The organism is uncultured Flavonifractor sp. (assembly GCF_944383115.1).
In the GTDB taxonomy this organism is placed as follows: Bacteria; Bacillota; Clostridia; order Oscillospirales; family Oscillospiraceae; genus Flavonifractor.
The window spans coordinates 1-55,914 of the sequence record NZ_CALWOJ010000004.1 but is presented as its reverse complement, the minus strand read 5'-3'; the positions used below and the strand labels follow the sequence as shown (position 1 = coordinate 55,914).

Below are 55,914 nucleotides of genomic sequence, written 5' to 3'. Positions count from 1 at the left end.
CGCCACCATCCGCCTCACCTACCAGGACACAAAGGCGGAATTTTCCCCCTTTATTTCGCTGAGGGACGGCTCAGTGGACATCGGCACTCAGGGTCTGGATCTCACCCGAGCTGCCGACAACTGACCCTTCAGCAAGCTGCATGGGAGGACCCGGTATGAACATTCTTGTATTAAACGCCAGCCCCAAGGGGAAAAACTCCACCACCGTCCACACGGCTCTCTATCTGCAGGCGCTCCATCCGGAGCATACCTTTACCTTTCTCCCGGTGGGTCAGCGGATCAAAAGCTATGAAACCGACTTCGGCCCGGTGCGCACCGCGCTGGCCGGGGCTGATCTGATTCTGTTCTGCTATCCAGTTTATACGTTTATCGCCCCTTACCAGCTTCACCGGCTGATCGAGCTGATCAAAGCCGACGGGGTGGATCTCTCCAGCAAATTCGCCTCCCAGATCACCACTTCCAAGCACTTTTATGACGTAACGGCCCACCGGTATGTGGAAGAAAACTGCTTCGATCTGGGCATGAAGGTGGTGCGGGGTCTGTCTGCGGATATGGAGGATCTGCTGTGCCCCCAGGGCCGGAAGGAGGCCCGCATGTTCTTTGACGCTCTGCTCTTTGCCTGTGAACATGACCTGTTCGTTACGCCGCCCGCCAAGGCGCCGGCCCGGGACAGATCCGTATATCAGCCCTCCCTGCCCGATGTGCCAAAGAGCAGCGAGAAAGATGTGGTCATCGTCACCAACTGCGCCTCCGACGACACAAACCTCCAGCATATGATCGACGATTTCCGCGCCGCCCTGCCCTACGAAAGCCGGGTGGTCAACCTGCGCCAATTCCCCTTCGGCGGCGGATGTCTGGGCTGCTTTGGATGCGCCGTCACCGGCAAATGCGTCTACAAGGACGGGTTCGACACATTTTTGCGGGAGACCATTCAAACCGCCCACGGCTTTGTGTACGCCTTCACCGTTTCAGACCACTACACCCACTCCAGCTTCAAATGCTTTGACGACCGGCAATTCTGTAACGGTCATCGTACCGTCACCCACGGTACCCCTATCGCTTACCTCATCAGCGGGGACTACCAATACGAGTCCAACCTGCGTATGATCGTGGAGGGCCGGGCGGAGGTAGGGGGCAATTATCTGTGCGGCGTGGCTACCGACGAGGCCGACACGGCGGCCTCCATCCGCGCTGTGGCGGAACATTTGGCATATGCGATGGAGAAAGGCCTTGTCCGCCCAGCCAACTTCTACGGCGTGGGCGGAATGAAGATCTTCCGGGACCTCATCTATGTGATGCAGGGCCTGATGAAGGCCGACCACAAGTTTTACAAGCAGCACGGCATCTACGATTTTCCCCAAAAGCAGAAAAAGCGGATTTGGCAGATGCGTCTGGTGGGCGCCTTAATGGCCGTCCCGTCGATCCAGAAAAAGGCCAAAGGCAAAATGACCGAGGCTATCATCGGCCCCTATCAGAAAGTGGTGGCCCAGGCGAAGGAAGGCGCTGTACAATGACCTTTACCAAAGTAGACCAGGAGACCTGGCCCAGAAAAGAATGCTTCAACCACTATTTCACCCAGGTGCCCTGCACCTATAGCGCCGTATTCAACCTGGATATCACCGTCCTCCGACAGCGGGGGGCAAAGCTGTATCCCACCATGCTGTACCTCCTCTCCACAGTGGTCAACCGCCACCAGGAGTTCCGCATGGCCTGTAACCAGGCCGGCGAAGTGGGCATTTATGATGTGGTACATCCCTGTTACACCATCTTCCACAGGGACACCGAAACCTTTTCCAACTTATGGACCGCATATACGCCCGATTATAAGGCCTTTTGCGCGGCATACGAGCAGGACGCCGCCCTCTATGGAAACTGCCACGGCCTGCTGGCCCGGCCTGATACCCCCGAAAACACCTTCCCTGTCTCCATGCTCCCGTGGGCAAGCTTTCAGTCCTTCAACCTGAATTTGCAAAAGGGATATGATTACCTGCCCCCTATCTTTACGATGGGCAAATTCTACCGGGAGGGCGACAACATTCTGCTGCCCCTGGCAGTACAGGTCCACCATGCCGTATGCGACGGGTTTCATCTCTGCCGGCTGGTCAACGAATTGCAGGAACTGCTTGACAAACCCTTTGAAAGCCTATAATATTTAGGTAGGGTATTGTATCTTTCTGGCCAGGTCTGCTGTGATTCCTGTTGCTGGAATTTTTTATAAGCCGCTTTGAAAACGTTTTCATAGCACTCGGCATTTTGAAATTTACTGGAGGGTGGGAGATCTTATGACAAATATCAAAGATGTTGCCAAGCAGGCAGGGGTCTCTGCCAGCACGGTGTCCCGCGTCCTCTCCGGCAAAAACTGCGTTAACCGGGAGACCCGCCGCAAGGTCCTGGAGGCCGCCCGCGCCCTGGACTACAGCCCCAATGTACTGGCCAAGGGTTTAAAAATGGGACGCAGCAATACCATTGCCCTGATGGTACCCAGCATTGAAAACGAGATCTTCCCCACCATCGCCCGCGGTGTGGAGGATACAGCCCGGAAAAGCGGATATACCGTGATCCTCTGCAATACTTACGAAGATGTGGCCGTTGAACAGGCCTATATCAATAAGCTGCGCACCCGCTGGATCGACGGGTTCATCGTGGCTTCCATGCTGCCCAATTCCGACCACATCCGCTCCCTCTGGGAGGACGGCTTTCCCGTGGTGCTGCTCTCCCGCTATTACGGCGACCCGGTGGACGCCGTCATTGTGGACAACGTTCAGGCGGCCTACGATGCGGTGAACTATTTGATCCGGGGCGGCCATAAGCGGATCGCGCTGGCGCTGGGCCGCAAGGAATTGCCCTTCTATGCCGACCGCTGGGCAGGATACCGGGCCGCGCTGGCCGACAACGGCCTGCCCTACGATGAGCGGCTGGTACTCCACGAGACCAACGGCACCAACAGCTTTTATCACCTCACCAAAGAGCTGGTGAAGAGTGACCTCAGGCCCGACGCCATCTTCGCCACCAGCGATCCCAAGGCCGTCGTGGTCATGCGCGCCCTGCACGACTGCGGCCTGCGCATCCCGGGCGACATATCGGTCATCGGCTTTGATAATGCCTACATCAGCTCCATGATCGAGCCTCCCCTGTCCACCGTCTCCCAGCCCCTGTACGAGATGGGAGTGGCCGCGGCCAAACGCCTGATCCGCCGCATCCGCTCCAGAGAGGACAAAACTCCGGCTGAGCCCCCTTCCGTCGAGGTCATGCCCACCGACCTGATCATCCGCAGATCCACCCGATAGGGCCGGTGGGCCGTAAAGCGGTCTTTTGTACCCAATTTATTTTTTGCTTGTTTTTGCAAACGTTTTCATATCTCCAAATCGGAAAAGAAAGGTGATTTTATGGCCGCCCATGAGAGATTTCACTACCAATCGCTGGAGGAGATCCAGGCCCAGGCCCGGGCCCTCCACACAGATCTGAACTTTGCCTCCGACCTCTCCCCCCTGGCCAGGCCCGTCAAAGTCGGGAGCAAGACCGCACCCAATTCCTTTGCCGTGCTGCCGATGGAGGGCTGTGACTCCAACCCCGACGGCTCCCCGTCGGAACTGGTGACCCGCCGGTATACCCGCTTTGCCGCCGGCGGTTCCGGCCTGCTCTGGTGGGAGGCCTGCGCCGTAACCGACGAGGGTCGTGCCAACGAGCTGTCCATGATGCTCACCAAAGATAACGTGGGTGCCTTTGCCCGGCTGGTGGATACCGCCCGCAAAGCGGCCAGCGATGCAAACGGCGCCGACCACAAGCCGCTGCACATCCTCCAGCTCACCCATTCGGGCCGCTATTCCCGCCCGGTGGGCCACAGCCCCGCCCCCATCGTCCCCCAGCATGACCCCATCCTGGATCCCCGGGTGGGGCTGTCCCCCGACGCGCCGGTGATCACCGACGGCTATCTGGACGACCTGATCGGCAAGTACGTCCAGTCCGCTCTGCTGGCCAGGGAGGCGGGGTTTGACGGCGTGGATCTGAAAGCCTGCCACCGCTATCTGGTCAGCGAGCTGCTTGCCAGCCACACCCGGCCGGGCAGGTACGGCGGCAGCTTTGAAAACCGCACCCGTTTCTTGCGGGAAACTTTGAAAGCGGTGCGCTCCGCGGTAGGCCCGGACTTTATCATCGCCTGCCGCTTCAACGTGTTTGACGCCCATCCCTATCCCTATGGGTTTGGCTGTGACCACCAGGACATGTGGAAGTTCGATCCTGCCGAGCCTATGGCTCTGGTGAAGATGCTGTGTGAAAACGGGATCGACCTACTCAGCAATTCCGCGGGCAACCCCTACTACATCTATCCCCAGGTCACCCGGCCTTTTGACCTGTCCAGCATGGGCATCCCCACCCCGGAGGAACATCCGCTGGAGAGCTGCGCCCGGCTGTTTGACTTTACCCGCCAGATCCAGGCTGCCGCCGGCAGCGTCCCCGTGGTGGGCAACGGCTACTCCTGGCTGCGGCAGTTCGCTCCCCACGCGGGAGCCGCCAATCTGGCCGACGGCAGCTGCGCCTTTATGGGGCTGGGCCGCTCCAGCTTCGCCTATCCCGACGCCCCCCGGGATGTCCTTACCAGAGGTTTTATGGACCCGGGCAAGTGCTGCATTACCTGTTCCAAGTGTACGCAGATCATGCGGGATCACGGCCGCACCGGCTGCGTGGTGCGGGACGCAGACCTATATGCGCCCCTGTACCGCCAGGCCCGGGCCGACGCCCAGCGCCGGGAAACACACGGCTAACGCTCCCTGAAGGGAGATCAAATACCATCGTAGGAGGAATGTACCATGAAACAGACAGCCATCGTCACCGGAGGCAGCCGCGGCATCGGCTTTGCCATTGCCCGGCAGCTGGGCCAGGATGGGTTCAACATCGCCATTCTGGATATGAACGACCAGGCGGCCTATCAGGAGAATCTGGATCTGCTGGCCGCTCAGGGTACCGAATATCTCTACGTCAAAGGCAACATCTGCAATGCCGACGACCGCCGGCGGCTCGTTCAGGAGACCGTAGCCAAATTTGGGGGCATCCATGTGCTGGTCAACAACGCCGGCGTGGCCCCCAAGGTCCGGGCGGATCTGCTGGAGATGACCGAGGAGAGTTTTGACCGGGTAATCGGAGTCAACACCAAGGGCAACATGTTTCTTACCCAGGCCGTTGCCAAGCAGATGCTCCAGCAGGACTTTGTGGGTAAAAAGCGGGGCACCATCGTCAATATCTCCTCCTGCTCCGCCGTGGTCTCCTCCACCAGCCGGGGGGAATACTGCGTATCCAAGGCTGGGGTATCCATGCTGACCACCCTGTACGCCGACCGGCTGGCCCCCGATGGTATCCTGGTCCATGAGGTGCGGCCCGGCGTCATTGCCACCGACATGACCGCCGGCGTCCAGGAAAAATACGACAAGCTCTTTGCTTCCGGCGCCTTCCCCATTGCCCGCTGGGGTACCCCCGAGGACATTGCAGGGGTGGTCTCCGCATTTTGCAGCGACAAGTTTGCCTACACCACCGGCAACTATGTGGATGTGGACGGCGGCTTCCACATCCAGCGGCTGTAAGGCGGGAAAGGAGCGCGGCTTATGATCCGATCCACCCTCACCCCAGCCGGACGCCGGATGGCGGTCTATTCGCTGAACACCGTGGTGGTGGGAACCGGCGCGGCGGGCTACAATGCAGCGGACCGGCTGTGGAGCTTCGGCCAGCGGGACATCGCCATTGTCACGGAACACATCAACGCCGGCACTTCCCGCAATACCGGCTCGGACAAGCAGACCTATTATAAGCTCACCCTCTCCGGCGGCGATCCGGACAGCGTCCGGGACATGGCCCAGACCCTCTTCGACGGCCAGTGTATGGACGGGGACAACGCCCTGTGCGAGGCCGCCCTCTCGGCCCAGAGCTTTCTGCGGCTGGTGGAGCTGGGCGTACCCTTCCCCCGCAACGCTTACGGCGAGTATGTGGGCTATAAGACCGATCACGACCCCCGCCGCCGTGCCACCTCCGTGGGGCCTTACACCTCCAAGCGGATGACCGAGTGTCTCCAGCAGGCGGTGGAAGCCAAAGGCATCCCGGTGCTGGAAAACCTCCAGGTGATCTCCATCCTCTCCGACGGCCAGCAGGCCTGGGGCCTGCTCTGCCTGGATCTGAAGGCTGCCGACGACCCGGAGCGGCGGTTTGTGGCCTTCAACTGCAAGAACATCATCTATGCCACCGGCGGCCCCGCCGGCATGTATGCCGACAGCGTATTCCCCAGAGGCCACTACGGCGCCTCCGGCGCCGCCTTTGAGGCGGGCGCAAAAGGGCAGAACCTGACCGAGTGGCAGTACGGCCTGGCCTCGGTCAACCCTCGCTGGAACGTATCCGGCACCTATATGCAGGTGCTGCCCTGCTTCTTCTCCACCGACCAGAACGGCGGCGATCCACGGGAATTTCTGATGGACTTCTTCTCCAACCGGGGGGAGATGCTCACTCAGGTCTTTTTAAAAGGCTATCAGTGGCCCTTTGACGTGCGGAAGGTGGCCGGCGGGTCCTCCATTGTGGATATTCTGGTGTACCTGGAGAGCTGCAAGGGCCGGAAAGTCTATCTGGATTTCCGCAGGAACCCCTGCGGCGGGGCGGAGATCGACTATGCCGCCCTGTCCCCTGAGGCCAGGACCTACCTGGAGCAGGCCGGCGCCTGCTTCGGTACCCCTCTGGAGCGCCTGCTCCACATGAACAAGCCCGCCGTGGACTTTTATCTGGACAGAGGGGTGGATCTGGCCAAGCAGCCTCTGGAGATCGCCCTGTGCGCCCAGCACAACAACGGCGGCCTGGCTGTCAACAAGTGGTGGCAGACCAATGTGGAGGGGCTTTTTGCCTGCGGCGAGGTCTCGGGCAGTCATGGCGTCTACCGGCCCGGAGGCAGCGCCCTCAACGAGACCCAGGTGGGTTCCACCCGGGCCGCGCAGTACATTGCCGCCCGCCGGAGCGGCCAGTCCCCCGATGAGTCCGTGTTTGTCCAGCGATCCCAGGCCCTGATTGAGCGGCATACCGCCGTGGCGGACGCCGCCCTCCAGGGGGATGTTGGAAACGTCCAGGCCATCTGGGACGAGGCGGCCGCCCGTATGAGCCGCTTCGGCGCCTGCATCCGCAGCAAGGCCGACCTGGAAATGCTGCGGGCTGAGGTGGCACAGCGCCTGTCCGCCTTCCCCGACACTGTCCGGGCCGGTTCCCACAGGGACCTCTGGAAGGTCTATCGTCTGCGGGACACCCTGATCGCCCAGCAGGTCTATCTCTCCGCCATGCTGGACTATATCGCCAGGGACGGAAAAAGCCGGGGCAGCGCCCTGTATACCGATCCCGGCGGAGTGAAGCCCTATGAAAGCCTGCCCGACGTCTTCACCTTCACGGTGGACGACGGGCATCGGGCCGGCCTGGTACAGGAAGTGGAGTGGCAGCAGGGCAAATGCCTCTGCCGTTGGCGGAAGGTGCGTCCCATCCCCGAGGACGACGACTTCTTTGAAAACGTCTGGCGCTCCTACCGGGAGAGCGGCAATATCGACCCCTGAAGCACAGCAAGAGGAGCGCGCCATATGGTGCGCTCCTCTTTTGTTTCATACTCTCTCTACCTCTGGATGCGGCCGGAACCGTCCCCGCCGGCCAGCTTCTCCACTTCCGCCACGGAGACCATGTTGTAGTCTCCCGGAACCGAGTGCTTGAGGGCTGAGGCGGCCGCCGCGAATTCCACGGCCTGCCGGTCCGTCTTGCCAGTCACCAGGGCATAGATCAGGCCCCCGGCGAAGCTGTCCCCGCCGCCCACCCGATCCACGATGTGGAGCTGATACTGTTTGGAAAAACTGCACTGGCCGGACGCCCCATCGTACAGCATGGCGCTCCAGCCGTTGTCGGAGGCGGACCGGGACTCCCGCAGGGTAATGGCCACCTTTTCAAAGCCGAACCGCTGGGCCAGCTGCCTGGCCACCGACTGGTAGCCCTCCCTGCTGATCTCGCCGGCGCAGATGTCGGTGGCCTCCGCTTCGATGCCGAACACGTCCTTGGCATCCTCCTCGTTGGCGATGCACACGTCCACATACCGGCACAGGTCGGCCATCACCGCTCCGGCCTGCTCCCGGCTCCACAGCTTGCCCCGGTAGTTCAGGTCACAGGAGATCTTTGCTCCCCGGGCCTTGGCGGCCTGGCAAGCCGCCCGGCAGAGGTCGGCCACATTGGGACCCAGGGCGGGGGTAATGCCGGTAAAATGGAACCAGTCAGCCCCCTCAAAGATTGCGTCCCAGTCAAAGTCGCCGCTCCCGGCCTCGGCAATGGCGGAATGGGCCCGGTCATAGATACACACGGAACTTCTCTGGGAGGCCCCTTTCTCATTAAAGTAGATCCCTACCCGGCTGCCGCCCCGGACGATCCCGCTCGTATCCACGCCATAGCGGCGCAGGGAATTGACGGCGCACTGGCCGATGGCGTGGGCGGGCAATTTGGTTACAAAGGCGGCATCCAGGCCGTAGTTGGCCAGGGAAACAGCCACGTTGGCCTCGCCCCCGCCAAAGGAGAATTCCAGGCAGCTTGCCTGTACAAATCGCTCATAATCATAGGGCTGAAGGCGGATCATCAGTTCGCCGAAGGTTACGATTCTGGCCATTGGCCTCTGCTCCTTTCTCACGTTTGAACCAGGTGGATGGCAAAGCCGCCGAAGTCGCCCTGGAGATAGATGGACACGGTGCGGCCGCTGCCGTCCCTTCTGGGGGTGGCCTCCTCAAAGGTCACACCCCGGCGGCTCAAGTGATAGATGGCCCGCTCCACGCTGTTTGTGCCGATAGCGATATGCCCCCGCCTGCCCGGCGCGGTCCCCTTGCAGCACTCCACAGGCCCGGCAAAGTGGGAGGAACGCCCGGCCTTGCCCGCAAAGCCGAACATGCCGCACAGGGCGTTGGCGATCCGGTCCGCCTCATCGGCGTCACCACAGGGAACGCCCACATGATGGAGGGAAAAGCCCAACATGGTCTGGACCGCCTGCCTGCTGAGGGCGGTGATCTCCTCCCAGCGACCCTCGGCGATGAGCTGCTTCTTCACCATCCAGGTGCCGCCGCAGGCCACCACCCGGTCAAAGTTCAGATAGTCCATCATATTTTCCGTATTTACCCCGCCGGTGGGCATCCAGCGCAGATTGGCGTAGGGGCCGGCCAGGGCCTTCAGCTTGGCAACGCCGCCGTTCTGCTCGGCGGGAAAGAATTTCACCACGTCCAGGCCCATGCTCATTGCCTGCTCCATCTCGCCGGGGCTGGCGGTGCCCGGCATCATGGGCACCCCCATGCGGATCACATGGCGGGTAACGTCAGGGTTAAACCCGGGGCTGACAATAAACCGGGCTCCCGCTTCCACCGCCCGGTCGGCCTGGTCGGTGGTCAGCACCGTACCGGCTCCCACCAGCATTTCAGGCACCTGGTCGGCAATGCGGCGGATGGCCTCCTCACCGGCGGCGGTACGGAAGGTAACTTCGGCGGCAGGCAGCCCACCCGCCGCCAGGGCGCGGGCCAGAGGCACCGCTTGATCTGCGTCGTCAATGGCAATGACAGGCACAATGCCAATGAGAGACAGTTCTTTGATGACCGAATCCACAGCTCTCATCCCCTTTTTTCTCAACCTTTGTCACGGCAACGTTCCCGTTGCCTGCGCCGCGCCTGCCAGGAACCGCGCCCCGCAGCCTGCCAGCACGGCGGCACCCATGGGCAGCACGGACTCGTCATAAAGCACCTTGGGGTGGTGATTGCCATAGCGGTAGCCGTCCTCCGCCATGCCGGTGCCGATGGTCAGATAGGCGGAAGGCACCTTTTGGGCCACCAGCGCAAAGTCCTCCGACGCGGTCAGCCGCTCCGGGGTCTCGCTGACCAACTCCTGGCCCAGGACTGACCGGGCATAGGCCGCCATCTGCGCGGTGAGGGCCGGATCGTTCCAGAGAGCCGGCACGCCCCCCAGCCCTTCCACCTGCCCCTCCGCGCCAAAGGCGGCGCAGATTCCGCCGGTCAGTTCCTCCAGGCGCCGCATCAGCAAGGCCCGCACCGCCTTGCTGTGGGCCCGGGCGGTCCCCTCCAGCCGTGCCTGGGACGGGATCACATTCCCCGCCACTCCCGCCTGGAAGGCCCCGATGGTGAGTACCGCCGTCTCATCCGGCGGACACTCGTGGCTGATCAGCTCCTGGAGGGCCAGATAGAGATGGACCCCCGCGTTGATGGGGTCGATGTTGTTCTGGGGCGCGGCCCCATGACCACCCTTTCCCCGGATGTGGATGGCAAAGCGGTCAAAGGAGGCGGTCTTTGCACCGCCGGTGCAGTTGAGCCACCCCACCGGGCGCTGGGTGGCCACATGGAGGGCCAGGGCGGCGTCCACACCGTCCAGCACGCCCTCCTTCACCATAGCCTCCGCGCCCGAGGCAGTCTCCTCGGCAGCCTGGAACATCAGCACCACCTGACCTTCCAGCTGTCCCTCTCTCTCTTTCAGCAGTCGGGCAGCCCCCAGCAGCATGGCGGTATGCAGGTCGTGGCCGCAGGTGTGGGCCGCGCCGCCGGAGGCGGCAAAAGGAAGGCCGCTCTCCTCCGTCATGGGCAGGGCGTCCATATCCGCCCGCAGCAGAATGGTTTTCCCTCCGGCCCGGCCCAGCCTGGCCGTAAGTCCGCCGCCGCAGGGCCGGATCTCCCGGCAGCCTATGTCCGCCAGTTCCGCCGCCACCACCCGCCGGGTCTCGTCCAGGTCAAAGCCCAGTTCCGGGCAGCGGTGGAGGGTGCGGCGCAGCCGGACCAGCTGATCGGTCAACGCCTGCGCGGATGCAAGATAACCGTCCATTCCGTCACTCCCCCACCATGATACTTAAAATCTCCCGGTCGGTACTCCGCATTCCCTCCCGGCCCATGCGGCCGAAGGCGGCAATGGTGGAGTCCACATCCCGCTTGACCAGTCCCTCTCCGTCGTGGAATACATGTCCCCGGCGGGCCATGTCCAGGCCCAGAAAACCGGCCTCCACGGCGGTGGCGATCTTGGCGGCGCAGGAGGGCTTGGCCCCGTCGCATACCATACCGGAGACATTGGCGATGGTATTGATAATAGTGTCCGAGATGACCTCCAGACACTCCCCGCAGAGGTAGGCCAAACCCGCGGCGCTGCCGCAGGCGGCGCTGACCGCTCCGCAATAGGCGGACAGTTCCCCCAGGAACGATTTCTGATAGATGGCCACCAGGTTGGACAGGGCCAGGGCGCGGTAGAGGGGTTCCTCTCCCATGCCCATCTCCCGGGCATAGACGATGACGGGCAGAGAGACCGTCATGCCCTGGTTCCCGCTGCCTGAGTTGACCACCACAGGCAGCACGCAGCCGCTCATCCTGGCGTCGCTGCCGGCGGCGGCATAGGCCACCGCCTTGCGGCGGGCACTCTGCTCCCCGCCGTCCATCAGGGTGCGGCCCACGCCCACGCCGTAGTCGTGCCGCAGCCCCTCCTCGGCAATGGTCAGATTGCAGGCCACCTGCTCTTTCAGGACGGACTTCAGCTCCTCCAGGGGCGCGGTCCGGGCAAATTCATAGATTTGTGCCACCGTCATCTGCTGCCGCCGCCGCTGGGCTCTCTGCACGGAGGAACCCTCGCTGCAAAACAGGATCTGGCCGTCCCGCTCCTCCCGGATAATGTTGGTATGGGCGTCCACGATCTCCACCAGGGCGGTGTGGCCCTCCCCCTCCATCTCCACAATGATATGGAGGTTGGCGCTGCCCAGCAGGGGTTTTACCTGGCACAGGCCGGTTCCCCGCAGGGCCCGAACCCGCTCCACATCCGATGGCTGCACCGTACTGAGTACCTCCATCTTCCGCTCCGGGTCTCCCGCCAGGGCGCCCAGCAGGGCGCTGACGTCAATCCCCCGCAAGTCGCCGGTGGTGGGGACAATGACCCCCTTCACATTTTTGATGATATTGCCACTGCATGAGACCGTCATATGCTCCGGAAAACAGCCCAGCAAAGCCCTGGCTCTGGCCGCCCCATAGGCGATGGCGATGGGCTCGGTACAGCCCAGGGCCGGCACCAGTTCCTTGCGCAGGGCCTCCAGATACTCCTGATCCCGCTGTGTCATGACCCGGCCTCCTTATGCTTTGGTAAAGTCGTCCTCTGTGTGGGCCAGGATGCGCAGCAGCTCCTGATGGCTGCACAGCCCGGCAAAGTCCCGGCAGGCCCGGGCCTCCACAGCCCTGCCCTTCCCGGCGTCCCGTGTCCGGGCCACCCGGGTCATAGTCTGGTAGAGGTGGGCGGTGTGGTAGAGGAAGTCCTTGACGCAGCCCTCGCTTCTCTTGGCGGCCAGGGCGGCAACGCGCTGGTCAAACGCCTCGGTATGAGGCGCGTCCTTCCAGTGGAAGTCGCAGCACTCCCCGCCGGGCATGCTGTGCCAAGCCGGCAGATCCAGCTCCAGAGCAGGGTTGAATCCCCGCAGGATGGAGCGATCCACAGTCCGGCAGTAATACTGTCCATACTCCGCCAGCCCCGCTTCCGCCCAGGCGGTACACCAGGGGCACTGAAGCACATGGTAGTGCCGATAGGTCTCTTCCATCAGCGGGGTCTTTTCAAATCCTTCGGTTGCCGCCCACTCGCCGTACGCGAAGTAGGCCGCCATGTCCGTCTCCGCTCCGTCGGCCTGGCAGCGCAAAGCCATCCGCCGGCCACGCTCCTGGCCGTATTGGGATACAGCCTCCCACAGCAGGTCGTCACCCGCCTGTCCGCCGAAGACGTCCAGGACGGCCCGGGCCAGTACGCCGAACATCACCGCGTGCTGCCGGGGCCCGAAGGCGGGCGCCTTCACCGCAGTGAGGCCCCTGCCCCGCTCCACCACCGCGCCGGTGACAATGGCCATCAGGGCTCCGATCTCATCCACCTCCTCCTGGGCCGGTTCCCCGGTCTGGGAGAAGAGGGCGGTCAGCCGGGGCTCCACCACATCCCGGTAGCGTTCCAGACACAGCTCCAGCATACCGCCGGGGGTGGCGTCCTTCCGGGCCTTGGCCAAAATGGTGTCCCGGTCCTCCAGCTGCGCCTCGTGATAGTAGAGGTCAAACAGCGGGTCCAGCAGACGGGCCGCCCGCTCCGGGGCAAAGCCCTGGGCGGTCAGGTAGCCGTGCAGTCCGTCGTACCAGGCGCAGGTCACCCGCTCCAGCAACCTGCGGGCCTCCGGGTCGCTGATGGCTTCCAGCGCGCAGTGGTTGGTACCGGGGGCGGTGTATCCTCTGGCCCGCTGGTGGCAGGCACGCAGGCAGGAGGCGGCCTCGCGGTAAGTGCAGGCAATCCCACGCTTAGTCAGGCAGCAGGCCGCCACATCGGCCAGTTCCGTCAGCGGATGGGTGGCGATCTCGGCAGAGAGAACATGGAGGGTCAGCTCCGGCGTCAATTCCAGCCGTCGGCCCATAGGCGCCAGGAACCGTCCCAGATCCTCCTTCTCCTCCGCCGTCCAGTTGTCTCTGGCCGGGTAGGTAATGAGGTGGCAGGCCTCGCTGGACACGTCCTCCTCCCCCACCCGCGAGATCATGTTGGGGATAATATTGACCACCTTCAGATCCAGACCCAGCTTCTCCTGATAATAGGCCCCCGCCGGGCTGGGCGGGAAGGCCACCAGGGCGGGAATGGGTTTCCCGGCGGCGCGCAGTTCGGCAAAGTAAGGTACCAGGCAGTCCTCTACCAGGCCGGGCGCTACCGAGGGGGGCGGCGCGAAGAAGATGCAGTCCGGTTCCAGCGTCCGAAGGGCCCCGGCGTTGTCGTCCAGCACCACAGGAATGCCCAGCCGCTGCCGCTTGCCGTTTAGATCGCCGGCGTCAGCGGTCACCGCGTTGAGTTCCGCCGCCGTCCGCTCTCCTTTGGCCTGGCGGAAGCAGGGGAAAATGTACTCCATCAGAAATCCTAACCCGATGATGGTCACCTTTGCCTGAGACAGCGGTTTCATTTCGATTCCTCCTCTTGTTTGCACAGCTCCACCAAAAACTCGCACTGGTCGTCCCCTTCCGCCAGAGACTTGCGCAGGGAGAAGGACAGGGCGGGGATGGAGTTGACCTGGGCCCGATCCGCGTCCATCGCGATGTCGCAGAGCTTGGCCACCTGGGCCTCGTCTCCGCCGCACTCCACCCAGGCGTGCATCAGCGGGCAGTATCCGGCCCGGATGACGGCGTGGTTTTCGTCCCGCTCGATGAGGTAGCTGTCAAAAATCTGTTTGGTCTCCTCGGAGAGATAGGTCTCCAGGAAATCGTCCAGGCCCTGGATCTGGCTGAATCTGGCCCGGAATTTCATGCATCCGAAGGCGGCCATGCCGCAGCGCGCAATGTCCTCCCAGGCCACGCCCCGCTCTCGGGCGGCCTGGACCAGATAATACAGATAGCTGCCCCGGTCTTTGATCAGGCCCCGCATGACTTCAATCTCCCGACTGCGGGGCTGCTTTTTGATCTCCAGCATCGTGTTCCCTCCTAAATGCCCAAATAGGCTTTGATGACCTGATCGTTGTGGAGCAGATTCTCTCCGGTGTCGGTCAGGGTGATGTTTCCGTTCTCCAGCACATAGCCCCGGTCGGCGATCTGGAGCGCCAGGCCGGCGTTCTGCTCGATGAGCAGCACCGTGGTGCCCCGGTCCCGGATATCCAGGATCAGCTCAAAGATCTCCTTGACCACCAGGGGCGCCAGGCCCAGGCTGGGCTCGTCCAGCATCAGTACCTTGGGGGAGAACATCAGGCCCCGGCCAATGGCCAGCATCTGCTGCTCACCGCCGGAGAGGGTGCCGCCCAGCTGGTTGCGGCGCTCCCGCAGCCGCGGGAACATACCGTAGATCTCCTCCAGCAGTCCGGCGGTTTTGGCCTTGTCGTATTTCACCGCGCCAAAGGTACCCATCAGCAGGTTCTCCTCCACCGTCAGCTTGGGGAAAATATGCCGTCCTTCGGGTACGTGGGAGATGCCCCGCTTTACGATCTTGCTGGGCGAGAAATGGGTATTGTCCTCCTCCTCAAACATCACGCGGCCGGTGCGGGTCCCCTGGATCAGGTTGCTGATGGCCATCAGGCTGGAGGTCTTGCCCGCGCCGTTGGACCCGATGAGGGTGACGATCTCCCCCCGCTCCACATGAAAGCTGATGCCACGCAGCGCGTTGACGCTGCCGTAGCGCACCGCCATATCTTGTACGTCCAGGAAATGACTCATGCGGGCTCCCCTCCTTTTCTCCGGTCAATGGTAAGCCCTGCGCCCAGATAGGCCTCGATCACCTGGGGATTGGAGGTGACCTCCTCAGGCGTACCCTCGGCCAGCTTCTGGCCGTAATTGATGACCACAATACGGTGGCAGAGGTTCATGACAAATTTCATGTCGTGTTCAATGACCACGATGGTGATACCGTCCTGATTGAGCTGCCGGATGAACTCCATCAGGTCGGCGGTCTCGCTGGGATTCATGCCCGCCGCCGGCTCGTCCAGCAGCAGCACTTTGGGCGAGAGGGCAAGGGCCCGGGCGATCTCCAGCCGACGCTGGAGGCCGTAGGGCAGGTTGCCCGCCATCAGACCCGCCCGGTCTCCCAACCCCACCCGTTCCAGGATGGCCATGCCCTCCTGGTTGGCCAGGGCCTCGTCCCGCTTGTAGCGCCCTGTGTGCAGAATGCTGTCAAACAGGCTGGTCTGGGTCCGGGTATGAAAGCCCACCTTCACATTCTCCAGCACGGAGAGGAATTTGAAGAGCTTGATGTTCTGGAAGGTGCGGGCGATCCCCAGCCGGGCCACCTTCTCGGCGGAGAGATGGCTGATGTCCTTCCCTTCAAAAAGGACCTGTCCGGAAGTCAGCCGGTAGGTGGCGGTAATGAGATTGAAAAAGGTGGTCTTGCCCGCTCCGTTGGGGCCGATGATCCCCAGGATCTCCCCCGGACGGACCTGCATGGTCACTTCATTTACGGCCTTGAGGCCGCCGAAATGCTTGGAGGCCTTTTTGGTCTCCAGAATCACATCCCCACTCATGCCTGCTGTCCTCCCTTCCCGGCGTCAGACGCCTTTTTCGATTCCCGGCGGGCAGTTCTTCCGCCGCCGCCCCGGTTGATGGCGCCCACCAGGCCCTGGGGACGCAGCCACATCATGACAATGATGAGGGCGGAATAGATGAGCATACGGTACTGAAGGGCCGAGCGGAAGATCTCGGTAATGATATTAGCCGCCAGCGCACCCACAATGGGCCCCAGCAAGGTTCCCTGGCCGCCGATGATGTTCATGGCCAGGATATTGAAGCTCTCGTCCAGTGTAAAGGTATCGGGGCTGACAAACCGCTGGAAGAATACGTACACGCAGCCGGCCACACCGGCCCAGAAGGCGCTGTAGGCCAGGTTGAGCATCTTATACCGGGCCGTCTCCACACCCAGGGAGGCCGCCGCCGCGTCATCCTCCCGGATGGAGCGCCAGGCCCGGCCCACCCGGGATGCCAGCACCCGGTTGGTGCAGAAGATCATGATGGCAGCCAGGGCAAAGACCACATAGTAGAAAAAGGTGCTGCGGGGGTAGTCGATTCCAAAGAACTCCGGGGACGGAATGCCGGAAATGCCCCGGGGGCCCTGGGTCAGGTCGGTCCAGTTGAGGCAGAGCTGCCGGACGATCTCGGAAAAGCCCAGGGTGACGATGGTAAAATACATTCCCTTGAGCTTGGCGGTGGGCGCCGAGAGCAGCAGGCTCACCAGGGCGGCCATCAGGCCGCTGATGGGCAGCAGCAGCCAGAAGCTGATGCCGAACCGGGTGGACAATATGGCGGCGGTATAGGCGCCCACGCAGTAGAACCCGGCCTGGCCCACGTTGAACTGGCTGGAATAGCCGTTGACCACGTTGAGGGAACTGACCAGAAGGATGTACAAAAGGATCAGCGTCAGGGTGTTGATAGTCACCTTGCTGCTGATGACGAGCGGCAGCAGAAACAGCACCGCCATAATGGCTACGATGACTTTGTTCTCATGGCGCAGAAGATCGAAGCGGACCCCGCGGAGATCTTTTATCTTCTCTTTCATATCAACGGCTCCTCCTTGTAAACAGGCCCTCCGGCTTCACCAGGAGGATAAGGATAAGCAGCAGGAAAGATACGGTGTCCCGCATGCCGGCGGAGAAAACCATGATGCCCAGATTTTCACACACGCCGATGAGCAGTCCGCCTACCGCCGCGCCGCCCACGCTGGACGCACCGCCCAGCACGGCGCAGCAGAAGGCCTTCATGCCGATATTCCCGCCCATCATGGGGGTGATGGTGCCGTAATACATGGCCAGCAGCACGCCCGCCACACCGGCCAGGCCGCAGCCGATCATATTGCCCACGGTAGTGGTCCGCTTGGTGTCGATCCCCACCAGGGCGGAGGCCGTCTTGTCCATTGACACCGACTTAAGGGACATGCCCACCCTGGTCTTGTTGAGGAAGATGGTCAGCACCAGCACCAGGGCCATCACCACAGCAAAAATGAAGAGCTGCATATAGGTGATCCGCAGCCCGGCCAGGGTAACGGAACCGGAGCCGAACAGATTGGGAATGGGTTTGGACTCGGTACCTGCCACCACCTGAACCAGATTGCGCAGGAACATACCCATACCAATGGTACAGATCAGGGAGATCTGACGGGGGGAGTTGAAAAAGCGGTTATAGCAGATACGGTGGATGAAAAAGCCCATCGCTCCGCTCACCGCAAAGCCCAACAGGATGGCCAGCAGCAGGTTCCCGCCTAGAAGCACAAAGCTGTAGTAAGCGGTAAAGGCACCCAGCATGATGACGTCGCCGTGTACGAAGGTGACCAGGCCCACCACACCGAAGATCAGGGCGTAACCAATGGACATCAGGGCATAGATGGCGCCCTGGCCCAGGCCGTTCATAAGCTGCTCCAGGATCAATTTCGTCACTCCTTTGCGTAAAGTAGGCTGAAAAAGGGTCAAAAAGGGCAAGGCAGTGCGGTCACCGCCTTGCCCCTTCGAGCCTTATGAAAATCAGTCGATATAATCGGAATCGGTAAGCGTCTTCCAGGCGCCGTTCTCAATGGTGACGATCTTGAAGTTACGCTGCGTGATGGTGCGATCCTCGTTGAAGACCTTGGGACCGGTCAGCCCCTCGAACCCTTCCAGCTCGAACAGCTGGTCCCGGATGGCGGCGCGGGTCACATTGTCGCCGCAGTTCTCAATGGCCTTGGCCAGCATATTCATAGCGTCATAGGCACAGGTCATCATCATATTGGGGGCAAAGCCGGTGCGGCTTTCAAACTCGGTGGCAAATTCCATGATCTCAGGATTGCTGTCGTCGATCACAAAGCCAATCTCGCTGTATACGCCTTCGCAGTCCTCGCCGGCCAGGGTAATGAGCTGCTCGGAGTAGGCCAGGCCGGAAATGGCTACCTGCACGTCCCAGTCCATCTGACGGATCTGCTTGATGGCCACGGCGCCGCTGTCATAGCTCATCATGAGCATCACGGTGTCGGGATTGGTCTGGCGGACCTTGGTGAGGATGGCGTTGAAGTCCTTCTCCCCTTCAAAGAAGGTCTCGCTGGCCACGATGTTCACGCCGTTCTCCTCGCAGTAGCCGGAGAGGATGTCGTAAGCCTCTACGCCCCAGTCGCTGTTGACATAGATCACAGCCACATTTTCAGCTTTCAGATACTTTTTGAGCAGATAGTCGGCAATGAACTTGCCCTCGTCGGTGGTCTTGCCGAAGATGGAGAACATATACTCGCCCAGCAGGGTGTAGTCGGGGTTGGACGCGGTGGGCGAAAGCTGGACCATACCGGCCTCCTCGTAGATGGGGGCAGCCGCCATGCAGGCGCCGCTGGCGAAGTCGCCGATCTCGGCCAGAATGGTCTCATCCTCGGTGAACATGGTGGCGATCTGGGCGGCCTGGGTGGGGTCGCTCTTGCTGTCCTGGATCACCAGCTCCACCGGACGGCCGTTGATACCGCCGGCGGCGTTGATCTCTTCCACTGCGATCTCAACAGCGGCCTGGGTACCCACGCCGTTCTCCGCCTGGCTGCCGGTGATGGGGGTGGACAGTCCGATGCGGATGGGATCCTTGTTTTCCGTCACGGGAGTTTCGCTGCCCTGGCTCCCGGCAGGATCGTCGTTCCCGCCGGACTGATTGGAGCAACCGGCAACACAGAGAAGTACCATGCTAAGGGTCAGGATAAGCGCAAGAAACCGTTTCATTTTACCGCCTCCTTCACGTTTGTTGGCTTTTGTGTTTCGCTGCACTCAGTATAGGGCAAAAATCGACAAGATAAAACGTGTCGGCCCTACGATTTATGGTCAAAAACTACACTCTTGCGTTCTCAAACAAACAGAGGCCCGGCTTTACACGCTGTGCAAAGCCGGGCCTCCGCGCTCACCCCTCATGCTCCGGCACCATGTTCCGGAACTCCAGCGGCGTCCGGCCCGTATGGGCCTTAAACACCTTGCCAAAGTGCCTGGCGTCTCCATAGCCCACCGCCGAGGCCACCTCATAGACCTTATGGCGCACGTCCCGCAGCAGTTCCTTGGCCCGCTCGATCCGGAAGTTTTCCAGGTAGGTGGAAAAGGTCTGTCCCATCTCCCGGCGGAAGAGGGCGCTGAGGTAGTTGGGGGTCACGCCCAACTGATCGGCCAGCGTGTTCAGGCTGAGATTTTCATCGGCATAGCGGTGCTGCAGGATGGTCAGTACATCCCCAATGATACGGCGTTTCCCTGATCGGCGCAGCTCATAGACATAGGCGCACAGATCATCGGCGCAGGCGGTGAGCAGGGCCGACGCGTCCTGGATGGTCCTGGCCACCGACAGCAGCGCCAGCCGGTCCGTATCCTCCAGCAGAGCGGTCTCCGCCCCGGTAAACTGGTTGACCTCTCCCACAAGGGTATAGACGCACTGGAAGGCAAACTTCCGGAATACCGCCGCGCTGTATCCCCGCTGCTGGAAAAACGCCTGGATTTCCCCGCACAGTTTTTGTACCGCGCCGCTGTCCCCCCGACAGATCTGCCGGGCCAGTTCCCGGGTCAGCTCCTCCGCCTCGGCGCTGCACTCCGTCCGGAACCGGGCGTATTCCTCGGCGTCCAGAGGTTCCGGCCCCCGCTCCTGGCGCAGGCTGTCCGCCGCCCGGCGCAGGGTCTCGGTCAGTTCCCCCATACGGATGGGCTTGAGCAGATAGTTCAGCACCCCGTAGCGGATCGCCCGCTGGGCATAGTGGAAATCGGAAAAGCCGCTGAAAATAATGGTGGTGGGTGACACGCCCCGCTCTGAAAGTTCCTGAAGCAGCTCCAGACCGTCGATCCGGGGCATCTTAATGTCGGTAAGCAGGATAGAAAGCCCCCCTGATGAATCCATCAGGGGGGCTTTGCCTCTTACAGGTTCCGTTCTCGGCGATCAATACACGCCGTACTTGTAGACGCGGTCGGGCACGTCCTTGTTGATCTTGTCCTCGTCGATCATGGCCACGGCCCGGACGATGGTGCCGTCGCCCATGTACCAGCGCAGCGGGAAGGCGCAGAACGTGAACCGCTGGCCCTTCACCTTCTCAATGTCGCCGCCCAGGTTCTCAATGCCCATCACGTTGTTGCTCAGCAGGATGGTGTGGACGGGCTCCCACTCCGGGAAGTCCTCCAGAGGCTCGTGGCCGAACTCCTTCTTGTACTCGTCCACGATCCGGGGTACATAGGGCCCGGGGCCGTGCTGGGCCGCGTAGGTGTACAGAATGTGGTCCAGGGCCTGCAGGTCGAAACCAACGCCCTTCACCTTGTGATCCACCAGCCAGTGGGCGCCCTCAATGGACATGCCGGGAGAGTACATGAAGTAGTCGTCGTTCTCGCCCCAGCGCTTGTTCATGCCGGTGCAGATCAGGACCCAGTCCCCTTCCTGGATGCCGCCTTCCACCTTGGCGGCCGCCTTCTCAATGTCCTCCACCGTAATCAGTTCCCAGTGCTTCTTGGGGATGTCCAGACACACGGCGGGGCCGTAGTAGTTCTCCAGGGGCAGCTCATGGGTGAAGGCCCCTTCGGGAATCACATGGGACGGGGAGTCGGCGTGGGTGGAGTTGTGCATATGGAAGTCGTTAAAGGTCTGCAGCAGGCGGTAGTGCATGGGCATGTGCTGCACGCGGTCGATATGGAAGTCTCCGTTGGAGGGCCACAGGGGATTGCCGCGGCCAAAGGGATGGGACAGGTCTACCAGTACGGTCTTGCTCATGGAAAAAGGCTCCTTTCTGATTGGGTCATACCGGCTGTCTTACGAGAACATGGCGTTGGGGATAAAGGTAGACAGGCCGGGAATAAAGATGAAGAGCAATGTGATCAGGATCATAACTGCCAGATATGGCATGGAACCCTTGAAGATACCCATGACATCCACATTTTTGGGCGCCACCGCCTTGACGGAGTAGACGCACAGGCCCACGGGAGGAGTCAGGCCGCCCATGTGGAGGGCAAGGATGGCCACCAGGTCGAACTGCATGGGGTCAATGCCCAGAGCAACAGCGGCGGGATAGAACACGGGGATGGTAAGGGCGATGCTGGAGTAGGCGTCCAGGAAGCAGCCCAGGATCAGGAACACCACCACAGCGGCGATCATGAATACCACGGGGCTGAGCTGAGCCTCGGTTACCATATTGGTCAGCGCCTGGGCCAGGCCGGACACCGTCATGAACTTGGCAAACATACCGGAGCAGGCCAGGATCAGGAACAGCATGGTCATGTTCTCCACCGTCTCCATGATGGCGCCCCAGATCTTCTTGAAGGGGGTGCGCTTGATGAAGCCCATGATGAAGAACACCAGGCAGCCGATGGCGCCGGCCTCGGCAGAGCTGCAGATACCGAAGAAGATGCCGCCGATGATGACTACGGCCACAATGGCGATGGGAATCAGGTTCTTCAGGGAGACCAGTTTCTCATGCCAGGTAAAGTGCTGCTCTACACGGGGGAAGAGATTGGGTTTTACAATGGCGGTAATTACGGTAAACAGGGAGAAACCGATGGCCAGAGCCAGGCCGGGGGCAATAGCCGCCATCAGCAGGCGGCCGATGGAGTCGCCGGACAGCGCGCCGAAGATAACAATGAGGATGCTGGGGGGAATGAACTGTCCGATGTTGCCCGACGCGGCGATCATGCCGTAAGTCAGGTTGGTGTCATAACCGTACCGGCGCATTTCCGGGGCAGCGATCTTGGCAAACACGGAGCCGGTCACCAGCGCGGAGCCGTTCAGGGTACCGAATGCGGTACAGCCCAGCGTGGTCGCCACGCCCAGGCCACCGGGGATACGGCCCAGCCACTTGGCCAGCGTATCATAGCATTCCGTACTGATTCCGATTCCCGTGGCCAACATTCCCATCAGGATAAACAGCGGGATGACCGCGTAATCGAAGGTGGCGATGTTGCTGTACGCCTGGATGCCTACCATTGCCACCGCCTTGGGGAAATTCAGGCAGGCTACCAGGCCGAAGAATCCGACGGTACCCAGGGCAACTGCAATATGTACGCCCATCAGCACCAGAATAATCAAGGCAACGATACCGACCAGTGCTAAAATGATTCCGCCTTCCATCAGTTGCCACCCTCCTTTTTCTTCTTCTCATCTTCCCCGCTGAAGGCGCTCAGTTCCGCCTCGGTGGGAAGCTCGGAGTTGATCAGGATATGGTCCACACGGTTGGGCATGGCGATGCCGACTGCGCAGTACACCGTCATAAAGGCACCCTGGATGGCGAGAAGCAGCCAGCCCAGGAAAGCGCCAAACTTTCCGATAAATACATACACCGTAACGGCAGCCACAGATTTTTCCTTGATCAGCCAGGACGCCCAGAACTGATCCCAGGAGGCCTTGATCATCACAACAAACAGGATGGTGGCCAGCAGATAGATCACAAAGCTGATCACATGCTTGGTGCGGCCTTGCAGCTTGTCATAGATAGCGCCCAGCTGCATGTGCTGGCCCTTCAGCAGGGTATACGCCATGCCGGCGTAAGCCACCCACGCCATCAGCATGGTCACGATCTCCGTGGCGCCCTGAATGGGGGAGTTGAACACATAGCGCATAAATACGTCGCAGCAGATCAGCACCATGTTAAAGAGCATCACGCCGGCGGAGACCCAGCCAAAAAATTTCATTAAAAGTTCCGGCTTCTCATAAAAAGCCGCTATCTTTGTAGATTTTGACATACTGTTCCTCCTCAATTCAGCTTCTTTCCGCAGCCGCATTTCAAGCGGTCAGATGGGAAGCGTATTATTGAATATAGGGAGTCGTATCAAAGTGCCATTCGTACCCCAGTTCCTCACCGGCTTTCAGATAGGCAGACATGATACCCGCGCCGTCATACCCCAGTGCGGTAACATCGTCGATCCACATCTGAAGGGTATCCTGGTAAGCCAGGGCCGTTGCAGCCCACTCCTCCTTGGCTTCATCCGAGAGCGTATTGAAGGTGACGCCGTTGTCCAGCATCTCCTGCTCCCAGCCGTCCATCTCGCTCTGCTGCCACTCCTGGAACTGGGCCATAGCTTCGTCGGCGCACTCCTGGAACAGCTGCTGGGTCTTCTCGTCAAAGGAATCCCACATATTCTTGTTGAAGCAGAGGACGTTGTTGTTGCGGGCGCCCAGGCCCACCTCCAGGCAGTAGTCCTCCACTTCGTAGAGCTTGTAGTTACAGTAGATACTGTCGTACACGAAGGAGCCGGAGGCTACGCCGGTCTTGATGGTCTGATACAGGTCGGCGGCAGGCGCATTCACCGGCACGGCATTGATGGACTGGAACCAGGGGATATAATACACGCCGCCCAGAGTCAGCTTCATTCCGGACATCTGAGACAGTTCCGTAATGGGCGCCTTGGAGTACAGCTTATAGGGCTCGTTGCCCTTCCAGCCCAGGCAGACCACGTTGTTTTTCTCATATTCCTCATAAAACTCCGGGTACTCCTCCGACACCTTGTACATCAGCTCGGCGGCCAGGGTAGGATCACTGGGCGCAAAGGGGATGCAGTAGGTGATCTGGGACAGAGGCAGGTTACTGGGCGTATACAGCGTACAGACGGTGCCCAGGTCGGCAATGCCGGAACTCAGGGTGTTCAGATTGTCGGTAGCCTTTCCCAGCAGGTTGTCGTAAAACACCTTGAAGGTAATGGCGCCTCCAGAACGCTCTGTGACCAATTCGGTAAAGATCTCAATCTCATGAGCGGAGGTCTTGTCATGGGAGTCAATGGCGGAAACGATCAGTTCCATCTTCGGATAGCCGGATTCATGGATCTCGCCGGTCACTCCGCCGGTCTCCCCGCACGCGCTCAGCGTCAGGCCCAAAAGCAGCGCGCTCAACACAGAACAGGCAATTCTTTTCTTCATGGTACAGGTATCCCTCCCAATTTATTTTGGGTTTACACCGGAACGGGTGGATCAATACACGCCGTACTTGTAGACGCGGTCGGGCACGTCCTTGTTGATCTTGTCCTCGTCGATCATGGCCACGGCCCGGACGATGGTGCCGTCGCCCATGTACCAGCGCAGCGGGAAGGCGCAGAACGTGAACCGCTGGCCCTTCACCTTCTCAATGTCGCCGCCCAGGTTCTCAATGCCCATCACGTTGTTGCTCAGCAGGATGGTGTGGACGGGCTCCCACTCCGGGAAGTCCTCCAGAGGCTCGTGGCCGAACTCCTTCTTGTACTCGTCCACGATCCGGGGTACATAGGGCCCGGGGCCGTGCTGGGCCGCGTAGGTGTACAGAATGTGGTCCAGGGCCTGCAGGTCGAAACCAACGCCCTTCACCTTGTGATCCACCAGCCAGTGGGCGCCCTCAATGGACATGCCGGGAGAGTACATGAAGTAGTCGTCGTTCTCGCCCCAGCGCTTGTTCATGCCGGTGCAGATCAGGACCCAGTCCCCTTCCTGGATGCCGCCTTCCACCTTGGCGGCCGCCTTCTCAATGTCCTCCACCGTAATCAGTTCCCAGTGCTTCTTGGGGATGTCCAGACACACGGCGGGGCCGTAGTAGTTCTCCAGGGGCAGCTCATGGGTGAAGGCCCCTTCGGGAATCACATGGGACGGGGAGTCGGCGTGGGTGGAGTTGTGCATATGGAAGTCGTTAAAGGTCTGCAGCAGGCGGTAGTGCATGGGCATGTGCTGCACGCGGTCGATATGGAAGTCTCCGTTGGAGGGCCACAGGGGATTGCCGCGGCCAAAGGGATGAGACAGGTCTACCAGTACGGTCTTGCTCATAAATGATCTCTCCTTTTTCTCTGATTTGAAATCCCTCTGCAGAAGAATTCTCTTGCCCTGTAAAAAGAGCAAGTATCGTGCCAAATTTGGATATTGCCTTTCTATTCTTTCTTTTTCAAGGCCACAGGCCCGTTTGTTGCTTTGTCGCAGGCCAGGTCCCAGTGATTTCTGTTGCAGGATGGAAATAATCCTTCCTAATTTTCGCAACATTTTGCAGAATCGCAACACAGCTCCCACAGGCGCAGCACGGTGCGCCCTTCCAGTCCTTCCAGATCGGCGCATTGTACCGGGCAGCCGCATGCCACCCAGAGTTCATCATAGCAAACGCCGGGGCTTGCCGGTTCCACCCAGTCGTCCGGCCGTTTCTGTTTCAGCCGGGCCACCAGAGCAGTCCGATCATAGCGCGGGTTGCAGCCTCCGCAATACTTGACGCCTATCCGCATGGGCGCTCACCCCGCAGGATGGCTTTTGCCTGATCCAGCAGTTCCTGATTCACGCCGCGCACCAGCACCACATTTTTCAGCTGGGGCAATGCTTCTAACAGGGTGGTGCGGATCAAACTCTCCGTGGTCAACATAGCGGAGGGGCAGCCGGCGCATTGACCGGTCAGCTGGAAGCGGTACAGGCCGTCCCGGCAGTCCAGGCTGCGGATGTTCCCGCCGTGAAGGGCCAACTTGGGACGCACCTCCCGGTCAAGCACCTCTTCAATCTGTTCCAGCGGTACGCTGCTGCACTGGGTCATATTGGTCACTCCTTCACATGGGCGATCTTCTTGGCCAATTCTTTCTTCATGGGCAGATTGCCCTGGCGGGCGATCATGATGCGCTGGGCCTGGGGAGAACCGGCGCCGTGGAGGGACTCGGTGCGGTAGCCCACCGCAGCAGTGCCCAGGGTCAGGTTCTCAATGAGGCGCAGGATGCGGAAGCGGTTCTCCACCGACACCCCGGGGGCCGCCTTGAAGTATTTCTCCACATAGGGCCCCAGCTTGGGATCCCGCAGATCCGCCTCAGCGGGGGCGGTGACCACCACGCCGCCGGCAATATCCTCGGCCAGCCGGGCAATCTCATAGGGGAACCGGGTCACGTTCTGCTTGCACACGTTGGCCAGCAGCAGATCGATGATATAGTTGCCGCTGGCGGTGGCATGGCCCTCGGCGGAGCAGGCGATGCCGCAGCAATACAGCGTCTCGTTCAGGTGGGTCATCTCAATGAGCTTGTCCTTGATGTGGGAGGCCTTGGCGCAGCCGTTGTAGTCGGCGGCTACCGCCGCCGCGCCGATCAGCACATCGCCCACGCCTACCTTGCACCCGCCGTAGCTCTGGCGGTGATAGCCGGCAAACCGCTCCACCAGCATACCGGCGAACTCGGTCTCACCGCACATGAAGATACGGTCGTTGGGCACAAACACGTCGTCGAACACCACCAGGGCCTCCACGCCGCCAAACTCGGCGTTGCCCACGTCCAGCTCGCTGCCCTCCAGCTTCCGGGTATCGCAGCTCTGCCGGCCGATGATCATGAAGATACCCTCGGCGTCCATGGGCACGGCGAAAGACACGGCGTAGTCCTTGTCCTCCGGTCCCATGGAGATGGTGGGCATGATGATGATCTCATGGCTGTTCAGCGCGCCGGTCTGGTGAGCCTTGGCGCCACGCACCACAATGCCGTCGGAGCGGCGCTCCACCACCCGCAGGAACAGATCGGGATCCTCCTGTTCATGGGGCGCCTTGGACCGGTCCCCCTTGGGGTCGGTCATGGCCCCGTCCACCGTCAGGTCATTCTCCTGGACGTAGGCGGCAAACTTCTTAAAGTTCTCGTGGTAGCTTGTGCCATACTTCTGGTCGATCTCATAGGTGGTGGAGTACACCGCGTTGAAGGCGTCCATGCCCACGCACCGCTGGAAGCAGGCGGCGGTCTGCTGGCCCAGCAGCCGCTGCATCTTCACCTTCTTCACCAGGTCCTGAGCGGACTGGTGGATGTGGGTGAAGCGGTTGACCCGCTGGCCGGTCAGGTTGGAGGTGGCGGTCATCAGATCCTGGTACTCCGGCTTCTGGGCCAGGTCGTAGGTCATGCGCACGCTGTTCAGCGAGGGGCGGAGGATGGGATCGTCCACAGGGCTTTCCACCTTCTTGCCGAACATATAGACCTGCATCTTCATCTTCCGTATGCTCTCAATGTACTGTTCCCCTGTCATCAGTGCCATGTTGTTCCCTTCCTTTCTCTTACTTCAGGCCCAGGATCTCACGGGCCTCGTCGGGGATGGCCGCCTTCTTGCCGAACTCCTCAATGACCCGGCGGGCCCGTTCCACGAACTGCACATTGCTCTCTGCCAGCACGCCCTTGGCGTACATCACATTGTCCTCCATACCCACCCGGATATGTCCGCCCAGAGCCACCGCGCCGTACAGCATAGTCATGGCGGAGTGGCCCACGCCGAAACAGCTCCAGGTGGAGCCGGGGCACAGAGACTCCATCGTTTCCTTCATAAAGATCAGGTTTTTCATGGTACCCGGAATGCCGTTGGCGCAGCCCATGCAGAACTGGAAATGCAGGGGCGCTTTCAGCACGCCTTTTTTTAAGTAGTATTGGGCGTTGGCGATCATGCCGGGATCAAAGGCCTCGATCTCCGGCTTGATGTGGTTGTCCTGCATGATCTTGCCCAGCTTCTCCAAAAAGGCCGGTGGATTGAGAAAGAGGCCGGAGTGCATCCAGTTCATGGAGCCGCAGTCGTAGGACGCCATTTCCGGATGCAACTCCACGATATGCTCGTAGCGGCATTCCTCATTGGGGAAAAAGGCGGCGCCCGAAGTGGTCATATTTAAAATAATGTCGCAGTCAGGGTGGTTACCCCGCAGCAGTTCCACCGTCTGGCGGAATTTATCCTTATCCATTGTGCCGTTGCCCTCATCGTCCCGCATGTGCATATGGGCAATGGCCGCGCCCGCCTTCCAACAGGCGTAGATATCCTCGGCGATCTCGGCGGGGGTCATGGGGACGTTGGGGTTATTTTCTTTCTTGGGCCACGCGCCGGTGGTGGCTACCGTAATAATGGTCTTTTCCTGACTCATGTTCCGTTCCTCCTTCAAAGCTGAGGCCCGTTTGCAAAATCGGGGGCCTTGTACCACAGAATTTAACTTGCAAATTCCATGCCAAATCTGTCTCCCGATTTTGCGGTGGTTTTCTCCCCTTTCGAAGCTTGCGTTGCAATCCGGAAACAGAGCCTGCCCATTTCCCCCTTCCATCTGTTGCAAAATTGCAGCTTCCGGCATCCCAGCCCGGCATTCCATGGCATATTTTTTGGCACACCGATTGCATATGTGTCTTTCAGAACCAATTTCACCACTCAGAGAGGAGTCTCATTATGAAACATGTTGCAATCATTGCCGCCTGCCGCACCCCCATCGGCACCATCGGCGGCCAGTTCAAAACCCTTACGGCCCTGGACCTGTCCATTCCGGTGATGCAGGCTCTGGTCCAGCGTTCCGGCGCAGATCCCGCGCAGATTGACGACGTGATCTGGGGCTGCAACTACCAGCGCACCTATCTGGAGAACAATCTGGCCCGGGTAGCCGCCGTCAAGGCCGGTCTGCCCGACACGGTACCCGGCATTACCATTCACCGCAACTGCACCTCCTCCATGTCCTCCATCCAGCTGGGCTTTTATCAGATCATGGCCGGGGAGGCCAAGTGCATCATGGCCGGCGGGGCCGACTGTATGAGCGCCGCCCCCTTCATGGTCTTTGACGCCCGCTACGGCAAGAAATACGGCCATATGGAACTGCGGGACTCCATGTGGGACTCCCTCACCAACCTGGGCGTGGGGCCCGCCATGGGCATTACCGCCGAGAATGTGGCCGACGCCTACGGCGTTACCCGGGAGGACATGGACAACTACGCCCTCCGCTCCCAGCAGAGGGCAGCCGCCGCCATTGACGGGGGCAAGTTTGAAGAGGAGATCATCCCCATCACCGTTCACGGCAAGAAGGGTGACGTGGTAGTGACCACCGACGAGCATGTGCGCCGGGACACCACCCTGGAGAAGCTGGCTAAACTGAAGCCCACCTTCAAGGCCGACGGCCGGGTCACCGCCGGCAACTCCTCCGGCATGAATGACGCCGCCTCCGGCGTACTGCTGATGGACGAGGACTACGCCCGCAGCCTGGGTCTGCCCATCCTGGCCCGGGTGGTGGCCACCGCCACCACCGGCGTCTCCCCCGACCTGATGGGCATCGGCCCCATCAGCGCCGCCCAGAAAACCCTGGAGAAAGCCGACCTCACCGTAGGCGACATCGACCTCTTCGAAATCAACGAGGCCTTTGCCGCCCAGTGTGTGGCCTGCCAGCGCACCCTGGGGATCGACGAGGACAAGCTCAACGTCAACGGCGGCGGCATCTCTCTGGGCCACCCTGTAGGCGCCACCGGCAGCCGGCTGGTGGTGACGCTGCTCTACGAACTCAAACGCAGGGGCGGCCGTTATGGCCTGGCCACCCTCTGCGCCGGGGGCGGCATGGGCACCGCGGTCCTCATCGAACGAGTCTGACCCGGGCAGCGCCCATGAAAGACTTCACCTTTTCCTTTCCCACCCAGGTGGTCTTCGGCCGGGACGCAGAAAACCGGGCGGGGGAATTCTCCCGCAGATACGGCCCCAACGTCATGATCCTCTATGGCAGTCAGCGGGTCTGCCGCAACGGCCTGCTGGACCGGATCGTGGCCGATCTGGAACGCCACGGCCTGACTGTGACGCCCTTTGGCGGTATCCAGGAAAACGCGCTGCTCTCCAAAGCGGAGGAAGGCCGTCGCCTGGCCCGGGAAAGGAAGATCTCTCTGCTCCTGGCCCTGGGCGGCGGCAGCGTGATCGACACCGCCAAGGCCGTCAGCGTAGGCAGGCGGTACAGCGGCCCGCTGTGGGATCTGTACTCAGGTAAATCCAAAGTACGCTCCGCCCTGCCCATCGGCGCCATCCCCACCACCGCCGCCACCGCCAGCGAGGTCAACTGCATCTCGGTCCTCTGTCACAACCAGCAGCACAAAAAGGCCGCTCTGGAGGAACCACTCACCCGCCCCCGTTTTGCGCTGATGGACCCGACGCTGACCTTCTCCCTGCCGCCCAGGCAGACCGCCTGCTGCGCGGTGGATCTCTTCTCCCACGCCTTTGAACGCTATTTTCACAAAACCCAGCAGGGCGCCCTGCGCAACCAGATGTGCGCCGCCGTCATGCGCACTGTGATACAGGAACTGCCCAGGACCCTGGACCACCCGGACTGTTATGACGCACGCAGCCAGCTGATGTGGGCCGCCGCCGTGGCCCACAGCGACATGCTGGGCTTTGAAGGCGACTTTGCCTGTCACGCGCTCTCCCATGTCCTGACCACCGAACTGGGACTGCCGCACGGCATGGCGCTGGGCATTCTGATGGCCGCCTGGTGCAAATTCATGCTTACCGACGAGCCGGAGGCCATCGCCGATTTCTCCGCGCTGGTATGGCAGATCCCGCCCTCCCCCAGCCAGATCCAGACAGCCCAAAACGGCATCTCGGCCTTTCAGGACTTCCTCTGCTCCGCGGGTCTGCCCGTCACTCTGCGGGAGGCCGGTCTGGGCGAGGTATCGGTGGAACGTTTGGCGCAACGGGCCCTGCCCGGCGGTTCCGGCGCGTTGGGCGGAAATTTCCGGCCCATGCGGTATGAGGACGTACTCAGCTGGTTACAATTGGCCTGCGGTTGAAAAAGCAGGCGCACCGCCTCTCTTATTTTTCAGCCTTCTCCCCCCAACCCAACCCTCTCTCTAAAAAGCGCCGGCGGCCGTCGAACTTGATGTTCGGCGGCCGCCGGCGTTTCATGGGGAAAGCTCTGTCCTCTCCATCTGCCCCGCAGGCATGGGTCAACTCCTCCGATTCTCATACTCAATCTGATACTGTTTGATCTTCCTGCTGATGGTGGATGCGTTGATGTTCAGCTTCCGGCTTGCCTCCCGCAGATTGGACGACTCGCTCAGCACCTGCTCCAGCAGGCGTTTTTCAAAGTCGGCTACCGCCGTATTGAAATCCAGTTCCTCCGCCGGCGGTTCCGGCGCCGCCTCCCCGAGGGTCTCCATCTGACAGGGTTCCTCCGCAGGCAGTTGGGAGACCGGCGTCTCTTCCGGCACGTTCAACAGCCCTCGCAGCACGTCGTCCGCAATGCGCCCGATGCCGGAACTGCACAGAATGAGGTATTCCATCACATTTTCCAGCTCCCGGATATTCCCCGGCCACGGATACCGCTTCATATATGCGATCTGCCAATCCGTAAGGCCAAAGGTACGATTATACTTCTTGGTGAATCGCTCAATAAAATGGTCGCACAGCGCCTCAAAGTCCTCCAGCCGCTGCCGCAGCGGAGGCACCGACATGGGGATCACGTTGAGGCGGTAATACAGATCCTGGCGGAACGCCCCTTCCGCCACTTTTTTCTTCAAATCCGCATTGGTAAGAGCCAGGAAGCGGATATCCAGCTTAATGGGCTTGGTCCCGCCGATCCGGGTAATCTCCTGGGACTGGATGGCCCGCAGCAGCTTTACCTGGAGATCCATCGGCATATCCCCGATCTCATCCAGCATCAGCGTGCCGTGGTTTGCGTACTCAAACAGGCCGATCTTGCCCTTGGCATTGGCGCCGGTAAAGGCGCCTTTCTCGTAGCCAAACAGCTCCGACTCCAACAGATGCCCCGGAATGGAGGCACAGTTGATCTTGACGTAAGGCTTGTCCCGTCTCAGGCTGCGGCGATAGATCTCATCCGCCACCACCTCTTTGCCCACGCCTGATTCGCCGGTAATCAATACGGAAGCGTCGGTGGGCGCCACATGGTCGATGAGGGTGCTGATCTTCTCCAGGGAGCCGTATTTTCCCACCATTCCCTCCGACAAGTGCTTATCCGAGTCTTTGCTGATGTAACCGGGGCGAATGGCGTTGACCTCCTTGACGAAAGCCTCAAAGTCCTCCTGGAGTGAGTTCAGGGTCACAATGGGACGGCTGCATGCAATCACCTGCCGCAGACTGCCATCCTGCTTGAGAATGGGTGTTCCCACTACATAGCCTACCAACGGCTCCTCCGTCTTATAGGTTGTAGAGAGGCGGAAGGCGCTTTTTTTACTCTCCAGCACGCTGGTAACCGCGCCACCGGTAAACAGTTTATCCTCGCCGATCACACTGTGGATATCACGGTTCAGGATATCCCCCTCCGTGATGCCGGTATTGCGCGTATAGGCAGGGTTGATGTACAGCACCAGGCCGTCGGCATCGGTAATCAGGACGCTGTCGTCCAGATTGTCCACCACCTCTTTGAAATCAATGCCCCGGTCGTGAAAGGTCTCCAAGCGGGCATCCACTTCCCTCAACTGAGCAGCCAGTTCCGGTTGTTCCACCTGGGGAATCACATTCCGCAGTATCGCCTGCACTGCACGAATGGACAGATATTGATCCATGACATCTTCCTCCTTCGGGAATTTGAGCGTACATCGGAAGATCTTATATACCAATTGGATTTATTATACCATAGCTTTCCTCCAATTTCGACTACTTTCCCCATCCAACTTTTTCAACTTTTTTGATGGATTTGCCCTATATCTCTGTTGCATTTTGGAAACTATCTTCCATTTTTAACAAGATCATCGTTTCCGTTTTGCAACTTACCCGCCCTTTTACCCGGATCCAGGCCTCAAATCCGACGGAATTTCTGGCATGAAATTTGCTGCTTCTTTGAAGCAAGGATATGGCCGGCCTGGGCAATTCCGCTTTGTCCGGATCCTGCACACCACAAAGAAACGAGGAAGATATTATGGGAAAGATCAAAGCAGTTTTTGTGGGCACCGGCATGATCGGCGCCGGTCTGGCTGCCAACGCCATGCTGAAGGGCTATGATACCGTACTGTACGACGTGGTGCCCCCTGAAAAAATTCGTCAAAATATCAGCAGTATTCTGGATATTCTGGTGGAGGCAGGCGCTGCCACCCGCGCCCAGGCCGACGCTGCCCTGGATGCCTGCCAAATTTCCAACGATTTGGAACAAGCAGTGGCGGGCGCCGACTTTATCCAGGAGTGCATTCCTGAGCGGCTGGAGCTGAAAAAATCCACCTACGCCACCATTCAAAAGGTCACCGGGCCCAACGCTATTATCTGTAGTTCCACTTCCAAGCTGTTCCCCACCAAACTGCAGGAGGGCGCTCTCTACCCCCAGTCCATCCTGGTAGGCCATCCCTACAACCCCTCCTACCTGCTGCCCCTGATCGAGCTGTGCGGCGGCGAGCAGACCTCCGAAGAAGCGGTCCAGCGGGCCAAGGAGATCTACACCGGCATGGGCAAGGTGGCCGTGGTATGCCGCAAGGAGATCTACGGCTTTATCGTCAACCGTCTGTCCTGGGCCGCTCTGGATGCCGCCAAGGAATGCGTGCGGGACGGCGTGTGTTCAGTGGAGGATATGGACAAGGCTATCATGTTCGGCCCCGGTATGCGCATGGCGGTCACCGGCCAGCTGCTTACCATCAGCCTTGGCGTGGATGGCGGCTTCCGCACCATTGCGGAGAAATACGGTGAGGAACCCTCCCCCTACAACGAGCTGTACGCCCAGGGCGTGGATCAGGAAATTGCCAACCGCGATCCGGATATGGGCAACACCATTGAAGGCGTCTGCAAATTCCGGGATCACGCTTTCGCCGAACTGCTTCGCCTTCACAAACTGCTCTGACCAAAAGGATTTCCACCTCATCTCTCATCTGGAGTGCCCCGCCCTGCGGCGGGGCGCTCCTTTTTTTGCCCGCCCAACCCAGCTAAAAAGAAAAAAATAAAAAAAGAGACATATGACCTTTTCTTTTGTGGGAATCAGACGATATAATAAGGAATAAGGAGGTGCAGTCTTGTGGATCTTTTCAAGGAACTTCCTTTGCAGAAGCGGCGCTACCTGGAGCTTCTGTTTCGTAATTGTACCGAAGAAGTCAAGTATTATATGACCCTGATCGACATCGAAGCCGACCGGACCTTTATCAAAGCCGGCACAGACTGCACTCATATTTTCATCATTCTCTCAGGAAAGGTGACCGGCGTGGAATGGCCCATGCACGAGCGGCCCTATTCCTTCAAGGATTTTGGGCCGGGCGACTTTTTTGGTGAGATCGAGTGCTTTGCCGGCCTGGCGCAATACCGCATCAGCATTGTGGCCTCCACCAGATGCCGGGTACTCTCCATACCGGCGGACGTCTATATGGAGTGGATGCGCATGGATGTGGACGCGCTCTTTCTCCGCACACAGGAGAATATGCGCCGCCTCATCACCCAGACTGCCGAGGCCAGAAAATACCTCTTTATGGAGGGCAAAGACCGGCTGATGGTCCATCTGATCCGGAAATTTGAGCAACGCAATCCCATGCCTCAGCTGCTGGAACTGCGGCAGACCAGAGCCCAGATGTCGGAGGAAATCGGCTTCTCGGTCAAAACCCTTAATCGCAGTGTGCAGAAGCTGGAAGAACTGGGGCTGCTCCGGGTCCAAAAGGGCAAGATCGTTCTAACAGACCAGGGATACCGGCAAATGAAAGCTCATATCGAACATCATATCAACGGCTGATAGGCCATTGCTCCAATTCAATTCTGACGACAGGAGGAACGCGCCATGTATGTAGGAAAGAAAGCCACGCGGGTGGACGCCTATGACAAGGTCATGGGCCGTACCAAATATACGGACGATCTGTGCGACAAGGGAGCTTATATCGCCCAGATCCTGCACGCCACCATCGCCAACGGCCGGGTGAAGTCCATTGACACTTCCGCGGCGGAGGCCATCCCCGGCGTGGTCAAGGTATTCACCTGCTTTGACCTGAAGGAGAAGCACTACTTCCCCACCGCCGGACACCCCTGGTCCACCGACGAGAGCCACCAGGATGTGGCCGATCGGCTGGTACTTACCGACCGTGTCCGCTTCTACGGGGACGATATTGCCGCGGTGGTAGCGGAGGACGAGGTGATTGCCGCACAGGCCATCCGGGCTATTAAAGTGGAATATGAGGAATATCCCTTTGTGCTGGATGTGCTGGATGCCATGAAGGACGGCGCGCCCCAGCTCCATGAGGCCTATCCCAACAACATCCTCAAGCACACCACCATCCGCAAGGGCAACTATGAGGAGGCCATCAAAGAGCCCGGCCTCATCAAGGTGGAGGGCTGGTATGATACCCCCACCGTCCAGCACTGCCATATCGAAAACTTTATCTGCTTTGCCGAGATGACCGGCGACCGGATCAAGATCGTCACCTCCACCCAGATCCCCCACATCGTCCGCCGGGTGGTGGGCCAGGCTCTGGGCATCGAGTGGGGACGCATTCAGGTCATCAAGCCCTACATAGGCGGCGGCTTCGGCAACAAGCAGGACGTGCTGTACGAGCCTCTGTGTGCCTGGCTGTGCATGCAGCTGGGAGGCCACCTGGTGAAGCTGGACGTGCCCCGGGAGGACACCTTCGTCTCCACCCGTGTCCGCCACGCCATCCGCAGCCACATTATTTCCTGGGTACGGCCCGACGGCACCTATGCCGCCCGCAAGCTGGAGGCCTTCTCCGACCAGGGTGCCTACGCCTCCCACGGCCACAGCATCTGCGCCAAGGGCGTGGGCGCCTTCCCCCAGCTCTATCCCTGCGACAATGTGGAGTGCGACGCCTATACCGTGTTTACCAACAAATCCGTGGCCGGCGCTATGCGAGGCTACGGCATTCCCCAGGCCATGTGGGCCACCGAGTGCCACACCGAGGAGGTGGCGGCCAAGCTGGGTATGGACCCCATCCAGTTCCGGCGCAAGAACCTGATGCCGGTGGGCTACACCGATCCCTTCTCCAAAAACGAGCTGTACAGCGATACCTTCAACCAGTGTATCGACAAGGGCATGGAGGCCACCGATTATCTGCGGAAGTACCAGGCCTACCAGAACCAGACGGGGGACATCCGCCGTGGTATCGGCATGGCGGTGTTCTGGTACAACACCGCCGTGTGGCCCATCTCTCTGGAGACCTCCTCCTGCCGGATGGTCCTGAATCAGGATGGCTCCCTCCAGGTCCAGGTGGGCGAGACCGAGATCGGCCAGGGGGCGGACACCGCCTTTGCCCAGATGACCGCAGACGTGGTGGGCATCCCGATGGAGAAGGTCCATGTGGTGTCCTGCCAGGATACCGACATTACCCCCTTCGGCACCGGCGCCTACGCCTCCCGCCAGACCTACACCGCCGGCTTCTCCATTCGCCAGACCGGTTCCCTGCTGAAGGAGCGTATCCTCAACTACGCTCATGAGCTGACCCGGATGCCCCCCTACAACCTGGATATTGTGGACGGCAACATCGTCCGCACCACTGACGGCCGGGTACTGATGACCCTGGGCGAGCTGGCCACCGAGGCCCTTTACAGCCTGACCCACAGCCAGCACATCACCGCCGAAAGTACCGCTCAGATCAAGTCCAACGCCTACTCCTTCGGCTGCACCTTTGCCGAAGTGGAGGTGGATATCCCCCTGTGCAAGGTGAAGCTGCTGGATCTGGTCAACGTTCACGACGCCGGCACCATCATTAACCCCGCTCTGGCGGAGGCTCAGGTCCACGGCGGCATGAGCATGGGCATCGGCTACGGCCTGTCGGAGAAGCTGCTCTTCGATCCCAAGAGCGGCAAGGCTCTGAACAATAACCTGTTGGATTACAAGCTGTCCACCTTTATGGATCACCCCCGCCTGCGGGCCTTCTTCGTGGAAAACGCGGAACCTACCAGCGCCTTCGGTACCAAGGCTTTGGGCGAGCCGCCCACCTGCTCGGTGGCTCCCGCCATCCGCAACGCCATCTATCAGGCCACCGGCGTTTTCATTGACGAAGCGCCTGTCAACCCCCATATCCTCTTCCGCCGCTTCAAGGAAGAGGAGCTGATTTGAAAGGAGGCCACCGGCCATGTATGATATCAAAGCCCTTTATGAGGCCCAGAGCGTAGCCCACGCCGTCCAGCTGCTGCTGGAACACCCCCAGGCCCAGATCATTGCCGGCGGCAGCGACGTGCTGGTTCAGATCCGGGAGGGCAAGCGGGCCGGCAAGGAGCTGGTCAGCATCTACGGCCTGGACGAGCTGCGGGGCGTGTCCTTTGAGGAGGACGGCGCTATCCGCATCGGCTCCCTCACCAGCTTCTCCCACATTACCAAGGATCCCATCATCCAGGCCCACATCAACGTACTGGGTCAGGCGGTGGACCAGGTGGGCGGCCCCCAGATCCGCAATATCGGCACCATCGGCGGCAACACCTGCAACGGGGTCACCTCCGCCGACTCGGCCTCCACCCTCTTCGCCTGGGACGCCATCATCGAGATCACCGGACCGGAGGGCGTGCGCCGCATTCCCATCCAGGACTTCTACATCAAGGCCGGCCAGGTGGATCTGCGTCCCGGCGAACTCCAGACCGCCATTCTCATCCCCAAGGCCGCTTATGAGGGCTATCAAGGCCACTACATCAAGTACGCCATGCGCAACGCAATGGACATCGCCACCACCGGCTGTTCGGTCAATGTAAAGCTGTCGGTGGACAAGAGTATCATGGAGGACGTGCGTATTGCCTATGGCGTGGCGGGCCCGGTCCCCATGCGGGCCTCTACCGCCGAGGCGTATGCCAAAGGCAAGCCCACCACCAAAGCGGAGATCAAGGCTTTTGCAGCCACTGTTCTGGAGGACATCAACCCCAGAGACAGCTGGCGTGCCGCCAAGGATTTCCGGCAGCACATTGCGGTGGCTCTGGCGGAGCGTGCCCTGACCGAATCCATCCGTCTGGCAGGAGGTATGATCCATGAGTAAGCAGTATAAGCTGGTTCGCTGCACCATCAACGGCAAGCAGGTGGAGAAGATGATCGACGTGCGGGCTTCCCTCACCGATATGCTGCGGGACGACTACCGACTCACCAGCATCAAAAAGGGCTGCGAGGTAGGCGAGTGCGGTGCCTGCAACGTGCTGGTCAACGGGGAGTGCTTCAACTCCTGCATCTATCTGGCAGTGTGGGCCGACGGCAAGGAGATCCTCACCCTGGAGGGGCTGGCCGGCCCCAACGGCGAGATTTCCGATATCCAGCAGGCCTTCATCGACGAGGCCGCCGTCCAGTGCGGCTTCTGCACCCCCGGCTTTATCATGAGCGCCGCCGAGATCCTGGAGTCCGGCAGGGAGTACTCCGACGATGAGATCCGCAAGCTCATGTCGGGTCACCTGTGCCGCTGCACCGGGTATGAGAACATCTTCCGTGCGGTGAAAAAGACCATGCTCCGCCGCCTGGGCAAAAACGCCGAGGCCGACGCTGTATGATCCGTGCCGGCCGCCGGGCATAGAGGGGAGGGAGTGATCATGGATCGCGCAAGCCTGCTGGAGCTGCTGGCCGACGGGCCGGTCATTGCCGCAGTCAAGGACGACGCCGGACTGGAGGCAGCCCTGAAAAGCGACGTGGCGGTACTGTTTCTCCTCTACGGAGATATCCTGACCATAGGCGAAACAATCGCCCGTATCCATCAGGCCGGAAAGAGGGCTTTCGTCCATTTGGATCTGATCGACGGTCTCTCCGCCCGGGAGATCTCCGCCGACTTCATCGCCCGGCACACCGCCGCCGACGGCGTGATCTCCACCAAATCCGCCCTCACCAAGCGGGCCAGAGAGCTGGGTCTGGTCTCCATCCAGCGGGTCTTCCTGCTGGATTCTATGGCTCTGAACAATGTAGAGCGCCATTTTTCCCAGGAGTCCGCCGATCTGGTGGAGGTGCTGCCGGGGCTGATGCCCAAGATCATCCGGCAGCTGTGCCGAACCACCGGAAAGCCCGTCATTGCCGGCGGACTGATCTCCGACAAGGAAGATGTGACCGGCGCACTGGGGGCCGGCGCGGTGGCCGTATCCTCCACCAACCCCGCTGTCTGGGCCATGTAAAATCACATCATTTGTTTCCAGAGTATGAGAGCGAAACAAAACTGCCCCAATGGGGAGGTTTTGTTTCGCTCTTTTTTGGATACCAGGAGGTCTTGTTATGTATGATGTACTGATCATCGGGTGCGGCATCACCGGCGCGGCAGCCGCCTTCCATCTCTCCCGCTACCGGCTGAAGGTAGCCGTGCTGGAGCAGGAAAACGACGTGGCTGCCGGCGCCACAAAGGCCAACTCCGCCATTCTCCACGCCGGATACGATCCGGAGCCCGGCACCCTCATGGCCCGGCTCAACGTGCGGGGTGCGGCCCTGGCAAAGGAGCTGTGCCGCAAGCTGGACGTACCCTACTGGCAATGCGGCTCTTTTGTACTGGCCTTCTCCCCGGAGGAGGAAACCATGCTTCAGGCCCTCTGTCAGCGCGGGTTGGCCAACGGTGTGCCTCAGCTGCGTGTGATCACCGGCGACCAGGCCCGTACCATAGACCCCAACCTGTCCCCCCAGGTCATCTCCGCCCTCTACGCCCCCACCGCCGCCATCTGCTCTCCCTGGGAATACTGTCTGGCGCTGGCGGAGACCGCGGTACGCAACGGCGCCGACCTCCGTCTGGAAACCGCCGTTACCGGCCTGGAGCGGCTGGCGGAAGGCTGGCTGATTCACACCAATCAGGGCGATCTCAAAAGCCGCTATGTCATCAACGCCGCCGGGCTGTACGCCCAGGCCATTCACGAGATGGCGGCTCCCAGGACCTTCACCATCCGCCCCTCCAAAGGCCAGTATTTCCTGCTGGACAAAAGCGAGCGGCGGCGGGCCAATCATGTGATCTTTCAGTGTCCCGGCCCCGACGGTAAGGGTGTGCTGGTGGCGCCCACCGTTCACGGCAACCTGATCGTGGGGCCCAGCGCCGAACCGGTGGAAGGAAACGACGTGTCCACCACCACCGAGGGGTTGGCATATGTTCGCAGCACCGCCCTCAAGTCGGTGCCGTCCATCTGCTTCCGGGAGTCTGTCCGTAACTTCGCCGGCGTTCGGGCCGCTACAGACCGGGCAGATTTCATCATCGAGCTGTCCGCCCCCCATTTCCTGGATCTGGCAGGCATTTGTTCTCCCGGCCTGACCGCCGCCCCCGCCATCGCGGAATATGCAGCCCAGCTGCTGGAGAAAGACGGCCTGGTACTGGAGGAAAAGGACGTTTTCTACTGCCAGCGCCGACGAATCCGGTTTCATGACCTGCTCCCGGCAGAGAAAGCGCAGCTGGTGGCGCAGAATCCCGCCTATGGCCGGGTGATCTGCCGGTGCGAGACCATTACCGAGGGAGAGATCCTGGACGCGCTCCGCAGTCCCATCCCGCCCCGCTCGGTGGACGGTGTAAAGCGCCGGGCGGGTGCAGGTATGGGCCGATGTCAGGGCGGATTCTGCGGTCCCCGGGTAGTAGAGATCCTGTCCCGGGAGCAAGGCGTAAGTCCCGGAACCATCGTACAGGACAGAGCCGGCAGCTGGCTGCTGGCAGGCCGGACGAAGGGAGGAAGTTCGTATGTATGATCTGATCGTCATCGGTGGCGGCCCGGCAGGGCTGGCTGCCGCCTGTGCGGCCTGGGAAAAGGGTCTCAAACACATCCTCATTGTGGAGAGGGACAAGGAATTGGGGGGGATCCTCAACCAATGTATCCACAACGGCTTCGGCCTGCACTATTTCAAGGAGGAGCTGACCGGTCCCGAGTATGCCGGTCGTTTCATTCAAATGCTGTCAGCTACCGGGGTGGAGGTGCGGCTGGATACAATGGTACTCACCGTAACCGCAAGCCACCAGGTCCATATGGTGGGCCAATCCACCGGCTACCGCATTGAAGCGGCAAAGGCCATCATTCTGGCTATGGGCTGCCGGGAGCGTACCCGCGGCGCCATCGCCATCCCCGGTCAGCGGCCTGCCGGTATCTTTACCGCCGGCGCGGCCCAGCGTTATGTCAACATAGAGGGCTGGATGCCGGGCCGGCGGGTGGTGGTCCTGGGCAGCGGCGACATCGGCCTTATCATGGCCCGCCGCATGACCCTGGAGGGGGCAAAGGTATTGGCCTGCGTGGAGGTCATGCCCTACTCCGGCGGCCTGAACCGGAATATCGTCCAGTGCCTCCAGGACTACGATATCCCCCTCTACCTCTCTCACACTGTCACCGATATCAGAGGCCGGGACCGGGTGGAGCAGGTGGTGGTCTCCAAAGTGGACGAAGATCGCCAGCCCATACCCGGCACCGAGATGGTGTTCGACTGCGACACCCTGCTGCTGTCGGTGGGCCTGATCCCGGAGAACGAGCTGACCCGCCAGGCAGGTATCGTCATGGACGCCCGCACCAACGGGGCGGTGGTCTATGAAAACATGGAAACTTCCCTGCCCGGTGTCTTTGCCTGCGGCAACGTGGCCCACGTCCACGACCTGGTGGATTTCGTCACCGCCGAAAGCCAGCGGGCAGGCGTAGCAGCAGCGGACTATGTACTGGGCGCACCCCCAGCCGATTGCGGTGTGCTGGAGGTGGAGGCATGTGACGGCGTGAGCTACACCGTTCCCCAGCGTATCCGCCCGGATCGGGTGGAAAAAGCCTGCGATCTTTTCTTCCGGGTCAATCGCATCTTTGGAGCCAGTCAAATTCTGGTGCAGTCGGGTGATACCCTCATTGCCCGGCTCCCCCGGGAACACCTGGCCCCTGGGGAAATGGAGCATATCGTTCTGCCCCGGGCCCTGCTGGACAAGGCCTGGACCAACATCACCGTATCCATCCAGGAGGTGGCGACCCAATGAAAGAATTGATCTGCATCGTCTGTCCCAAAGGCTGCCATTTACAGGTGGATGAAACCCAGGACTATCAGGTCAGCGGAAATGGCTGTCCACGGGGCGCAGAATATGGTAAAATGGAGTTGACACACCCCACAAGGGTGGTCACCTCCACCGTCCGCTGTACCGGCGGCGCCCATCCCCGCTGTCCGGTCAAGACCAACGCCCCTATTCCAAAGGCGCTGATTTTCCAGGCTGTCCGCTGCCTGGACGACGTGGAGCTGACCGCACCCATCCATACAGGGGACATCGTGGTGCCTGACGTCTGCGGCACCGGCGTTTCCTTTGTAGCCACACGCGATCTGTGACCGCAGCAAGGCTGCGGAGTTCGGGAGGCATCGTTATGGAAAAGTATATTCTCTCCCTGGATCAGGGTACCACCAGTTCCCGGGCCATCCTCTTTGACAGCGAGCAGAACATCATTGGCATCAGCCAAAAGGAATTTACCCAGATCTATCCCCAGGAAGGCTGGGTGGAACACGACGCGATGGAGATCTGGTCCTCCCAGTACGCAGTGATGATGGAGGTCATCGCCCAGTCCGGCATAGACCCGGCCAGCATCGCCGCCATCGGCATCACCAATCAGCGGGAGACCACCATTTTGTGGGACAAGGCCACAGGCCGGCCCATCTGCAACGCCATCGTATGGCAATGCCGCCGCACCGCCGGTATTGTGGATCAGCTGATGGCCGATGGGCTGGGGGATCATATCCGCAAAACCACCGGCCTTATCCCCGACGCCTACTTCTCCGCCACCAAGATCAAGTGGATGCTGGATCATGTGGAGGGCGCCCGGGAGAGGGCCCGCCGGGGGGAGATCCTCTTCGGCACGGTGGACAGCTGGCTGCTGTGGAAACTCACCGGCGGGGCGGTCCATGTCACCGACGTGACCAACGCCTCCCGCACTATGCTCTATGATATCCACAAGCTGTGCTGGGACGACACCCTGCTCCAGGCCCTGGACATTCCCAGGGCCATGCTGCCCGAAGTGCGTTCCTCCAGCGAGATCTACGGCTATACTGAGATTCAGGGGATCAAGGTACCCATCGCCGGTATCGCCGGCGACCAGCAGGCCGCCCTCTTCGGCCAGACCTGCTTTGAACCAGGGGACGCTAAAAACACCTACGGTACCGGCTGCTTCCTGCTGATGAACACCGGCTCCACCCCCTGCGAAAGCCGCAACGGCCTTATCACCACCATCGCTGTAGGCCGAAATGGCGGCGTCCAGTACGCCCTGGAGGGCTCCGTCTTTGTGGGCGGGGCGGTGATTCAGTGGCTGCGGGACGAGATGCGCTTCTTCACCGAGAGCCGGGACGCGGAATATTACGCCCAGAAGGTACCCGACAACGGCGGGGTATACCTGGTTCCCGCCTTTACTGGCCTGGGCGCTCCCTACTGGGATATGTACGCCCGGGGCACCCTGGTGGGTCTCACCAGAGGTACCCGGCGGGAGCATATCATCCGGGCCGCTCAGGAATCCATCGCCTACCAGGTGGCCGACCTGGTGCATGCGATGGAGTCGGATACCGGCGTGCCCCTCACCCAGCTGAAGGCCGACGGCGGAGCCAGCCGGGATCAGTTCCTGATGCAGTTCCAGGCCGACATCATCGACCGCGAGGTGCGCCGCCCCGCCATTCGGGAGACCACCGCCCTGGGTGCGGCCTACCTGGCCGGTCTGGCTGCCGGCGTGTGGCAGGACACCGACGAGATCCGCCACCTGTGGATGTGCGACACAGCCTTTGAACCTCATATGGCGGCGTCAGAGCGGGAACGGCTGCTGGCCGACTGGCACAAGGCGGTGGGCCGCAGCCGGGACTGGAGCAGATAAGGACCTTTGATCGGCCAGGACTCAGCCCAGCTTACCGTACTCCGCGTCGGAGACAGCCTCCAGCCACTGGTTGGAGCAATGCTCGCCCGGCACCTCCAGCGCCAGGTGGGAGAACCAGCAGTCCGGAGCTGCGCCGTGCCAGTGCTTTACGCCCACAGGAATATTGACCACATCACCCGGATGCAGTTCGCGGGCCTTCTCTCCCCACTCCTGATAGTAGCCCCGGCCAGCCACGCAGAGCAATATCTGCCCGCCGCCCTTATCGGCGTTGTGGATGTGCCAGTTATTGCGGCAGCCCGGCTCAAAAGTTACGTTATAAACGCCCACCTGGCTGGTGGAGAGGGGGTGCAGATAGCTTTGACCCACAAAATACTGGGCAAATCCGTCGTTGGGCGCTCCGATGGGAAATACCATCTCCTTTTGATGGCGGTTTCTGCCGTCCTCCCCGCCGTCCTCGGCCCAAACCTCCTTGGCCATATTGAACGCCGCCCAGGCTTTGGGCCAGCCGGCGTAAAAGGCCGCGTGGGTCAAAATTTCCGCGATCTCCTGTCGGGTGATGCCATTTTGCTTTGCAGAAGTCAGATGATAGCGGAACGAATGATCCACCAGTCCCTGAGCCATCAGGGCCACCACTGTAACCAGAGAGCGGTCCCTTGCGGATAGCTGCTCCTCACGGCTCCAGACCTCGCCGAACAGCACATCGTCGTTAAGCTGAGCAAACTTGGGGGCAAACTCACCCAAGGCATCTCTGCCTGCCGTCTGTTTCACTGCCATATCGAACCCTCCTGGCTATAAAATAAAGTTGCCGTTTCCGTAAGGTACGGCAACTTGCTTTTTTATTTTATCACTGCTTGGGTAAAATCGCAAATGTCTGTACCCCACGGTTCGTCCTACCTGTTATGCCGGACGTTGTACGCCGGCGAACTGTGTGGTATCATAAAAATATCCAACGAACTGTGGGAGGTGGGGAAATGCCCCTGCACATTGTCCGAAACGACATCACCACCATGAAGGTGGACGCCATCGTCAATGCCGCCAACGAAAGTTTACTGGGCGGCGGCGGTGTGGACGGCGCGATCCATCGTGCCGCCGGCCCGGAACTGCTCTCTGAGTGCCGCACTCTGGGCGGCTGCAAAACAGGACAGGCCAAAATCACCAAGGGTTACCGCCTGCCCGCCAAATTTGTCATCCACACTGTGGGACCCGTCTGGAGGGGCGGCGGCTATGGGGAACGGGAGTTGCTGGTCTCCGCCTACCGCACTTCTCTGGAACTGGCCCTGGCAAACGGCTGTGAGAACATAGCCTTCCCGCTCATTTCCTCCGGTGTATACGGATATCCCAAAGACCAGGCCCTGAAGGTGGCGATAGACACCATTGAGGAATTCCTGCGCGCCCACGCCATGACGGTCTATCTGGTCCTCTTCGATCAGGCGGCATACGCCGTCGCCAGTAAGCTCTTTCCCGATATTGCGGCTTACGTCGACGACCGCTATGTATCGGCACATAGCGACGGGCAGTTATAACATTTCATTCCCCGCCGTTTTGCGCTTGAAGTTCCCGGTAGAATGCGCGGGCGTTCTCCAAATCCTGCCGGTCCGGATGGCCCTTTGCAATGCCGCCCACCAGTTTAAATGGGCCGAACGTGTCGTAGCCCTTGCAGGAGAATTCTCCCAGCACCGTGCAGTCCTTCTCCCGGGCGATCTCTGCCACAGCCTTCGCCCCGGTGCCTTTGGCCCCGCCATAGGTATAGACAAAGAACACCGGCTTCCCCTGGGGCAGATACTGCCGGGCGAACTCCACCACGGCCTTTTGAAATTCAAACCCATAAATGCCGGAGGCAAAGCCGATACAGTCATACCCCTCCAGCCGAACGGACTGGCGTGTGGTCACATCAATCAGATCCATGTCGCCCTCGGCGGACATCGCCTCCAGAACTTTCAGGGTATTCCCGTGGTGGCGGGAGTAGTAGCATACGACGGTTTTCATCTCTGGTTCCCTCCTGATCTGAGTGCTTCCAAAAGTCCGGCGGCAAAGGTTCTGTGTCCCTGCGGTGTGAAATGAACGCCGTCATGGGCAAGGGCAACACCCCATTTTCCGGCATCGGCAAAGCCGATACCCAGCCGCCGGGCAAGGGCGCGGCAGCATTGGGCAAAGGCTTTGGACGCATCAATAAGCTGTTGACCCGGCACCCATTCGCCCAGAGTCATAGGCGGCGGCGCGATCAGCAGGATTTGTTCCGGCGCCAGCCGCAGGCTGGAAAGCAACCCTTCCAGCCTGTCTGCAGCCTCCTTCGGACTACGGCCCTGGAGCAGATCATTGGCGCCCAGCATCAGGATCAGCAAATCAGTATCGGCAGGAAAATCAGGCGTCGTCACCGGGATCTCCCTGCCGTTTTCGCCCAGGTTGCAGACTGTCCAACCGGTTTCAGCCGCCAAAATATCCACCCAGCGGCTCTCTTTGTCATAGCGCCCGCCCAGCCAGGAACGGGGATCATAGCCATAGGTATTGGAATCGCCGAAGCAGACCACTTTCATACCGCGCCACCTTTACTACAGCCCGAAGTATCTGGATGAAAGCTCAGGCTTTCATCCACGGTTTTCGGACGCAGACGCTCCACCAGAGCGCCGCCGTGTTCCTTCAGCCAGTTCCGGCGCATCTGATAATCCGGCAGCACCCGTTCCACCTCCGCCCAAAATGCGCGGGAGTGATTCATATGCTTTCTGTGGCAAAGTTCATGGACCACCACATAGTCCAGAACTTCCGGCGGACAAAGCATCAGCAGACAGTTGAAGTTGAGGTTGCCCACAGCGGAGCAGCTTCCCCATCGGGAGATCTGCCTGCCAATGGCCACCCTGCCGTAAGAGACTCCCACCGTCGGAGCAAACCAGGCTACCCGCGCCGGAATGGCGCGGGTAGCCTGTTGCTTCAGTTCCAGCAGCTGTCCCTCTGTGAAGGGCGGCAGCAATTCCCGTCTGCGTTCCATCGCCTGGGCCAAATGCCCCTCGATCCATGTCTGCTTGTCCCGCAAAAAGCGCCGGATCGCCTGGTCGGACATATGCCACGGAGCCCGTACCACCACGGTCAGGTCCCGCCTGATCTCCAACGAGACGGTCTTTCGTCGGCTGCGGATCACTTCCAACTGCCCTTCCATTCCCGTATCTATCCTCGCTTCACACCTATTTGTTTCAGTATAGCACAAAGCGCGAGAAAAGACACGCACTGGATTCTGATTGACATTAAGGTTGGTCCTGATCCTCCCCCTCCGGCGGAAGCGGGTGCCACGCCGGCGGCTCCTTTTTCCGGTGAAGCAACTGTCGGATTCGCTCCAGAATGGACTCCACAAAATGAAACCACAGATTTCCCACAATAACTATGACTAAAAGCACCAATACAATGGCGCCGATTTCCTTTAGGGGCATGGGCCGCCTCACTTTGTGGCAAAGCGATTGAGGAAGAACTCTGTAAAGGCAGCCAGCTCCTCCTCCTGGGACACATAGACGTACAGGCTCTCATCCTCCAGCCAGTCATAGGCGTTGATCCCGATGTAGCTCTTCTTATCAGGATAGATGATGAAGGCGTCAGTGGGATATTTGTTCCGGTAGGCCTTCAGGATCTCCGACCGGCGGTAATAGGTGGGGTCGCCGCAGCCGGAGAGGTCGGGAACTGTGGGAACAACCACGATGGTCTGGCTGGCCTCATTCCATCCCACAATCAAATTGCCGATCTTCGTCTTGCTGCCGTGTACAAAGCCGTAGTTAAACCGACTTACATCCTCGGTATAGCCGAAAATCAGTCTGTAATCATCGCCCTTTTCCACCACCTGATTGAACAATACCCGCATCTTTTTCGCGTTTGCATTGCTCTTCTCCATGTCCACCTCAGGTCCCTTAAACAACTTACTGAAAAAGCCCATAATCCTTTCCTCCTTCAATCCGTGTTTTGTGTCTTTGATAAATGGGCTGTCTTAAATAAAGACGATTTTAAGTATATGTTTTTATTTTGACTGAAAAGCAATCCGTCTGAACGGAAATCAAAGTGTGCCTGATTCAGACGGATTGTTATGGGTTTTCATTGCGCGCCTGCCTCCATGTATCCAGGCAGTTCACTATGGCATCCAGTTGGAACCTGACCGTCTCTTCGGCAGCTTCCGGAACGAGCATCGGCAGCGTTCCGGGAATGGCCCTGCGGATGAGCATAGCCATCAGGCTCAAGTTGGTAAACAGGGCGATCCGTTCCCGATTCGCACGAATCCCGAACGTCTCCAAAATACCGCCAAAAAGGCGTACCTGTTTCTCACGAAACAACTGATAGCTCTCCTGAGACAACCGCCGGAAAAGCATCTGCTGTTCCTCCACAGTCATGACGACAACCCCGTTTTGCTCACCATAGCAGCAGGTATGCAGAAATTGTCTGACGGCGTCCTGCCAGCTTAGCGCAGGCTCCTCCATCAACCGCCGCGCATACGCAAGGATCCGGGGCTGTTGAACATAAATGGCCTCCACGATCAGATCCTCTTTGGTGGGAAAGAAAGCGTAAAAAAACGTACGGGAAATGCCCACGGCCTTGTAGATCTGCTCCACCGTGGTATGCTGTATGCCCTGCTTTGCCATCAATGCAAGCGCCGTGGTAATCAGAGCTTCCCGGATCTGTTCCCGCTCCCCTTCCGAATATGCGACCTTTGGCATCTTGCCCCCCATTAAAAACATTTCATAAATTTTGTATTTATTTTACCATGTGGGTTTCTGCTTTGCAAGGGTAAAATCACCCCGGTGTTACGGGGCGTACGTTGCACTTGCGCAAGCGGCAAGCTTGAAAGCACGTTCCAGCAGCGGCGATATCACAATTCCCGCAGGAAACCGCCTGTGCTGTCATACAGGCGAACAACAACTCAATTCGCTCCTGAAAAGTATTGCGTCTCTTGATAGCACTCCAGGAGCGGCATATTCTTTCTGGACAGGTTGATTCCCCACTCCGGAGAACTCTTTTGACCGGGTTTTTCGTAATTTCTTTCTACAAGCAATTCATTTGGCTTGCTCCATGCCTGGGACGGGATTACATAGCAATCCGGTAAGAGGCCGTCTCTAAACAGCAGCAGACAAACAAGCCGTGTGGGAGAGATCTCCATTTTATCCTTGCGAATATAGACATAGTCCATATTACGCACCGCTTTTACCTGAATTTCGTAATATTGGCTATCCCCAGGGTTCCTGGCTACAAAGTCCACACCATGATCATCCACCTCGGAGGTGTAGACGTCATACCCATAAGAGGCAAACTCCATCTTTGCATAGTACTCCGCATACCGCCCCAATTGGAGATGTGAAAGTTTCGACCAGTTTGTGTTAGGCATCTCAGTCCTCCACTCCTTCCCCGTTTCATAAAATTATAACCACCGGCCGTGCCGGTGGTTATGATTCGTCCGTGTCATCCTCAAAGGAATACTCATTCAATTCCTTAAAATCCAAAAATTCCGCCAACGTCATATTAAACGCCAGTGCTATTTTATGGAGTGTTTTTACCCGCGGATTCTTGGTCAGTCCACGCACAATGTTGTCCAAGGTAGATTGCTTCACATCACTCATAGTGGCCAGCTTATTGACCGCAATCCCACGCTCTTTACAAAGCCTGCGGATTCGCGCCACATAAAGCTCTGAATAATCCATGTTCCAACCTCGCTATTATCATTACCCGTTTATGGGTTATCATGATAATAACAGCGAAGTCTTGCAATATTACCCGAATACGGGTTGACTTCTCAAATATTGCTGCCCTACAATAGAATTACCCGAATTCGGGTAATTCTATTGGGGGCATATCATATGTTAGTCTGTACTTTCTTCGGCCATCGTGACTGTCCGGCTGCGATCCGGCCCAAGCTGCGGGAGATCCTGGTGGCGTTGATCGAGCATCAAGGGGTAGCGCAGTTCTATGTGGGCCGCCAGGGGGCCTTCGACGCCCTGGTACGGGGTGTTTTGGACGAGCTGGCAGCGGAATATCCCCACATCCGCTATGCGGTGGTGCTGGAGCGGCTGCCGGGCAAACAAAATGGGCAGCACAGCGGGGAGGGATCCTCCCACACCATGCTGCCCGAGGGACTGGAAACTGTCCACCCCCGCTGGGCTATTGCCCGGCGCAATGCGTGGATGCTGGACAAGGCCGACTATGTGGTGGCCTACGTCACCCATTCCTGGGGTGGGGCCGCTCAGTTTGTGGCAAAAGCCGCCCGGCAAAAGAAAAAAGTCATCCATCTGAGCGGGCCATCTGTGATAAGGAAAAAGCCTTGAAACTTGCGTTTCAAGGCTTTTCCACCAAATTATTTGGTCGGAGCGTAATGATACAATTTAGAAAAATCTGGTCATATCAATGGTTTTAGCGTAGCAGGCAAGAGGTTTTAATCCCATTAGATACGATAATCAGAAAGATCCTCCATCCTTTCGGCAAATGATTTTATCTGATCGGCTTCTTTTTCAAATTGCGCCTTGATTTGCTCGTTCACGCGTGCATCAAGGATTCGTACGACTTCCAAATCTTCTTCTTTGATGCTGATTTCGGCAATATCATCCTTCTCGCCGCACTGTGGAAAATTGACCAGCCAATAGCCTTTGACGCATTTGGAATAGCAAATCCATCCATACATACCTTTATGAACGCCATCTCGTGAATAGGTTTCTTTTTCAACGGTCACTCTTACATTGTCCATTTCTTGCATATTATTTACCTCCATATGGTGTTGTCATCCTCAATTTTCCGCCTGGCTCCACCATCCAACCGGTAATGAAGGAAACCTCTCCAGTTCCATCTCTTCTTGGAATGATAACACGGATACTAATTCTTTGACCGTTCCAGTTTAATTTACCAAGAGTATATTTGCCTGCGATATATCGTTCCTTCGCCTGCCGCTCTATCTCTGCTTGCAGCCATCCAGCATCAAGCACTCTTCGCAATGGGTTTCGCCCTCTGAATGGTGCGTCCATTGGACCCAGCTTGGTAGTCCTGCATCCTTTGGGGTTGTACCGAAACATCGCTTATAGTACAACAGTTATTCCCCCCTTTTGAAAGTACAAGAAAATCATTCTTCATAAATAGGGGAGAAATAGGCCAAAAGTTGCACGTTTCCGCACAACTGCTACAAAAAATTTTAAAAATAAAAAAATCGGAGTACCCCAAAGGATACTCCGATGGTCCGAGTGACTGGATTCGAACCAGCGGCCTCTTGAACCCCATTCAAGCGCGATACCAAACTTCGCCACACCCGGAAATCGCCGCCTGAATCAGACGGCTTGATTATATTAACACACCTCGTTGGAGAATGCAAGTGTTTTTTTGAATTTCTTTTCTTTTTTTCTGCCGGTCACACCCAGCTGTCCTCCAGCTCGTGCTTCCGCTCCCGGTTCATTAAATCCACGATCACACCATGGGGGTCCTTCCCCTCATAGAGTACCTGATAGGCAGCCTCAGCGATGGGCATCTCTACCCCCGCCTTCCGGGCCAGCGTACGGGCATTAGCCGCTGCATAGTAGCCCTCTACCACCGCGCCGATCTCCTTCACCGCCTGCTCGGTGGGCGTTCCCTTGCCGATCAGGATGCCGCAGCGGCGGTTGCGGGAGTGCATGGAGGTACAAGTCACGATCAGGTCGCCCACGCCGGACAGACCGGCAAAGGTCTCCCGGCGGCCACCCATGGCCACACCCAGCCGGGCAATCTCAGTCAGCCCCCGGGTCATCAGGGCCGCCTTGGTGTTGTCGCCGTAACCCATGCCGTCGCTGATACCGGCACATAGGGCGATCACGTTCTTCAGGGCGGCCCCCAGTTCTACGCCCACCACGTCATCGGAGGAATAGACCCGGAACCGCTCGTTCATAAACAGATCCTGCACCAGCTCCGCCGCACCGCAGTCCTTGGATGCAGACACCACCACAGTAGGGATATGCCGTCCCACCTCCTCGGCGTGGGAGGGGCCGGACAGCGCCACAATGGGATGGTTCTCCCCTACCTCCTGCCCAATGGCGTCGGTCAGGGTCAGGGAGGTATCCTTCTCAATGCCCTTGGATACCGACACCAGCACCGTCCCCGGCGCCAGCAGAGGCGCGGCAGCCCGGGCGGTGTTACGCACCGCAAAGGACGGCGTGGCCAATACCACCACGCCGCAGCCCTGTACACAGGACAAGTCGGAAGTCAGTTTCAACCCCTCGGGCAGAGGCACGCCCTTCAGCAAGGGGTTCTCTCTGGTCTCCTGCAAAACAGCGGACTCCGCCTCCGTATAGGACCACAGCGTCACATCATGTCCGTTTTCCAACAGCACCAGGGCCAGAGCCGTGCCCCAGCCGCCGCTGCCCAGTACCGCGATCTTCACTTTGACGAACCCCCGTTCAATTTATGATGCAGGCTGAATTTGGACTCAGTGCCCTTCAAAATACGCCCCAGATTGCCCCGATGCTTCCATACGATGAGCCACCCGATGACAACGGCCATCACAAAGAGTACCACGTCCTGGTACACAAACAAAGTGGCAAAGGGGAACGAGGCTCCCGCCCAGATGGAACCCAGGGAGACCCACTTGGTGATGACGGCCAGAATAAGGAAGCCGCCCCACACCACCAGAGCGATCCGCCAGTCCATCATGATGGCAATGGTACCGCCGGAGAGGATTCCCTTCCCTCCCTTGAAATGAAACATACAAGGGAACATATGGCCCAACAGACAGAACAGAGCGGCCCAGTATTTGGCATAGGCCATCACAATGGTCTCCTGACTCCAGAAGCCGTTATCCCAATAGCGGACCATCAAAATACCCACCCAGATGGCGACGATGGCCTTGATCACATCAGTGAGGATGACCACAAAGGTCAGCGGCCCGCCGAAGGTGCGGTAGAAGTTGGTCAGGCCGGCATTGCCGCTGCCGTGGGTGCGCACATCGTCCCGCAGGATATACTTGGAGACAATGACCGCCCCGTTGAAGCAGCCGCAGAAATAGGCGATCACCGCCAGAATCAGCAGGGGCAGACAGACATTGGACAGCAAAAACGGGGTCACATCCGCCCATGTCATTCCAGGCATGCCTTATCCCTCCTTGTCGCTCTTCTGCCTGATGGTGAGGCGCACCGGGGTGCCCTCCAGGCCGAAGGTAGAGCGGATCTGATTTTCCAGATAGCGCTGGTAAGAGAAGTGGAACAGCTTGGCGTCGTTGCAGAAGCAGACGAAGTGGGGGGGCTTGATGCCGATCTGGGTCATATAATAGATCTTCAGACGGCGGCCCTTGTCCGTGGGAGGCTGCACCCGGGCGGTGGCGTCGGCCAGCACCGAGTTGAGCATACCGGTGGTGATCCGCAGGGAGGCCTGATCGTTGACATAATTGATGAGGTCAAAGAGCCGGTCCACCCGCTGGCCCGTCAGGGCGGAGATGAAGACGATGGGGGCGTAGGTCATATAGGACAGGTCACGGCGCACGTCCTGCCGCATCTTGTCCATCGTCTTGTCGTCCTTCTCGATGGCGTCCCACTTGTTGACCACGATGATGCAGGCCTTGCCCGCCTCATGGGCCAAGCCGGCCACCTTGGTGTCCTGCTCGGTAACTCCCTCGTTGGCGTCGATCATGATGAGGCATACATCGGCCCGCTCGATGGCCATCGTGGCCCGGAGGACGGAGAACTTCTCGATGGGGTCGTCCACCTTGGATTTCTTTCGCATACCGGCGGTGTCGATGAGCAGGTACTTGCCCCTCTGGTTCTCAAAGTAGCTGTCCACCGCGTCCCGGGTGGTACCCGCCATATCGCTGACGATGACCCGTTTCTCCCCCAGGATGCGGTTGACCAGGGAGGACTTGCCTACGTTGGGCTTGCCGATGATGGCCACCTTGATGACGTCGTCCTCCTCTTCCTCCTCCTCTTCCGGGGGGAAGTATTTGAAGCACTCGTCCAGCAGGTCGCCGGTGCCGTGGCCGTGGACGGCGGACACCGCGATGGGGTCGCCCAGGCCCAGGTTGTAAAATTCATAGATGTCCGGGTTGGTGGTACCCACCTGATCCATCTTGTTCACCGCCAGCACCACCGGCTTGCCGGAGCGCAGCAGCATGTTGGCCACTTCCTGGTCGGAAGCGGTGAGGCCGGTCTTGACGTCGCACAGGAAGATGATGACGGTGGCGTTCTGGATGGCGATCTCGGCCTGCTGGCGCATAAAGGCCAGAATCTCGCTATCGGTCCCCGGCTCGATGCCGCCGGTATCCACCAAGTCGAACTTCCGGTTCAGCCACTCGGCCTCGGCATACAGCCGGTCCCGGGTGACGCCGGGGGTGTCCTCCACGATGGACAGCCGCTGGCCCACCAGCTTATTAAAGAGCATGGACTTGCCCACGTTGGGCCGTCCCACAATGGCAATCAAGGGTTTCATGGTAGTTTTCCCTCCCTTTACGGGTTATAGCGGTAATACTCCGCCTCCGGCGGAAGTACGGGGCAGCTGGCCGTCACTTCCCGGCCCAGGATGGCGTCGGCCAGGTCAAAGCCGCTGTCAGCGGGCACTGGAATCACAGCCACGCCCAGGGCCTCCTCCAGCTGCTCCACGGTCACGTCGTCCAGGAAGACCCGCTCGCCCGCGCGAAGCATATTGTCCGGGATGAGCAGCCGCTTGCCCAGTTCCCTGCCTCTCAGCTGCTCGATGAGGTCGGTTCCGGTGATCAGGCCGGAGACCGTGATGGTCTCTCCAAAGAAGCGGTTGACAATAGGATAGACCATTCCTTTTATATTACCGCACTTTTCCCGGATCTTGTCAACAATTTCCTGCACAAAGGGGGCTGCGGACAGACCGGTGGCCACAGAAAACGGGGCGACCTCCGTCTGGCCCTCGTCCTCCAGGGCCAGCTCCGCCTGTTGGAGGAGCAGCCGCAGCATCCCCACGCCGTTTTCCAGCTGATCCATATCCTCATAATAGGCCTTCTCCGGCAGAGGCCGGCCTGCGATGAGGTAAAATTCATCGGAACACCAGGCCAGGCTGGTGCCCTGTTTCTCCAGGAAGGCGGCGGCAAATTGCTCCACCTGGTCAAGAAGGGCGGCGGCCTGCTCCCTGGTGTAGGGCTCGATCCGGCAGAGCCCCTCCCGGAATTTGGTGATGCCCACCGGCACCACCGCCACGCTGGTCACCGCCGGATAGAGGCCGGACAGGTCGTCCAGGGTGCGCTCCAGCGCGGGGCCGTCGTTGACGCCGGGGCAGGCCACGATCTGGCAGTTCATCTCAATGCCCGCCTGGGCAAATTGTTTCATGACCTCCAGGCACTCCCCCGCCCGGGGGTTTTTCAGCATGGCGGAGCGCAGCTCAGGATCGGTGGCGTGGACCGAGATATTGATAGGGCTGATCCGCAGGTCCATGATCCGCTGGATCTCCCGCCGGGACAGGTTGGTCAGGGTCATATAGTTGCCCATCAAAAAGGACAGCCGGGCGTCGTCGTCCTTAAAATAGAGGGTGTCCCGCATTCCGGGGGGCATCTGATCCACAAAGCAGAAGATGCACTTGTTGGCGCAGGAACGGGCCTTGTCCATGAGATAGGTCTCAAAATTCAGGCCCAGGTCCTCCCCCTCCTCCTTGCGCAGGCGCAGGGTACGGCTGTTCCCCTCCGGATCTGTCAGGGTCAGCTCCAGCCTGGGATCATAGGCATAAAATTTATAGTCCAGCACATCCACGATGGGGTGGCCGTTGATGTGGGTCAGCTTCTCCCCAGGCCTGACGCCCGCCTTCCGGGCTGGACTGTGGGGGTCCACCGATGCAATTTTCGTCAGGCTCATGGGCGACCTTCTTTCCGGTATGATACGGCACATGGGTCATTTCACTTCATTTTACCCGATTTCCGGGCAAAAAGAAAGAGGGGCCTATCTCCCCTCGTTCTTTTTGGCTATTTACTTCGCCTCGGCGGTTTCCACCTTGCCCAGCTCATGGCCGTTGTAGGTCATGCAGCTCTTGCACATCCGGTGGGGCAGACGGAACGCACCGCACTTGGGGCAGGTGGTGACGCCGGGAGTCTCCAGCTTCCACACGGAGCTGCGGCGCTTATTCCGGCGCTGCTTGGACACTTTACTCTTAGGGACTGCCATCTATGACACCTCCTTAGGTTCATGCCCTGGCCGGGCAAATCTTACTCATCTTTATCCAACAGCTGCGC

Annotated in this window: 55 protein-coding genes, 1 tRNA gene and 1 pseudogene (1 of these 57 only partly in view); 21 read left to right on the top strand and 36 right to left on the bottom strand. The window is 59.7% G+C overall.

Annotated elements, in window-relative coordinates:
* From Q0K43_RS01090 to Q0K43_RS01060, 7 genes are all read left to right on the top strand, one after another.
* Positions 1–124 carry the 3' portion of a hypothetical protein gene (locus Q0K43_RS01090; RefSeq protein ID WP_297288722.1) on the top strand. 374 nt of this gene lie to the left of the window's left edge, so only the last 124 of its 498 coding nucleotides appear in the window; its start codon lies beyond the left edge, outside the window; the stop codon is at positions 122–124.
* A gap of 31 nt (positions 125–155) precedes the next feature.
* A complete protein-coding gene (locus Q0K43_RS01085) occupies positions 156–1,514 on the top strand; it encodes an NAD(P)H-dependent oxidoreductase (RefSeq protein WP_297288721.1) in 1,359 nt (452 codons plus the stop codon).
* A complete protein-coding gene (gene catA / locus Q0K43_RS01080) occupies positions 1,511–2,149 on the top strand; it encodes a type A chloramphenicol O-acetyltransferase (RefSeq protein ID WP_297288720.1) in 639 nt (212 codons plus the stop codon). Before Q0K43_RS01085 ends, catA begins: the two co-directional genes overlap by 4 nt.
* 133 nt (positions 2,150–2,282) lie before the next feature.
* Positions 2,283–3,287 (top strand): LacI family DNA-binding transcriptional regulator, encoded by a 1,005-nt coding sequence (locus Q0K43_RS01075; protein ID WP_297288719.1) that lies wholly within the window; start codon positions 2,283–2,285, stop codon positions 3,285–3,287.
* 99 nt (positions 3,288–3,386) lie between these two features.
* Positions 3,387–4,760 (top strand): NADH:flavin oxidoreductase, encoded by a 1,374-nt coding sequence (locus Q0K43_RS01070; protein WP_297288718.1) that lies wholly within the window; start codon positions 3,387–3,389, stop codon positions 4,758–4,760.
* A gap of 45 nt (positions 4,761–4,805) precedes the next feature.
* Complete coding sequence (locus Q0K43_RS01065) at positions 4,806–5,573, top strand: 3-ketoacyl-ACP reductase (RefSeq protein WP_297288717.1); 768 nt, start codon at positions 4,806–4,808, stop codon at positions 5,571–5,573.
* A gap of 21 nt (positions 5,574–5,594) precedes the next feature.
* Entirely contained in the window at positions 5,595–7,562 is a 1,968-nt protein-coding gene (locus tag Q0K43_RS01060) for an FAD-binding protein (RefSeq protein ID WP_297288716.1), read from the top strand.
* 56 nt (positions 7,563–7,618) lie between these two features.
* Here Q0K43_RS01060 and Q0K43_RS01055 read toward each other — a convergent pair whose 3' ends face one another.
* From Q0K43_RS01055 to Q0K43_RS00960, 20 genes are all read right to left on the bottom strand, one after another.
* The gene (locus tag Q0K43_RS01055; RefSeq protein ID WP_297288715.1) at positions 7,619–8,647 is read right to left on the bottom strand and encodes a sugar kinase; all 1,029 of its coding nucleotides are present in this window, start codon (positions 8,645–8,647) and stop codon (positions 7,619–7,621) included.
* Between the two features lie 17 nt (positions 8,648–8,664).
* Positions 8,665–9,624, bottom strand: coding sequence for a bifunctional 4-hydroxy-2-oxoglutarate aldolase/2-dehydro-3-deoxy-phosphogluconate aldolase (gene eda / locus Q0K43_RS01050; protein WP_297288714.1), 960 nt, complete (start codon positions 9,622–9,624; stop codon positions 8,665–8,667).
* Between the two features lie 30 nt (positions 9,625–9,654).
* Positions 9,655–10,845, bottom strand: a complete 1,191-nt coding sequence (locus Q0K43_RS01045) for a M20 metallopeptidase family protein (protein ID WP_297288713.1) — start codon at positions 10,843–10,845, stop codon at positions 9,655–9,657.
* Between the two features lie 4 nt (positions 10,846–10,849).
* Positions 10,850–12,115: a serine dehydratase subunit alpha family protein gene (locus Q0K43_RS01040; protein ID WP_297288712.1), complete on the bottom strand. Its 1,266-nt coding sequence runs from the start codon at positions 12,113–12,115 to the stop codon at positions 10,850–10,852.
* A 12-nt stretch (positions 12,116–12,127) separates the two neighbouring features.
* Positions 12,128–13,963, bottom strand: coding sequence for an L-2-amino-thiazoline-4-carboxylic acid hydrolase (locus Q0K43_RS01035; protein WP_297288711.1), 1,836 nt, complete (start codon positions 13,961–13,963; stop codon positions 12,128–12,130).
* Positions 13,960–14,466, bottom strand: coding sequence for an L-2-amino-thiazoline-4-carboxylic acid hydrolase (locus tag Q0K43_RS01030; RefSeq protein WP_297288710.1), 507 nt, complete (start codon positions 14,464–14,466; stop codon positions 13,960–13,962). The genes Q0K43_RS01035 and Q0K43_RS01030 overlap by 4 nt, the downstream gene beginning before the upstream one ends.
* A gap of 11 nt (positions 14,467–14,477) precedes the next feature.
* On the bottom strand, positions 14,478–15,200 hold the full coding sequence (locus tag Q0K43_RS01025; protein ID WP_297288709.1) for an ABC transporter ATP-binding protein: 723 nt from the start codon (positions 15,198–15,200) through the stop codon (positions 14,478–14,480).
* Complete coding sequence (locus Q0K43_RS01020; RefSeq protein WP_297288708.1) at positions 15,197–16,000, bottom strand: ABC transporter ATP-binding protein; 804 nt, start codon at positions 15,998–16,000, stop codon at positions 15,197–15,199. The genes Q0K43_RS01025 and Q0K43_RS01020 overlap by 4 nt, the downstream gene beginning before the upstream one ends.
* A complete protein-coding gene (locus tag Q0K43_RS01015; protein ID WP_297288707.1) occupies positions 15,997–17,028 on the bottom strand; it encodes a branched-chain amino acid ABC transporter permease in 1,032 nt (343 codons plus the stop codon). Before Q0K43_RS01015 ends, Q0K43_RS01020 begins: the two co-directional genes overlap by 4 nt.
* Position 17,029: 1 nt before the next feature.
* On the bottom strand, positions 17,030–17,893 hold the full coding sequence (locus Q0K43_RS01010; RefSeq protein WP_297288706.1) for a branched-chain amino acid ABC transporter permease: 864 nt from the start codon (positions 17,891–17,893) through the stop codon (positions 17,030–17,032).
* Positions 17,894–17,986: 93 nt separating this feature from the next.
* Positions 17,987–19,189, bottom strand: coding sequence for an ABC transporter substrate-binding protein (locus Q0K43_RS01005; protein ID WP_297288705.1), 1,203 nt, complete (start codon positions 19,187–19,189; stop codon positions 17,987–17,989).
* Between the two features lie 175 nt (positions 19,190–19,364).
* The gene (locus tag Q0K43_RS01000) at positions 19,365–20,336 is read right to left on the bottom strand and encodes a helix-turn-helix domain-containing protein (RefSeq protein ID WP_297288704.1); all 972 of its coding nucleotides are present in this window, start codon (positions 20,334–20,336) and stop codon (positions 19,365–19,367) included.
* 39 nt (positions 20,337–20,375) lie between these two features.
* Positions 20,376–21,194 (bottom strand): cyclase family protein, encoded by an 819-nt coding sequence (locus tag Q0K43_RS00995; protein WP_087187165.1) that lies wholly within the window; start codon positions 21,192–21,194, stop codon positions 20,376–20,378.
* 39 nt (positions 21,195–21,233) lie between these two features.
* A complete protein-coding gene (locus tag Q0K43_RS00990; RefSeq protein WP_297288703.1) occupies positions 21,234–22,544 on the bottom strand; it encodes a TRAP transporter large permease in 1,311 nt (436 codons plus the stop codon).
* Entirely contained in the window at positions 22,544–23,155 is a 612-nt protein-coding gene (locus Q0K43_RS00985) for a TRAP transporter small permease subunit (RefSeq protein ID WP_297288702.1), read from the bottom strand. Before Q0K43_RS00985 ends, Q0K43_RS00990 begins: the two co-directional genes overlap by 1 nt.
* A gap of 64 nt (positions 23,156–23,219) precedes the next feature.
* Complete coding sequence (locus Q0K43_RS00980) at positions 23,220–24,326, bottom strand: C4-dicarboxylate TRAP transporter substrate-binding protein (RefSeq protein WP_297288701.1); 1,107 nt, start codon at positions 24,324–24,326, stop codon at positions 23,220–23,222.
* 51 nt (positions 24,327–24,377) lie between these two features.
* Positions 24,378–25,196: a cyclase family protein gene (locus Q0K43_RS00975; RefSeq protein WP_087187165.1), complete on the bottom strand. Its 819-nt coding sequence runs from the start codon at positions 25,194–25,196 to the stop codon at positions 24,378–24,380.
* A 433-nt stretch (positions 25,197–25,629) separates the two neighbouring features.
* The gene (locus Q0K43_RS00970; protein WP_297288700.1) at positions 25,630–25,938 is read right to left on the bottom strand and encodes a NifU family protein; all 309 of its coding nucleotides are present in this window, start codon (positions 25,936–25,938) and stop codon (positions 25,630–25,632) included.
* A gap of 5 nt (positions 25,939–25,943) precedes the next feature.
* Positions 25,944–27,395, bottom strand: coding sequence for a 4-hydroxyphenylacetate 3-hydroxylase family protein (locus tag Q0K43_RS00965; protein ID WP_297288699.1), 1,452 nt, complete (start codon positions 27,393–27,395; stop codon positions 25,944–25,946).
* 19 nt (positions 27,396–27,414) lie between these two features.
* Positions 27,415–28,260, bottom strand: coding sequence for a 3-keto-5-aminohexanoate cleavage protein (locus tag Q0K43_RS00960; RefSeq protein WP_297288698.1), 846 nt, complete (start codon positions 28,258–28,260; stop codon positions 27,415–27,417).
* Between the two features lie 293 nt (positions 28,261–28,553).
* On the opposite strand from Q0K43_RS00960, the gene Q0K43_RS00955 reads away from it, so the two are divergent.
* Entirely contained in the window at positions 28,554–29,732 is a 1,179-nt protein-coding gene (locus tag Q0K43_RS00955) for a thiolase family protein (RefSeq protein WP_297288697.1), read from the top strand.
* A 14-nt stretch (positions 29,733–29,746) separates the two neighbouring features.
* A complete protein-coding gene (locus tag Q0K43_RS00950; RefSeq protein WP_297288696.1) occupies positions 29,747–30,913 on the top strand; it encodes an iron-containing alcohol dehydrogenase in 1,167 nt (388 codons plus the stop codon).
* A gap of 156 nt (positions 30,914–31,069) precedes the next feature.
* On the opposite strand, the gene Q0K43_RS00945 is transcribed toward Q0K43_RS00950, so the two are convergent.
* On the bottom strand, positions 31,070–32,647 hold the full coding sequence (locus Q0K43_RS00945) for a sigma-54 interaction domain-containing protein (RefSeq protein WP_297288695.1): 1,578 nt from the start codon (positions 32,645–32,647) through the stop codon (positions 31,070–31,072).
* 353 nt (positions 32,648–33,000) lie between these two features.
* Between Q0K43_RS00945 and Q0K43_RS00940 the strand changes: the two genes are divergently transcribed.
* From Q0K43_RS00940 to glpK, 10 genes are all read left to right on the top strand, one after another.
* Complete coding sequence (locus Q0K43_RS00940; protein ID WP_297288694.1) at positions 33,001–33,906, top strand: 3-hydroxyacyl-CoA dehydrogenase family protein; 906 nt, start codon at positions 33,001–33,003, stop codon at positions 33,904–33,906.
* Positions 33,907–34,077: 171 nt separating this feature from the next.
* Positions 34,078–34,779: a Crp/Fnr family transcriptional regulator gene (locus Q0K43_RS00935; RefSeq protein ID WP_297288693.1), complete on the top strand. Its 702-nt coding sequence runs from the start codon at positions 34,078–34,080 to the stop codon at positions 34,777–34,779.
* A 45-nt stretch (positions 34,780–34,824) separates the two neighbouring features.
* Positions 34,825–37,110, top strand: a complete 2,286-nt coding sequence (gene xdhA, locus Q0K43_RS00930; protein ID WP_297288692.1) for a xanthine dehydrogenase subunit XdhA — start codon at positions 34,825–34,827, stop codon at positions 37,108–37,110.
* A 16-nt stretch (positions 37,111–37,126) separates the two neighbouring features.
* A complete protein-coding gene (gene xdhB / locus Q0K43_RS00925; protein ID WP_297288691.1) occupies positions 37,127–38,014 on the top strand; it encodes a xanthine dehydrogenase subunit XdhB in 888 nt (295 codons plus the stop codon).
* The gene (gene xdhC / locus Q0K43_RS00920) at positions 38,007–38,513 is read left to right on the top strand and encodes a xanthine dehydrogenase subunit XdhC (RefSeq protein WP_297288690.1); all 507 of its coding nucleotides are present in this window, start codon (positions 38,007–38,009) and stop codon (positions 38,511–38,513) included. The genes xdhB and xdhC overlap by 8 nt, the downstream gene beginning before the upstream one ends.
* 39 nt (positions 38,514–38,552) lie before the next feature.
* The gene (locus Q0K43_RS00915; protein WP_297288689.1) at positions 38,553–39,122 is read left to right on the top strand and encodes a glycerol-3-phosphate responsive antiterminator; all 570 of its coding nucleotides are present in this window, start codon (positions 38,553–38,555) and stop codon (positions 39,120–39,122) included.
* A gap of 97 nt (positions 39,123–39,219) precedes the next feature.
* Positions 39,220–40,656, top strand: a complete 1,437-nt coding sequence (locus tag Q0K43_RS00910) for an NAD(P)/FAD-dependent oxidoreductase (RefSeq protein WP_297288688.1) — start codon at positions 39,220–39,222, stop codon at positions 40,654–40,656.
* Positions 40,649–41,908 (top strand): NAD(P)/FAD-dependent oxidoreductase, encoded by a 1,260-nt coding sequence (locus Q0K43_RS00905; protein ID WP_297288687.1) that lies wholly within the window; start codon positions 40,649–40,651, stop codon positions 41,906–41,908. The genes Q0K43_RS00910 and Q0K43_RS00905 overlap by 8 nt, the downstream gene beginning before the upstream one ends.
* Entirely contained in the window at positions 41,905–42,249 is a 345-nt protein-coding gene (locus Q0K43_RS00900) for a DUF1667 domain-containing protein (protein WP_297288686.1), read from the top strand. The genes Q0K43_RS00905 and Q0K43_RS00900 overlap by 4 nt, the downstream gene beginning before the upstream one ends.
* Positions 42,250–42,284: 35 nt before the next feature.
* Positions 42,285–43,769, top strand: a complete 1,485-nt coding sequence (glpK, locus tag Q0K43_RS00895; RefSeq protein ID WP_297288685.1) for a glycerol kinase GlpK — start codon at positions 42,285–42,287, stop codon at positions 43,767–43,769.
* 21 nt (positions 43,770–43,790) lie between these two features.
* Here glpK and Q0K43_RS00890 read toward each other — a convergent pair whose 3' ends face one another.
* The gene (locus Q0K43_RS00890) at positions 43,791–44,543 is read right to left on the bottom strand and encodes a carboxymuconolactone decarboxylase family protein (RefSeq protein WP_297288684.1); all 753 of its coding nucleotides are present in this window, start codon (positions 44,541–44,543) and stop codon (positions 43,791–43,793) included.
* 197 nt (positions 44,544–44,740) lie between these two features.
* Between Q0K43_RS00890 and Q0K43_RS00885 the strand changes: the two are divergent.
* Positions 44,741–45,286: pseudogene (locus tag Q0K43_RS00885) on the top strand (O-acetyl-ADP-ribose deacetylase); the annotation flags it as partial.
* Between the two features lie 10 nt (positions 45,287–45,296).
* Here Q0K43_RS00885 and Q0K43_RS00880 read toward each other — a convergent pair.
* The 7 genes from Q0K43_RS00880 to Q0K43_RS00850 all read right to left on the bottom strand — a co-directional run bounded on the left by Q0K43_RS00880 (position 45,297) and on the right by Q0K43_RS00850 (position 49,432).
* On the bottom strand, positions 45,297–45,755 hold the full coding sequence (locus Q0K43_RS00880) for a flavodoxin family protein (protein WP_297288683.1): 459 nt from the start codon (positions 45,753–45,755) through the stop codon (positions 45,297–45,299).
* The gene (locus Q0K43_RS00875) at positions 45,752–46,303 is read right to left on the bottom strand and encodes a GDSL-type esterase/lipase family protein (protein WP_297288682.1); all 552 of its coding nucleotides are present in this window, start codon (positions 46,301–46,303) and stop codon (positions 45,752–45,754) included. The genes Q0K43_RS00880 and Q0K43_RS00875 overlap by 4 nt, the downstream gene beginning before the upstream one ends.
* Positions 46,300–46,920: a M48 family metallopeptidase gene (locus tag Q0K43_RS00870; protein WP_297288681.1), complete on the bottom strand. Its 621-nt coding sequence runs from the start codon at positions 46,918–46,920 to the stop codon at positions 46,300–46,302. Before Q0K43_RS00870 ends, Q0K43_RS00875 begins: the two co-directional genes overlap by 4 nt.
* 276 nt (positions 46,921–47,196) lie before the next feature.
* Entirely contained in the window at positions 47,197–47,682 is a 486-nt protein-coding gene (locus Q0K43_RS00865; protein ID WP_297288680.1) for a hypothetical protein, read from the bottom strand.
* Positions 47,683–47,827: 145 nt separating this feature from the next.
* Positions 47,828–48,454, bottom strand: a complete 627-nt coding sequence (locus Q0K43_RS00860) for a TetR/AcrR family transcriptional regulator (protein WP_297288679.1) — start codon at positions 48,452–48,454, stop codon at positions 47,828–47,830.
* A 203-nt stretch (positions 48,455–48,657) separates the two neighbouring features.
* Complete coding sequence (locus Q0K43_RS00855) at positions 48,658–49,119, bottom strand: DUF4365 domain-containing protein (protein ID WP_297288678.1); 462 nt, start codon at positions 49,117–49,119, stop codon at positions 48,658–48,660.
* A 58-nt stretch (positions 49,120–49,177) separates the two neighbouring features.
* On the bottom strand, positions 49,178–49,432 hold the full coding sequence (locus Q0K43_RS00850; RefSeq protein ID WP_297288677.1) for a helix-turn-helix domain-containing protein: 255 nt from the start codon (positions 49,430–49,432) through the stop codon (positions 49,178–49,180).
* Between the two features lie 156 nt (positions 49,433–49,588).
* Here Q0K43_RS00850 and Q0K43_RS00845 point away from each other — a divergent pair, with 156 nt between their 5' ends.
* Entirely contained in the window at positions 49,589–50,053 is a 465-nt protein-coding gene (locus Q0K43_RS00845; RefSeq protein WP_297288676.1) for a hypothetical protein, read from the top strand.
* 116 nt (positions 50,054–50,169) lie between these two features.
* Here the strand turns inward: Q0K43_RS00845 and Q0K43_RS00840 are convergent, their stop codons facing one another.
* The 7 genes from Q0K43_RS00840 to rpmF form a co-directional block, all read right to left on the bottom strand.
* Complete coding sequence (locus tag Q0K43_RS00840; protein ID WP_297288675.1) at positions 50,170–50,478, bottom strand: hypothetical protein; 309 nt, start codon at positions 50,476–50,478, stop codon at positions 50,170–50,172.
* Between the two features lie 470 nt (positions 50,479–50,948).
* Positions 50,949–51,025: transfer RNA gene (locus Q0K43_RS00835), tRNA-Pro, on the bottom strand.
* Between the two features lie 95 nt (positions 51,026–51,120).
* The gene (locus Q0K43_RS00830) at positions 51,121–52,122 is read right to left on the bottom strand and encodes an NAD(P)H-dependent glycerol-3-phosphate dehydrogenase (RefSeq protein ID WP_297288674.1); all 1,002 of its coding nucleotides are present in this window, start codon (positions 52,120–52,122) and stop codon (positions 51,121–51,123) included.
* Positions 52,119–52,826: a glycerol-3-phosphate acyltransferase gene (locus Q0K43_RS00825; protein ID WP_297288673.1), complete on the bottom strand. Its 708-nt coding sequence runs from the start codon at positions 52,824–52,826 to the stop codon at positions 52,119–52,121. Before Q0K43_RS00825 ends, Q0K43_RS00830 begins: the two co-directional genes overlap by 4 nt.
* 3 nt (positions 52,827–52,829) lie before the next feature.
* The gene (der, locus tag Q0K43_RS00820) at positions 52,830–54,155 is read right to left on the bottom strand and encodes a ribosome biogenesis GTPase Der (RefSeq protein ID WP_297288672.1); all 1,326 of its coding nucleotides are present in this window, start codon (positions 54,153–54,155) and stop codon (positions 52,830–52,832) included.
* A 17-nt stretch (positions 54,156–54,172) separates the two neighbouring features.
* A complete protein-coding gene (locus tag Q0K43_RS00815) occupies positions 54,173–55,540 on the bottom strand; it encodes a DUF512 domain-containing protein (RefSeq protein ID WP_297288671.1) in 1,368 nt (455 codons plus the stop codon).
* Between the two features lie 111 nt (positions 55,541–55,651).
* On the bottom strand, positions 55,652–55,846 hold the full coding sequence (rpmF, locus tag Q0K43_RS00810) for a 50S ribosomal protein L32 (RefSeq protein ID WP_297288670.1): 195 nt from the start codon (positions 55,844–55,846) through the stop codon (positions 55,652–55,654).
* Positions 55,847–55,914: the final 68 nt, after the last annotated feature.

What these genes read in the sequence shown, in the direction of transcription:
- Q0K43_RS01085 (WP_297288721.1), top strand. Translation starts at nt 156, where the DNA reads ATGAACATTCTTGTATTAAACGCCAGCCCCAAGGGGAAAAACTCCACC.
- xdhC (WP_297288690.1), top strand. Translation starts at nt 38,007, where the DNA reads ATGAGTAAGCAGTATAAGCTGGTTCGCTGCACCATCAACGGCAAGCAG.
- Q0K43_RS00860 (WP_297288679.1), bottom strand. Translation starts at nt 48,454, where the DNA reads ATGCCAAAGGTCGCATATTCGGAAGGGGAGCGGGAACAGATCCGGGAA.
- Q0K43_RS00910 (WP_297288688.1), top strand. Translation starts at nt 39,220, where the DNA reads ATGTATGATGTACTGATCATCGGGTGCGGCATCACCGGCGCGGCAGCC.
- Q0K43_RS00955 (WP_297288697.1), top strand. Translation starts at nt 28,554, where the DNA reads ATGAAACATGTTGCAATCATTGCCGCCTGCCGCACCCCCATCGGCACC.
- Q0K43_RS00960 (WP_297288698.1), bottom strand. Translation starts at nt 28,260, where the DNA reads ATGAGTCAGGAAAAGACCATTATTACGGTAGCCACCACCGGCGCGTGG.
- Q0K43_RS00975 (WP_087187165.1), bottom strand. Translation starts at nt 25,196, where the DNA reads ATGAGCAAGACCGTACTGGTAGACCTGTCTCATCCCTTTGGCCGCGGC.
- Q0K43_RS00845 (WP_297288676.1), top strand. Translation starts at nt 49,589, where the DNA reads ATGTTAGTCTGTACTTTCTTCGGCCATCGTGACTGTCCGGCTGCGATC.
- Q0K43_RS01060 (WP_297288716.1), top strand. Translation starts at nt 5,595, where the DNA reads ATGATCCGATCCACCCTCACCCCAGCCGGACGCCGGATGGCGGTCTAT.
- Q0K43_RS01065 (WP_297288717.1), top strand. Translation starts at nt 4,806, where the DNA reads ATGAAACAGACAGCCATCGTCACCGGAGGCAGCCGCGGCATCGGCTTT.
- xdhB (WP_297288691.1), top strand. Translation starts at nt 37,127, where the DNA reads ATGTATGATATCAAAGCCCTTTATGAGGCCCAGAGCGTAGCCCACGCC.
- Q0K43_RS00905 (WP_297288687.1), top strand. Translation starts at nt 40,649, where the DNA reads ATGTATGATCTGATCGTCATCGGTGGCGGCCCGGCAGGGCTGGCTGCC.
- Q0K43_RS00850 (WP_297288677.1), bottom strand. Translation starts at nt 49,432, where the DNA reads ATGGATTATTCAGAGCTTTATGTGGCGCGAATCCGCAGGCTTTGTAAA.
- Q0K43_RS00840 (WP_297288675.1), bottom strand. Translation starts at nt 50,478, where the DNA reads ATGCAAGAAATGGACAATGTAAGAGTGACCGTTGAAAAAGAAACCTAT.
- Q0K43_RS01045 (WP_297288713.1), bottom strand. Translation starts at nt 10,845, where the DNA reads ATGGACGGTTATCTTGCATCCGCGCAGGCGTTGACCGATCAGCTGGTC.
- Q0K43_RS00985 (WP_297288702.1), bottom strand. Translation starts at nt 23,155, where the DNA reads ATGTCAAAATCTACAAAGATAGCGGCTTTTTATGAGAAGCCGGAACTT.
- Q0K43_RS01015 (WP_297288707.1), bottom strand. Translation starts at nt 17,028, where the DNA reads ATGAAAGAGAAGATAAAAGATCTCCGCGGGGTCCGCTTCGATCTTCTG.
- Q0K43_RS00995 (WP_087187165.1), bottom strand. Translation starts at nt 21,194, where the DNA reads ATGAGCAAGACCGTACTGGTAGACCTGTCCCATCCCTTTGGCCGCGGC.
- Q0K43_RS01025 (WP_297288709.1), bottom strand. Translation starts at nt 15,200, where the DNA reads ATGAGTCATTTCCTGGACGTACAAGATATGGCGGTGCGCTACGGCAGC.
- Q0K43_RS01020 (WP_297288708.1), bottom strand. Translation starts at nt 16,000, where the DNA reads ATGAGTGGGGATGTGATTCTGGAGACCAAAAAGGCCTCCAAGCATTTC.
- Q0K43_RS00870 (WP_297288681.1), bottom strand. Translation starts at nt 46,920, where the DNA reads ATGGAAGGGCAGTTGGAAGTGATCCGCAGCCGACGAAAGACCGTCTCG.
- Q0K43_RS00970 (WP_297288700.1), bottom strand. Translation starts at nt 25,938, where the DNA reads ATGACCCAGTGCAGCAGCGTACCGCTGGAACAGATTGAAGAGGTGCTT.
- Q0K43_RS01075 (WP_297288719.1), top strand. Translation starts at nt 2,283, where the DNA reads ATGACAAATATCAAAGATGTTGCCAAGCAGGCAGGGGTCTCTGCCAGC.
- xdhA (WP_297288692.1), top strand. Translation starts at nt 34,825, where the DNA reads ATGTATGTAGGAAAGAAAGCCACGCGGGTGGACGCCTATGACAAGGTC.
- Q0K43_RS00880 (WP_297288683.1), bottom strand. Translation starts at nt 45,755, where the DNA reads ATGAAAACCGTCGTATGCTACTACTCCCGCCACCACGGGAATACCCTG.
- Q0K43_RS00900 (WP_297288686.1), top strand. Translation starts at nt 41,905, where the DNA reads ATGAAAGAATTGATCTGCATCGTCTGTCCCAAAGGCTGCCATTTACAG.
- Q0K43_RS01055 (WP_297288715.1), bottom strand. Translation starts at nt 8,647, where the DNA reads ATGGCCAGAATCGTAACCTTCGGCGAACTGATGATCCGCCTTCAGCCC.
- Q0K43_RS00950 (WP_297288696.1), top strand. Translation starts at nt 29,747, where the DNA reads ATGAAAGACTTCACCTTTTCCTTTCCCACCCAGGTGGTCTTCGGCCGG.
- Q0K43_RS00890 (WP_297288684.1), bottom strand. Translation starts at nt 44,543, where the DNA reads ATGGCAGTGAAACAGACGGCAGGCAGAGATGCCTTGGGTGAGTTTGCC.
- Q0K43_RS00940 (WP_297288694.1), top strand. Translation starts at nt 33,001, where the DNA reads ATGGGAAAGATCAAAGCAGTTTTTGTGGGCACCGGCATGATCGGCGCC.
- catA (WP_297288720.1), top strand. Translation starts at nt 1,511, where the DNA reads ATGACCTTTACCAAAGTAGACCAGGAGACCTGGCCCAGAAAAGAATGC.
- Q0K43_RS01070 (WP_297288718.1), top strand. Translation starts at nt 3,387, where the DNA reads ATGGCCGCCCATGAGAGATTTCACTACCAATCGCTGGAGGAGATCCAG.
- Q0K43_RS00965 (WP_297288699.1), bottom strand. Translation starts at nt 27,395, where the DNA reads ATGGCACTGATGACAGGGGAACAGTACATTGAGAGCATACGGAAGATG.
- der (WP_297288672.1), bottom strand. Translation starts at nt 54,155, where the DNA reads ATGAAACCCTTGATTGCCATTGTGGGACGGCCCAACGTGGGCAAGTCC.
- Q0K43_RS00980 (WP_297288701.1), bottom strand. Translation starts at nt 24,326, where the DNA reads ATGAAGAAAAGAATTGCCTGTTCTGTGTTGAGCGCGCTGCTTTTGGGC.
- Q0K43_RS01035 (WP_297288711.1), bottom strand. Translation starts at nt 13,963, where the DNA reads ATGAAACCGCTGTCTCAGGCAAAGGTGACCATCATCGGGTTAGGATTT.
- Q0K43_RS01030 (WP_297288710.1), bottom strand. Translation starts at nt 14,466, where the DNA reads ATGCTGGAGATCAAAAAGCAGCCCCGCAGTCGGGAGATTGAAGTCATG.
- Q0K43_RS00945 (WP_297288695.1), bottom strand. Translation starts at nt 32,647, where the DNA reads ATGGATCAATATCTGTCCATTCGTGCAGTGCAGGCGATACTGCGGAAT.
- Q0K43_RS01000 (WP_297288704.1), bottom strand. Translation starts at nt 20,336, where the DNA reads ATGGATTCATCAGGGGGGCTTTCTATCCTGCTTACCGACATTAAGATG.
- Q0K43_RS00825 (WP_297288673.1), bottom strand. Translation starts at nt 52,826, where the DNA reads ATGCCTGGAATGACATGGGCGGATGTGACCCCGTTTTTGCTGTCCAAT.
- Q0K43_RS00855 (WP_297288678.1), bottom strand. Translation starts at nt 49,119, where the DNA reads ATGCCTAACACAAACTGGTCGAAACTTTCACATCTCCAATTGGGGCGG.
- Q0K43_RS00815 (WP_297288671.1), bottom strand. Translation starts at nt 55,540, where the DNA reads ATGAGCCTGACGAAAATTGCATCGGTGGACCCCCACAGTCCAGCCCGG.
- Q0K43_RS00915 (WP_297288689.1), top strand. Translation starts at nt 38,553, where the DNA reads ATGGATCGCGCAAGCCTGCTGGAGCTGCTGGCCGACGGGCCGGTCATT.
- Q0K43_RS01005 (WP_297288705.1), bottom strand. Translation starts at nt 19,189, where the DNA reads ATGAAACGGTTTCTTGCGCTTATCCTGACCCTTAGCATGGTACTTCTC.
- Q0K43_RS00990 (WP_297288703.1), bottom strand. Translation starts at nt 22,544, where the DNA reads ATGGAAGGCGGAATCATTTTAGCACTGGTCGGTATCGTTGCCTTGATT.
- rpmF (WP_297288670.1), bottom strand. Translation starts at nt 55,846, where the DNA reads ATGGCAGTCCCTAAGAGTAAAGTGTCCAAGCAGCGCCGGAATAAGCGC.
- Q0K43_RS00865 (WP_297288680.1), bottom strand. Translation starts at nt 47,682, where the DNA reads ATGGGCTTTTTCAGTAAGTTGTTTAAGGGACCTGAGGTGGACATGGAG.
- Q0K43_RS00875 (WP_297288682.1), bottom strand. Translation starts at nt 46,303, where the DNA reads ATGAAAGTGGTCTGCTTCGGCGATTCCAATACCTATGGCTATGATCCC.
- Q0K43_RS01040 (WP_297288712.1), bottom strand. Translation starts at nt 12,115, where the DNA reads ATGACACAGCGGGATCAGGAGTATCTGGAGGCCCTGCGCAAGGAACTG.
- glpK (WP_297288685.1), top strand. Translation starts at nt 42,285, where the DNA reads ATGGAAAAGTATATTCTCTCCCTGGATCAGGGTACCACCAGTTCCCGG.